Genomic DNA, 57,671 nt, shown 5'->3' on the forward strand with positions numbered 1-57,671 from the left:
CAAAGTAACAAAGTAACAAAGTAACAAAGTAACAAAGTAACAAAGTAACAAAGTAACAAAGTAACAAAGTAACAAAGTAACAAAGGTGTATCTTAATTAACTTATATCACTTATATGGTTTAAAAAAAAAGAAAAAAACTAAATATCTAACCCAACAAAAAAAAACAAAAAATGACAAAACAAATATGGTTGAATCTTCCTGTAAAGGATGTAGCAAAAGCGAAAGATTTTTTCTGGAAAATAGGTTTTTCGTTTAATGAACAGCATGATACGCCAAGTTCGACGTGTATGGTTGTAGGTGAAGGGCATTTTGTGGTAATGCTTTTTGAAGAAATGCTGTTTTCTAGTTTTTCTCAAAATGCCGTTACAGATTCCAGTTCTAGTTCTGAAGTTTTGATTTCGATTGATGCTGAAAGCAGAGAAGAAGTGGACGAATTGGCTGAAAAAGTCAAAGAAGCCGGTGGAATTGTTTTTGCTCCTCCAGCCGAAAGTCAGGGATGGATGTATGGCTGTGGTTTTGCCGATTTGGACGGTCATCGTTGGAATGTTTTATATATGGACTTTAGTAAATTACCCAATTGAGATGGAAAAACTAATTTTTAATATTGATATAAAAGCTTCTAAAGAAAAGATTTGGAAGGTTTTGTGGGATGACGCAACTTATAGAAAGTGGACAAGTGCTTTTTGTGAAGGAAGTTACGTGGAAACGAATTGGAACGAAGGCGATAAAATTTATTTTTTAGGACCAGGCGGAGAAGGAATGAATAGTTTGATTGAAACTAAAATTCCAAATGAATACATGGCTTTTAAACACATGGGCGAAATCAAAGATTTTAAAGAAGTCCCACCAAATGAGGAAACAGAAAAATGGGTTGGAGCAATGGAAACCTATCGTTTAGATCAGAAAGGAGACTTAGTAGATCTTCATGTAGAAGTTGATGTAATAGAAAAACATATAGATTATTTTAAAGAAGCTTTTCCGAAAGGAATGGAAGCGATTAAAGAATTGTCTGAGAAGTAGAGATTAGGTATAGAGAAAAGAAGATAGAGGAAAGACTTGATTTTCTATTTTAGAGGAATTAACAATTTATAACTAACAATTAATAATTAGAAAAAATGGCAGCAATAAATCCATATTTAATGTTTAACGGAACTTGCGAAGAAGCGTTCCTATTTTACAAATCCGTTTTTGGGGGAGATTTTCCTTATATCGGAAAATTTAAAGATGCTCCGGCAGAAGAAGGAGAAGTGCTTTCCGAAGAAGCATTAAATCGTATCATGCACGTTTCGCTTCCAATTGGAAATTCCATTTTAATGGGAAGTGACAGTCATCCGAGATATGGCGATGTAAGTTTTGGAGATAATTTTTCTGTTTCTGTGAATACAGAAAGCACAGAAGAAGCGGATAGAATTTTTAACGGACTTTCAGCAGGAGGAAAAGTTGAAATGCCAATGAATAATACTTTCTGGGGTTCTTACTTTGGAATGTTCAAAGATAAATTTGGTATAAACTGGATGGTAAGTTTTGATAAAAATATACCAAACCCATAACCAAAAAGTTACGTTATTTTAATAATAAAACAGAAATGTTAAATTACTCGAGAAAGCACATGTTTATGTGCTTTTTCTTTTCAAAAAAACAAGGATTATTCTTTTTTATCAACGAGAGATTGCCGATTTTTGTCGCTTCAAAATCAAGAAAGAAAAATGGCAGCAGAAGATAAAGAAATAATTTTATTAAAAGTTTCAGGACACGATAAAATTGGAGTTACAGCAGGTTTAACAGCTGTTTTGGCAGCATACGATGCTAATATTTTAGATATTGGTCAGGCCGATATTCATGATACACTTTCTTTGGGAATTTTGTTCGAAATTGCTGCAGGTTCTTCATCAGCACCAGTTTTAAAAGACTTATTGTTTAAAGCGTACGAACTGGAAATCAAAGTAAAATTTATCCCAATTTCTATTGAAGATTACGAAAAATGGGTAAAATCGCAATCTAAGCAACGTTACATTATTAATATTTTGGGCGAGAAATTGGCGGCATCTCAATTGTCTGCTGTTACCCAAATAATGTCAGATCAAAATTTAAATATTGATTCTATCATAAGATTAACGGGAAGAACTTCTATTGTCGAAAAAGAAGAATATCCGCGTTCTTGTATTCAATTGTCTGTAACAGGTGAAATTGTAAACAAGATTATCATGACAGCAAGTTTTATGGAAATTTCCAGAACACTAAATGTTGACATTTCTTTCCAAGAAGACAATATTTATAGAAGAAACCGCCGTTTGGTTTGCTTCGATATGGATTCAACTTTAATTCAAACTGAAGTAATAGACGAATTGGCAGAATTGAATGGAGTAGGAGATCAGGTTCGTGCCATTACAGAATCTGCGATGAATGGTGAAATCGATTTTAACGAAAGTTTCAAAAAACGTATGGCTTTGCTTGAAGGCTTAAGTGAGGAAGTATTACAAAATGTTGCCATTAATTTACCAATTACACAAGGAGCACACCGTTTAATGAAAGCTTTAAAGTATTACGGTTATAAAACCGCAATTTTATCTGGAGGTTTCACTTATTTTGGAGAATATCTTCAAAAAGAATTAGGAATAGATTACGTTCACGCCAATCAATTAGAAATAAAAGACGGAAAATTAACTGGTAAATATATTGGTGATATTGTAGACGGTCAGAAAAAAGCAGAATATTTAAAAGCAATTGCTGAAAAAGAAGGGATTCATATCAATCAAACTATCGCCGTTGGAGACGGAGCAAACGATTTACCAATGCTAAACTTAGCAGGTTTAGGAATTGCTTTTCATGCCAAACCAAAAGTGAAAGAAAGTGCTTCAACATCAATTTCAAGTTTAGGTCTTGATGGAGTTTTATATCTTTTAGGATATCATGATAGATATATCGATATGATGTAAAATACGTCTTACTTTGAATGAAGGCAAAGATTTTTCAGCCCATTTTTGTCATTTCGACGAAGGAGAAATCTCCGCAAGTAGCTCCGCAACGTAAACCAATCTTTGTAGAGTTTCTCGCGGAGATTTCTCCTTCGTCGAAATGACACACTAGATGGAATAAAATATGAAAACCTCAGTTCTTTTCAATAAAGAGCGGAGGTTTTTTTATGTGGGCATGTCCCTGCGGGTCGGGCTATCCGTTTCAATCTTTTGTGGCGAACCCCGCCACAAAAGGATTTTCACTTCTATCCCTCATGCGGGTTTAGTGGAATTATCGTTTTAAGATGATATTTTATTATTTTAAATTAAAAGTAAAGTTCATTTTTGTTCTAATATGATATCCTTCGTGCTCTCCGCAAAGCCATTTTGGAGATTTTTGAAATACTTTTCTTAATTATTTAATAACTTTGAGTTCAATATTGTTATTAATAACAACATTAGATACAGAACCATCCATTTCAATTATAAAACTTCCTGAAATAGATTCTTTAGTTTTTTTGTCAAAATTTTTCGAAACATATTCAATGAATTTGTCATTTCCACCAGGAAATTCGGGTTTTATTTGAACTATTTCAAATTCATAAATATGTTTCTGGATTGGACTTAATTGTTCTTTGTTTTGTGAAATAGATTTTTGAAGAAAGAAACAAAAAAATAGAAATAGAAATAGTCTTTTACTCATAGACATCTTATTCTCTAGATTCCAATTCCCTCTTAATCTCCTTTAAAGTATTCATATTCAAAATAAAAATAGGGAGCAAAGCAATGGGAATTACATTTGAAGCGCTAAAACCTTTGTTAGCAACAAGGAAAATATTAAGACCAAACAAAAGAAGTAAAACCACACCAAACAAATAGGTAACTGTTTTGAATGATTTTTGGGTTTTGATTAGTTCCTCAACAGTCATTTCGCTGAATTTCTTCTTTTTCATTTGGTGGTTTTTATGTTGGGTTAATTTATACTTTAATAGCTTGCATTTCTTTTAACTGTTCCAAATAATCTCTCTGATTAGAAAGTCGTGGAATCTTATGTTGTCCGCCAAGTTTATCTCTTTCTTTTAACCAGTCATAAAATAAATTCTCACGAGCGACATTAATCACCAGCGGATTTAAAGTCATATTGTTGTAACGTTTCGCTTCGTAATCTGAGTTTAAAGTTTGTAAAGTTTCATCCAAAACTTTCTGAAAAAGACCAACATCGGCTGGGCTTTTCTTGAATTCAATCATCCATTCGTGCGCGCCTTTTTCTTTGTCTTGCATAAAAATAGGAGCGACAGTATAATCAATAACTTCCGTTTGCGTAATCTGACAAGCTTTTGCAATAGCCTGATCAGTATTTTCAACCATTAATTCTTCGCCAAAAACATTAATATGATGTTTGGTTCTGCCTGTAACTCTAATTCTATACGGATTTAATGATGTAAAACGAACCGTATCGCCAATTAAATAACGCCATAAACCAGAATTGGTTGTAATGACAATTGCGTAATTTTTATTCAGTTCAACATCTGCCAGACGAATTACTTTTTGGTTTGAAGTTCCAAAAGTTTCCATCGGAATAAATTCGTAAAAAATCCCATAATCCAGCATTAAAAGCAAATCGCTAGAATTATTTAAATCTTGAATAGCAAAGAAACCTTCAGAAGCATTGTAAATTTCGTAATATCTGAAATCTTTACTTGGGAGTATATTTTTATATTGGTCTTTATATGGAGAAAAGCTCACGCCACCATGAAAGTAAACTTCCAAATTAGGCCAAAGTTCCAATAAGTTTTGTTTTCCTGTATTTTCTAAAACCTTATTCATTAAAACCAGCATCCAAGACGGAACTCCGGCAAAACTGGTTACGTTTTCATTTTTGGTTTCGTTGATAATGGCTGCGATTTTGGTTTCCCATTCGCTCATCAAGGAAGTTTTACTGCTTGGAGTACTGCTGAATTCGGCCCAAATTGGCATGTTTTCAATCAAAATTGCAGATAAATCTCCAAAGAAAGTATTGTTGTTTTCGTAAATCTGAGAACTTCCGCCTAAACGAAGACTTTTTCCTAAAAACAATTCAGAATCTTCATTATTGTTCAGATAAAGACAAAGTAAATCTTTACTGCCTTTGTAATGACAATCTTCCAGAGCTTCATTACTAACGGGAATAAATTTACTTTTGGCATTTGTTGTACCACTCGATTTAGCAAACCATTTAATTGGAGTTTCCCAAAAAACATTTTGTTCTCCTAAACGAGTACGTTCAATTAAAGGCTGTAATTCTTCATAAGTAGCAATAGGAACTCTCTCTGCAAAGGTCTGATAAGAGTTAATAGACGAAAATTCATATTGCTTTCCAATAACCGTATTTTCTGATGCCGTCAATAAGTTGTGCAATAATTCTTCTTGAACTTCATTCGGATATTTTAAAAAAAGTTCTATTTGATGAATCCTTTGTTTAAGAACCCAAGAGGCAAACGAATTGATAATGGATAAAGGCATGAATTTGGTTTTTAGGTTACGGACTTTAGGTTTTAAATCTCACAATCCATGTAAAACTAAAAACATAAAATTTGATTATCGAGTGACAAATAGTAACTTTGCCGTCATATCAAAAATAGTATTTTTTTGTAAAAAACAATTCGATTTCAAGTAAAGATTCTCCTTTATAAGTCGAATTTTAACACTAAAAAGTGTAATTCTTTTTGATCAATCTAAATCAGCAATATAAATAAACAACGAATGCAATATCAAGGTGTCCTGACAAAAATGCAAACCGAATTAGGAAGTCCAATTCAATATTATTTGGTTTTTGAAGATAGTTTTCTGAATGTAAATCAGTTATTGGATAAAGAAATCGAAATTAACTTTGTCGGATATCAATGTTTGAATTGTGGTAAAAAGAAAAAAATATACCGTCAGGGTTTTTGTTACGACTGTTTTTATTCAAGTCCTGCTGTTGGTGATTGGATTATGAGACCTGAATTGAGTACAGCGCATTTAGGAATCGCAGACAGAGATTTAGATTATGAATCTAAAGTTCAGTTGCAGCCTCATATTGTATATTTAGCGGCAGCTTGTGAAATAAAAGTAGGTGTAACCAGAAAAACACAAGTTCCAACACGTTGGATAGATCAAGGGGCTTCGCAGGCAATCGCTGTTGTTGAAGTGCCAAACAGATATTTGGCAGGAATTACCGAAGTGGCGCTAAAAGATCATTATACCGATAAAACCAATTGGAGAAAAATGTTGCAGAATTCTGTTGAGGTTTTTGATTTGGTTGCAGAAAAAGTGAAAATTGAAAGTTTAATTCCAGCTGAGGTTAAAGAATTTTTTTACTCACAAAAGAATGATTTGTTTGACTTGCAATATCCAGTTTTGAGTTATCCAGCTAAAGTAAATAGTCTGAATTTGGATAAAAACCCTTCATTTACTGGTAAATTGACTGGAATTAAAGGACAATATTTACTGTTTGAAAACGGAACTGTATTTAATGTACGTGGTTCAGAAGGATACGTTGTGACAATAAACGTGTAGGGTTTTATTAGCAAATTGTTATCTTTTTTTATAATTAAGTTATTTTAATTTAAAATTTACAATTTAATTTGTGGTTTTGTGTTAATTAGTTGATGAATAATTATAGCTTTGACATGTTGAAGCTAATTTAATATTTCAAAAACAAATACCTCAAACAAATACCACATGAGTAACTTAAAAAAAGTTAATACTTTTAGGCGTTCATTAATGCGTAATCTGACTAAGAATATCGGCAGTTCAGTCAGTAACAACGAATCCATTGATGTAACGAAAATCAAGAAAGTATTAATTTGTAGACCAAACGGCCGATTAGGAAACATGCTTTTAATCACACCTTTGGTTGAAGAAGTAACTAAAACTTTCCCAAATTGTAAAATTGATTTATTTGTGAAAGGAATGCTTGCACCAATTGTGTTTGAGAATTATGATAATATCGATAAAATAATTCACCTGCCCAAAAAGCCTTTTAAAGAATTAGTAAAATACTTTAAAGTTTGGACTTTAATTAAAAAACAAAATTACGACGTTGCAATAAATGTTGATCAAAATTCTTCTTCTGGAAGACTTGGTGTCAAATTTTCAAATGCTAAATATAAATTTTTTGGAAATCTTCCAGAAAATGTTACCCTTGAGCATAAAGATTACGACCACATTGCAAAATATCCAGTATATAATTTCAGATATTTTTTAAATCAGGTTGGAACAAAAGATAAAAACGAACCTGTTGCGCTTATAGATTTAAAATTATCTGAAACTGAAATTGCAAACGGTAAAGAGATTTTAAATAAAATTATCGATCCAAACAAAAGGACTATCGCGATTTTTACCTACGCAACTGGTGAGAAATGTTACAGCCCTGCTTGGTGGGAAGAATTTTATACCGTATTGAAAAAAGAATATCCGAACGAGAATATTTTTGAAGTATTACCAGTAGAAAATGTTTCTCAAATCAATTTTGAAGCTCCAACTTTTTACAGTAAAGATGTTCGTGAAATTGGTTCTGTTCTGGCAAACGTAGATGTTTTTGTCGGTGCAGACAGTGGAATTATGCATTTGGCAAGTGCTTCAAAAGCGCCAACTGTTGGTCTGTTTTCAGTTTCTAACTTAAAAAAATATGAACCATACGGAAACGGAAGCGTAGGCTTGGATACCAATGTTTTGGGTGTTCCAGATTTTATAAAAGCAATTAATAAGATTCTAAACAAATAGAATTTAAAAAGAGATTAAAAAAAACCTGTTCGAAAGAACAGGTTTTTTTATGAAAATCTTAGAATCTTAGTGCCTTAGCATCTAAGCATCTTATGTTAAGGATTCTTCTTCTTGAAAAGACCATTCAATAAGTCACTTGCTTTTTTAGTAACTTCTTGTGTTTTTTGTTCTTTTTCTGTTTTTGCAGCCTGCGTTGTGTCTTTTGCTTTTGTGTTTTTGTTGATTAAATCTGTCAACGCAGCAGTTCCTTTTTGTGTCAATTTTTCTTTCTGCTGATTTACCAATTGAGTAGTCAGGTTGGTTACAGCTGTCTTCATATCGGTACTGATTTTAGGATTCGAAAAATTACCAGTCAACACAGCGTTAATCGGAATATTATCCAGTTTTGCAGCATCAGCAGGAGATAATTTCGCAATTAAATTGTTGGCTTCAGTTCCTAGATATTTAGCAGGAACATCAAATTTCAGGTTGTAATTCATAGTTTGATCAAAACCGTGAGTTCCGCCCACTGTAACTTTAATATCTTGGTATTTAATATCAAAAGGTTTTATGTTTACTTTTCCATTATCAAAAGTTAAAGCTGCTTTAATATCGTTCAGGTTTACTTTGTTCAAATCGATAAATTTCACATTTGAACTCAAAGCGCTAAGCAAAGTTGAGTTTTGAGAATTAACAGTCGTAGAAAGCAATTGTCCAATTAAATCTCCAGAGATTGATTTTAAATCTGGAGTTAATTCTTTGGCATCCAAATTACCATTTAACTTAATAGTCGAATTTAATTTACCATTGATAATTCCAGCAATAGGAGCGATTTTTTTCATCATGTCCAACTGCGTAAAAGTCTGTGCAATATCAACCTGATTAAATCCAAGATTCATGTCAAAAGTTGGCACTTTTTCTTTAGTGGAAACCGCTCCGTTAAGACCGATAGATCCACCAAAAATATTGGTTTTAAAGTTTTCTAAAGTTGCTTTTTCATCTTTAATCAATAATTTTCCAGAAACATCTTTCAGTTTTAAATTGTCATACAAAACCGTTGTAGCTTTTGCGTTTAAAGTACAATTTAAGAATGCTGGAATCTTCATGGCTTCAGCTGGTTTTGCTGGAGTTTTAGTTTCTGTTTTTGCAGGCTCACCAGCCGTCATAAAATCATCAACAGCTAATTGGTTTGAGCTCATATTGAAGTTTCCTCTCAATTCTTGTTTTTTAAACATAAAACCGTAGAAATTTTCTAAAACTCCATTAATGCTGATATCACTTTTTCCGGTTGTAGCGTCAAATTGTTTTAAGTTGATTTTACTAGGATTAAATTCTACCAACGCCGTGCTTATGTTCATAGATTTATTGTTTTCATCAGTATATTTAAATCCTGATAAACTCATAGTTCCAGCATTTTTAATGTTTTGGTATTGACTTTTTTCTACAGAAGCCATATCAAAATTCGTGGTAACGTCAGCTTTTAAAATACCTGCAAGAGGTTTGTCCATTTTGATTGGATAAGCTTTTGAAAGATTAGCTAGGTTGATTGTTCCTTTCAAAGCGGCATCAACAATCGGATTTACAGTGATATTTTTGATATTCGCTTTAGCGTTAAAAACATCCTGATCTATTCTGAAAGACAGTTTATCTAAGTTGACATACGTATCATTTAGAATACCAGTTTCATTTATGATTTTAGTGTCAATTACAATATTCTGAACCGATTTTGGAAGATTCGGATATTGGAAAGAAGCATTGTTTGATGCTATTTCAATATTGAATTTAGGAACCGTAGTTTCTGTTAATTCTCCTTTTGCAAAACCATTTACAGTAAAATCTCCGGTAGTCTTAACACCATCCAAGCTCGATGCATAAGCAGAAGGAATTAAACCTAAGAAATTGGTGAAAGAAGAAGTAGGGGTTTTAAACTTCAAATCGTAAATCTGCTTGTTTTCGGCCATTTGAATAAATCCATCAAATTCTAAAGGAAGCTGATTGATTAAAGCTTTGTTTTCTTTAAAAGTATATTTACTTTGATCCAAATCAATTCCAAGAATAGCGTCTAAAGTTAGTTTTACATCTTTCATGTAATTCATTTTATCCATGTCCAATGAAACTTTAGCAGTGGTTTTGGTATTCAAATCTAATTTCGAATTGGTAAAATCTCCAGTTCCTTCGTGATTTAAACTGTCAATTACCATTTTGATTTTAGAACCCTGATCAATGTATCTGAAGGTAAAATTCTCAATTTTATAATTTTGGATTTTCAAAGAAAGTGGCTTGCTTGCTTCGTCTTTCTTATCTTCTTTTTTGTCTTTTAAAGCGATATCAAAGTTTCCAACACCATCTTTATTGAAAATAATATTTACTAATCCGTTTGTAGAACTAATTCCCTGAATGCTTAAAGGCTCTTCTTTTCCTTTGAAAAGTTCTTTCACACTCATTTTTAAATTTAATTCGCCTAAAGAAACCAACGTGTCGCCTTCAAAAGGAGCTTTGTTGATAATAACAAGTTTCTCGATTCCGACAGTTGCATTTGGAAAATTTTTAAACAAACTTAAATCAGCATCTTTAAAGCTTACTTTAGCATCAACACTTTCGTTAATAGCTTCGACAATTTTGGCTTTAATCTGATCTTTAAATAAAAAAGGCAAGGCAAATAATGCGGCAACAAACACCACGATGACAATGGCACTTATTTTTAAAACTTTCTTTAGCATATAATTAGATTTGAGGGTTTAATTTTTATAAAATCGACTCATGCAAAAATAGTTTTTTTTAGGAGAGTGCGAAGATAAAGTTTTCTTAAAATGTAAGAATAATACTTATTTTGTTAAATAAAAAAATCCGTCTGAAAGTATTTCAAACGGATTTTGGATCTTGTTTATTTTATTTATTTCTGAATAAATGAAACAATTTTCTCGACAAGGCTCTCCGACAACGGAAGTGTTTCATTATTGTAACTTGCCATGTTTGCATTTTGATCGCCATCAATGATTTTCATCATGTGATTCATTTTGTCAATAATGGCCATTTCAGCATTTTTATTGGCTTTAGATAAATTTTCGGCATCTTTAACGCCAATCTGTAAATCATTATTCCCCTGTAAAATGAGAACCGGAATTGTCAGTTTACTGATTTCTGTTTGCGGATTGTATTTGAACCACGAAATCAGATAAGGTTGAACGCTTGGTCTGAAAAGAGCATTCAGCATTGGGTCTACTTTTTTAACTTCAAATCCGTTCTTTAAACTGTCAATGATTGGGAAAGTCATATCGTTCAATTGTTTCATTGATTTTGCAGCAATCTGTGTTTTTATAATTTGATCTGCTGGTTCGCCTGCGCCTGCAATCGAAATAAATTTGTCTGCTTTTGCACTGGAAACCATTCCGATTAAAGCTCCTTCGCTATGACCAATTATGATAATTTTGGAAAAACGTTTGTCTTGTTTTAAATAATTAATCCAGCTTTTGGCATCCTGAATATAGTTTTCAAAAACCAGATTGCTTTCAGATCCGCCGGCTGCTTTACTTTCGCCAATAGCTCTTTTATCGTATCGCAAAGATGCAATTCCGTTTTTAGCTAAATTTTCAGCCAGCATCTTCAGGGAATTGTTTTTCATCATCGGATTATTTCCATTTCTGTCTGTTGGACCAGAACCAGCAATAATTAAAGCCACTGGAAATTTCTGTGTTAAGTCTGGTGTCGTCAACGTGCCGTACAATTGATCATTATTGATTTTAAGTACTGCTGGACTTTCCTTAAATGTAATTTCTTTTTTGGTTTGAGCATTTAAAACACTCAAAAACAAAACCGTTAAAAAAAGAATTATCTTGTTCATCTTTCAATTAATATATATTGATTCCGTAAGGCATTATCGCCTGAACTCCTTTTTGTTTTTGAAATCTCTTTACCTGCTCAATAAGCATGTAGTTTTCTTCTCCAATTTCTTCTTTTATAAAAGCTTCTTTAGATTTTGCAAAAGGAAGGTTGGAAATTAAATCATTAAAAGTTTTTTCGTATTCCGGATAATTCTGAGTTCTGTATTTTTTGATTTTAGCAATTTTTGCAGCTTCAGCAATAGCGGCATTTAAACCACCAATTTTATCCACCAATCCTAATTTTAAGGCTTCTGTGCCAGACCACACTCTACCTTGTGCAATGGCATCGACCTGATCAAAAGTCATTTTACGTCCTTCTGCAACATGAGTTACAAAAGTGTTGTATATTTTTTCAACTCCTTCTAAAGTGAAAGCTTTGAACTTTTCATCAACAGGCACAAACGGACTGTAGTTTGCTGAATTTTCATGCGTTTTAACTTGCTCAGAATTAATTCCTAATTTATTAGCCAAAGGGCTAAAGTTTGGAAGCATTCCGAAAACGCCTATAGATCCTGTGATCGTATTGTTTTCGGCGAATATTTTGTTAGCGTTGCAGGCAATATAATAACCTCCAGAAGCAGCATAATTCCCCATAGAAACCACAACTGGTTTTACTTTTTTAGTGATTTCAATTTCTCTCCAGATCAAATCAGAAGTTAAAGCACTTCCACCTGGGCTGTCAATTCTAAGAACGATTGCTTTTACATCGTCATTTTTTCTTGCTTCTTGTAAAGAGCGACGCATTGAGCCTTCTCCGATACTGTTAACATCTCCTTCGCCACCTGTAATTTCTCCCTGAGCATAAATAATCGCAATTTGATCGTTGGCAGTATTGGTCAAAGCAGTTGTAATGTTGTTTTGAGTATAGTCTAAAATCGAAATTTTGTTGTAATCTTCGTCTTTCTCTACTTTTAATGCTTTTCTGATGGCATCATGATAAACATCTTCATAAGCTATAATGTCAACTAAACGCTGTTCTTTTGCCATTTCTGGAGTTTTGGCTAAAAGACCATTTGCAATTTCGTTTAATTTTGGCAACGGAATATTTCTGCTTTTTGAAATGTCTGCAGAAACAGTAGCCCAAATAGAGTTCAACAGAGCCGTTGTTTGTTCTCTATTGGCATCACTCATTTTATTTTCTAAGAAAGGTTCAACGGCACTTTTGTACTTTCCGTGACGAATTACTTCCATATGAATTCCTGATTTGTCCTGAAAATCCTTAAAAAACATTACTTCAGACGAAAGACCTTTAAAGTCCAGATCACCTGCTGGATTGATATAAATTGTATTGGCAACAGAATTTAGATAATATTCTTTTTGGGAATAAGTATTGGCATAAGCCCAGACAAATTTTCCTGATTTTTTAAAACTTTCAAGTGCATTTCTTAAGTCCTTATATTGAGCAAGACCAAGAGAAGATTGATCATTTAAAATAGAAATCCCTTTTATATTATCATCAGTTTTAGCTGCTTCGATAGCATTAAGAACATCTGTCAGACCAATTCCTTTTTTATCAGAGAAAGCCGTTACCCAAGGGTCTCTATATTTTCCAGCATAGTCATTTTTGATTTCTTTTAAATTTAATTCAATAACAGAATCAGATTTTACAGAGACTTTGTCATCTCCGCCAAAAAGTGTGGCAATAAAGATTGCTCCAAAAAAGAAGAGCATGATAAATACAAAAATACCAATTACTGTGGCGAGTACATTTCCTAAAAACTTCATAAGTATATTTTTTTAATAAGTAGCGAAAAAGGGCAAAATGTTACAAATTAGAGATCTAAAATTTATAAGTAAATCCAGACGTCGTTTCACAAATATATTGGTTAATTCTAAAATAGTTTTAGTTAATTTGCATTAATTATGAAATTACAGCATCAAGTCGTTTTATCGATAGGCAGCAACCAGGGCAGCAGACTAGAAAACATTCAAAAATGTATTGATTTAATCCATCAAAATGTTGGGACTGTTATTCAGGTTTCCAAACTTTATGAAACGCCAGCATGGGGTTTTGAAAGTGATGCTTTTTACAATTGTGCACTTCTTTTGCATACTAATTCTTCAGCTCACAAAATACTGAATCAGGTTTTAAAAGTTGAAAAAGAATTGGGTAGAATTCGTTCTAATCAGGAGGGATATCAATCCAGAATTATAGATGTAGATTTGATTGTTTTTGATGATGAAATTATTAATTCGGAGAAACTTCAAGTTCCTCATCCTTTAATGCAGAACAGAAATTTTGTTTTGCTTCCGATGCAGGATTTGAAATTGAACTGGAAACATCCTGTTTTGCAAAAAACAATTTCAGAATTGCTTGCCATTACGCCAGATGAAAGTGTTTGTACCATAGTTCAGAATTTAGAAAATCCGCTTGAAGGAATTCCTTTAAATCAGTTTAATTATATTTCTTTTGAAGGAAATATTGGTGCAGGAAAAACTACTTTGGTACATAAAATTGCAGAAGATTTTAATGCCAAAACAGTTTTGGAAAGATTTGCTGATAATCCGTTTCTTCCTAAGTTTTATAAAGATCAAAACAGATATGCTTTTCCGCTTGAAATGTCTTTTCTAGCAGATCGTTATCAGCAATTATCAGATGATTTGGCACAGTTTGATTTGTTTAAAGATTTTATTGTAGCTGATTACCATATTTTTAAATCATTGATTTTTGCTAAAATTACGTTGCAGGAAGACGAATATCGTTTGTACAGAAATCTCTTTGATATTATTTATAAAGAAATGCCAAAGCCTGATTTATATGTTTATCTCTACCAAAATACGGAACGACTTTTACAAAACATAAAAAAACGCGGACGTAACTACGAACAAAATATTGAAGCTTCTTATTTAGAAAAAATCAATAATGGTTATTTGGAATACATCAAATCTCAAACGGATTTAAATGTTTTAATTATAGATGTTTCTGATCGCGATTTTGTCAAAAGACATGAAGACTACATTTTTATTTTAAATGAAATTAAGAAAAAGCTTAATTAGTCAATATGCCAATTAGATAATTAGATAATTTTCCAGTTATGCTGATAAATTTTCTAATTATCAAATTTTCTAATTGCTACATTATTTTATTGCCACATTTTCTAATTGAAAACCTATCTCTTCAAGGTAAAATGACCTCTTAAAACAGGCATCGAATCATCTACTTTTAAGGCATACCAATAATCAGAAGCGGGAAGCGGAACTTGATTTAAAGTGCCATCCCAGCTCATTTTTAATCTGCTTAACTGTGCAATCATTTTACCGTAACGATCAAAAATAGTAACTTCTGCTTGAGGATAATTTTCCATTCCAGTTACTTCCCAAACATCATTAAAAGTATCGTTGTTTGGAGTAAAGAATGGAGGAAAAACGAGTACTACAAATTGTTGTGTGACTTGTCCGCATCCACTTTTTTCTCGTGCATAAGCCGTTTGCAGCCCACCAGGAACGTCATAAAAAATGGTAGAATCCTGATAGTTGATTCCGTCTACAGAATATTCAAAGTAATTTTCTGTTTTAATGGGATAAATAATAGCTCTGGTTCCTTCCACGTCAATACGATTAATCTGTGGAATTTTATGTTCTTCAACAATAATAGTTTTTCTACTTGTACAGTTTTCAGGCGACGGACTTGTAACGTCGACAGTATAAGTTCCTCCTGTAGTAGCAACGGTGGTTTGATTTGTTACTCCATTAGACCATAAATAAGTCATTCCTGAAACTCCAGCGTCTAACGTTAGGGTTTCCGACTGACATAAAATTAAAGTTTCATCGGTTACTGTTGGTGGTGTGTAGATTATAATATCGACAGGAATTCGAGTAGGATTGATGCATCCATTATTTGAAGCTTCTGCATAATAAGTGGTGTTAGAGGAAATGGCAGGAGTTGCGAAATTAGTTCCCGAGAAAACACTTGTGCCACCCGTTGATGATGTAAACCAGTTAATTGTTCCGATGTTTGAAGAAGCTTCGAGTGTTACGCTTCCTGTACCGCATCTGGAAACAGTTGTATTTGTTGCGACTGGCACATTTGGAGTGTGATTTATTGTGGCGACAACTGGCTTACGGTTTGATTCGCAACCGGCATCAACGTAATAAGTTGTCGTAGTTGTGATTGGTGGTGTGTTATAGGTGTTTCCGGTAGTTAGTAAATTTCCGCCAGTTGCAGAATCGTACCAGCTGATTGTTGCTCCTGTAGCTGCCGTTGCACTAAGGGTAAAACTTCCAAAATCACAAGCTGGATTCGGATTAGCAGCTGGGTTTGCTACAGGTATAGTGATTTTGGTACTTGCAGCGATTTCTAAAGGCGTTTCACCAGGCATTCCACCGTATTCCACAACATAACCTTTTGGTTGGTAATCACCTGAAGCACCTCCTGTGTTTGATAAATCATTCCATGAGCCTCTTATTCCAACTCCAGGCTGTGTAATATGTGCATAATCTTCATCACCTTGTTGATTTGGTTCGCCAGTATTCCAAAATGCAAAATTTGGAGTTGAGCCATTTGCATTTCCATTCCAGAAAATCGTTCCGGCTTCTGGTCCGGTAACCCATTTCCATACGCCTTCAGTTTCGGCATCGCTTCCTCCAATCCAACCTGTTCCAGAGGCTTGTTCGCCAATTAATTTTGCTTCGTCAGCAGATAAAATAGTGGCCAAATATCCTTGAAGACCATAATAGGTACTAGCTGCAGCTAAATCACGTGCATTTGTCCAGGTAACGCCTAAGTTGGGAACAAATAAATAATAATGTCCTGTAGAGGGTAAAAAATTTGCTTGCCCGATAGTAATTGAAAATGTTCTTGTGCCGCTGGCAGTATCAGATGGATTGGTAAACATAACATCTTTTACTGCCGAAATAAAATCAGCATAAGGAACTTCAGTAGCAGGATTTGTTCCTGATAATTGTAGTTTTCCAGAGGTGACATCCCAACTACTCACAATACTGGGATGCAAGGTCGGATTTGCAAGTTCTAATCGGTCTAAACCACTTGAATATCCTGATGAAATCTGAATGTAAATTACTTGTGTACCGTTTTCAGAAGCGTCATGATTAATCGTAAAATCTGTTACAATATTTATCGACGTTTGTGGACAGTAAAGTTGATCGCCCTGTGCAATAAGTTTTGGAGGATCAATTACAAAATTAGTTTTCTTTTGCTTTTTGACTTTTAGATTTATGAAAGGTTTTGGTGTGTATGTAGTGTTTTTGTTAAAAGTTTTTGAATTTTCTTTTGAATGAGAAAAATTAAAACTTAAAACGGATAATAAAGTGAAAATAATTGTTAATTTGATATTTTTCATTTGCTAAAAATATCAATTAATTAAGAATAAAAAAATAAAATTTTATTTAGGCCAATTCATTTTTTGAAATAAGTCCCAAACAACAATTCCGGCGCTTACAGCAATATTAAGAGAGTGTTTAGTTCCAAGCTGTGGAATTTCGATACAACCGTCGCATATTGCTACAGCTTCTTGGGCAACACCAAAAACTTCGTTTCCAAAAACCAAAGCATATTTTTGATTTTTTTCAATTTTGAAATCCTGAAGAAAAACAGCACTTTCAACTTGTTCTATCGCCATTGTCAGGACATTTTCTTTTTTTAGGTTTTCAATAACTTCCAAAACGTTTTCGTGATGTTCCCATGCTACGGTTTCGGTTGCACCCAGAGCGGTTTTATGAATTTCTTTGTTAGGAGGAGTTGCGGTAATTCCGCATAAGATTATTTTTTCAACCAAAAATGCATCCGCAGTTCTAAAAACAGAGCCGATGTTGTGTAGACTTCGAATATCATCTAAAACTAATATTAAAGGTGTTTTTTCAGATTTCTTAAAATCCTCAATAGATTTACGGTCTAATTCGCTGTTTTCGAGTTTTCTCATTGGTGTTTAAATTCTAGTCATAAAAAAAGCTTCCAAAGATAAGGAAGCTTTTTGATTATTTATGTGTTTTTCAGATTAGCTTTTTACTGGATCTGGTAAAACAGTACCTTTAATTGTAAGTACTTTTGTTGGTTGTCCTTCTGCGTTAGAAGTTACAGTTACAGTTTTTGTAAAAGCACCAACTCTGTCAGTAGCATATTTTACACCAATAACACCTTTAGCTCCAGGAGCAATTGGTTCTTTTGGAGTAGTTGGAACAGTACATCCGCAAGATCCTTGAGTGTTAGTGATAATTAATGGTTTAGTTCCGTTGTTAACGAAAACGAATTCACGTTTACCATCAGCGTTGTGAGCGATAGTTCCGTAATCAATCGTTTCGGTTTCAAAAGCCATTCCAGCTCCTTCAACTTTAGCAACTTTAGTAGCTTTAGCTTTTTTAGTTGTTTGCGCATTAGAAGCCGTAATACCAGCTACAGCTAACATAGCGAATAAAATTATTTTTTTCATCTTAGGGTCTTTTTTTTTAAATGATAAACAAAGCTATGTAAAATTCTCCAACCACAAACTAAAAAAATCCTAAAAATATTTTAATTTTTGAAGTTTTCAATATGCCATTAAAAAATCATAAATTCGCTGTCTTAATTTTTTCATTTAAAACATTACAATTTGGCAGCTAAAGAGAAAGTGGTGAAGGAAACACCTTTAATGAAACAGTACAACGAGATCAAGGCTAAATATCCTGATGCATGTCTGCTTTTCAGAGTAGGAGATTTTTATGAAACCTTTGGAGAAGACGCCATTAGAGCTTCTAAAATTTTAGGAATAACATTAACTAAAAGAGGTGCAGGATCTGATACAGAAACAGCACTAGCAGGGTTTCCGCATCATTCTGTAAATACTTATTTGCCAAAATTGGTTAAGGCTGGACTTCGTGTAGCGATCTGTGATCAGCTTGAAGATCCGAAAATGACAAAAACAATCGTTAAAAGAGGTGTAACAGAGCTTGTAACTCCTGGAGTTTCTTTAAACGATGAGGTTTTGCATTCAAAATCAAATAACTTTTTAGCATCAGTTTATTTTGCCAATAAAAATATCGGAATTTCCTTCTTGGATGTTTCGACTGGTGAGTTTTTAACAGCTCAAGGAAATGCAGAATACATCGATAAATTATTGCAGAATTTTAATCCAAGTGAGGTTTTAGTTCCGAAACATAATAAGGGAGATTTTAAAACTGCTTTCGGAGAAGATTTTCATAGTTTTTATTTAGAAGATTGGATTTATAAAGAAGATTATGCTTTAGAGACATTGACAAAGCATTTTCAAACGAATTCATTAAAAGGATTTGGTGTTGAAGAGTTAAAAGAAGGAATTATTGCTTCGGGAGCGATTTTATATTATTTGTCCGAAACTCAGCATAATCGTGTGCAACATATCACGGCAATTCAGCGTATTGCAGAAGATGCTTACGTTTGGATGGATCGTTTTACAATTCGAAACTTAGAATTATATCATAGTTATAATCCAAATGCAGTTACGCTTTTGGATGTTATTGATAAAACACTTTCTCCAATGGGAGGGCGTTTGTTGAAACGTTGGTTAGCGTTGCCTTTAAAAGATGCTAACAAGGTAAAAAGCCGTCATGAGGTTGTAGCGTATTTAAAATCAAATCCTGAAATTCTGCATAACATTCAATATCAGATTAAACAGATTTCAGATTTAGAGCGTTTAATTTCTAAAATTGCTGCTGGAAAAGTTTCGCCAAGAGAAATTGTTTATTTAAAGGAATCTTTAGATGCTATTATTCCGATAAAAACTTTGGCACTCGAAAGTCCGCAAGAAGCAGTGAAAGTTATTGGAGATAGCTTACACGCTTGTGATTTGCTTCGCGAAAAAATTAAAAATACTTTAAATCAGGATGCTCCTGTTGCGATTTCAAAAGGAAATGCAATTGCAAGCGGAATCAGTGAAGAATTAGACGAGTTACGTGCTATTTCAACTTCAGGAAAAGAATTTTTAGAAGGAATTGAAAAAAGAGAATCAGAGAGAACAGGGATTTCTTCATTGAAAATCTCTTTTAATAATGTTTTCGGATATTACATCGAAGTTAGAAATACACATAAAGATAAAGTTCCAGAAGAATGGATTCGTAAGCAAACTTTGGTAAATGCAGAGCGTTATATTACTGAAGAATTAAAAGAATACGAAACCAAAATTTTAGGAGCAGAAGAAAAAATCTATAAAATAGAAAGTGAGCTTTTCGAGCAGTTAGTAGCATGGATTTCTACTTATATCAAACCTGTTCAAATGAATGCTTATTTGGTGGCGCAGTTAGACTGTTTGTGCTCTTTTACACAAATGGCTGTTGAAAATCAATATGTATGTCCTGAAATTGATGAGACATTTGAATTGGATATCAAAAACGGAAGACACCCTGTAATTGAAAAACAATTGCCTGTTGGGACTCCTTATATTGCCAATGATGTTTTCTTGGACAGAGAAACGCAGCAAATCATTATGATTACCGGACCTAACATGTCGGGTAAGTCTGCAATTTTAAGACAAACGGCTTTAATTGTGCTTTTGACTCAAATGGGAAGTTTTGTTCCTGCTGATAGTGTTAGAATGGGAATTGTGGACAAGATTTTTACGAGAGTAGGAGCTTCAGATAATATTTCGATGGGTGAATCTACTTTTATGGTTGAAATGAATGAAACGGCTTCGATCTTGAATAATATTTCCGATAGAAGTTTGGTGTTGTTGGATGAAATTGGAAGAGGAACTAGTACGTATGACGGAATCTCGATTGCTTGGGCAATTGCTGAGTTTTTACATGAACATCCAGGAAGAGCAAAAACGCTTTTTGCAACGCATTATCATGAGTTGAATGAGATGACAGAATCGATGCCGAGAATTCAGAATTTTAATGTGGCTGTAAAAGAGCTTAAGGATACTGTTTTATTTGTTAGAAAACTGGTAAAAGGAGGAAGTGCGCATAGTTTCGGAATTCACGTGGCAAAAATGGCTGGAATGCCACAATTGGTTATTTCAAAAGCGCAAAAGCTTTTAAAGAAATTAGAGAAGAATCATTCAAGCGATGCTTTGAACGGAATAAAAGCGGCAAATGATGAAATGCAGATGAGTTTCTTTAATTTAGATGATCCTTTGTTGGAAGAGATAAAAGAAGAGATTTTAAATCTCGATATTAATGCGATTACACCAGTAGAAGCTTTGATGAAGCTGAATGAGATCAAAAGAATGCTGGTTAAAAAATAAAATCTAAAAAATTTCAATTTTAAAGTTTAGGTTATCAGAATGTTATAAAATAAGTGGATTTTTTTTTAGAAAAACGCTTGTGTAATTGAATAAATGTCCTAAATTTGCACTCGCAATACGAAACAAATCAAGTATTGCAGGTTCTTAATAAAATTTGAAATGCGAAAATAGCTCAGTTGGTAGAGCGCGACCTTGCCAAGGTCGAGGTCGCGGGTTCGAGCCCCGTTTTTCGCTCAAAACCATATAATGCTCGGATGGTGAAATAGGTAGACACGCTGGACTTAAAATCCAGTGAACAGCAATGTTCGTGCGGGTTCAAGTCCCGCTCTGAGTACTAAAGCCTCTTCTTTTGAAGAGGCTTTTTTTATTTGCAAACTTGCAGTTAATAAATTTAGGTAGTAAATTTATTAGTGGAACCAGAAATCTAGGGGTTTCAAAAACAATCTAAAATCAATAATCTAAAATCTAAAATTTATAAATGGGTGCTTTTGTAATTAGCAAGCGATTTAATGATGAATATAAATTTACTTTTACTTCGCGAAGAGGTAAAGTTATTTTTACGAGTTTGAGTTATGAATTGAGGTTTGAGTGTGAAGAGGATATTGAGAAGTTTAAAGCGAATATTGATCTTTCTAAGTTTTTGAAATTTAAAGGTTCAGGAGGGAAGTATTTTTTTAAATTGATGCTTGGGGATCTTCATTTTGCTACAAGTCGAAAATATAGTACGGAATTGCTTTTGCAGAAGGGGATAAAAGAAATTGTGACATATGCTTCTCGGTCTGAGATTTTGGATTTTTCTTCGAGTGAATCAATTTTTGGGGATGAGGAAACTGAAGAAGAGTTGGAGGAAGCGGCAGAATAAAAAAAGCGTTTGTAAATTACAGACGCTTTTTTTATGAAGTGGATTAATTTGTAAAAATTAATCATAAAAAAAAACCATCTCTAAGATGGTTTTAAAAATTTTAGAACTTAGGTTCTAATTATTTTTTTACTTCTTCTACTTTAGCAGCAGCTGAATCAACTTTAGCAGCAGCAGAATCAACAGTTGCAGCAGCTGAATCAACAACAGCAGCAGCAGAATCAACAGTTACAGCAGTAGAATCTACAGCAGCTTCTGTAGCAGCAGCGTCAGCTTTTTTACAAGATACAACAGTTAAAACAGCAACAACAGCTAAACTTAAAAATACTTTTTTCATCTTACTTTATTATAAAAGGTTAATTATTAATTCGTGGCAAAGATATAAATTTTTTAATATGTAAAATATTTTTTCACTTTTTTTTTAAAATATTTTCCTTGCTCACGATTATCTTAGTTATCAAATAATATGCCAAATTAGAAAAAATAATTGGTATTATTGTATGTTTTGTTAAATTTATTTTTTGTTGAAAATTCTATCGGTGTTTTCGGCTTTTTGGTTGGTTTGTTGTAGTTTATTTTGTTTTTTAATGATTATTGTCTTTTAAGCGGTGTGAGGAAAAATGATTTTAATCGGTTTAATTATCATAAAAAAAGTGGAGACAGATTGTTTTTATGCTTGAAAGGGTTAAAAAATGTTTTTCAAAATAGTTTCAGTTGCTCCTTTATTGTTTTGAATGAATGATCTGCAGATCTCACTTTTTTCTGTAAATAGTAAGTTATCAGATAATAATCGGTCAAAAATCACTTTTAATTCATTACTATTTGAGATAACGGTACATCCTTTTAGTGCTACGAGTGACACTGCTTCAGCAAAATTGGAATAATTTGGGCCAATTACTATCGGAATTCCAAATGTAGCAGGTTCCAAGATATTGTGAATTCCAGGATTTCCAAATCCGCCGCCCACATATGCGATTGTTCCATAACTGTAGATCTTTGTTAGAATTCCAACAGTATCAATTATGAATACATTATAATGAGATAAATCTTTATTTTCTTTTTCGGAAAACAAAACCGTTGATTTTGTAATCTGGGATTTAAGATTGGAAATCTGATCAGCTTTAATATTGTGTGGTGCAATAATGAATTTTACATCTTCTGGTGCTTGATTTATATATTCGGCAATCAAAACCTCGTCTTTTGGCCACGAGCTCCCAATTACAATAGTCTGCTGATTGTTTTTGAAGTTTTTGATATAATCAAGAGAATTGTCTCTTGCTAAAATTGTAGCAACTCTGTCAAAACGGGTGTCGCCAGAAACAATTACATTCTTAAAGCCAATGGATTCAATTTTTTCTTTTGAGCTTTCATTCTGAACAAAAAAGTAAGTAAAAGCTTTTAAGGCGTTTCTGTAAAATCCTCCATACCATTTAAAAAACATTTGATTGTCTCTGAAAATTCCAGAAATCAGGTAAGTTGGTGTTTTGCTTTTTTCTAATTCCTTTAAATAATTTAGCCAGAATTCGTATTTGATGAAAAATGCAAATTCAGGATGAACTAATTTTAAAAATCGTTTAGCATTGCTTTTTGTGTCAAGAGGAAGATAGATGGTAACATCTGCAACTGTGTTATTTTTACGCACTTCGTATCCAGATGGGGAAAAAAAGGATACAATGATTTTATGTGAAGGGTATTTTTCTTTGATTTTTTCGATAACAGGTAAGCCTTGTTCGTATTCTCCTAATGAAGCGGAGTGAAACCAAATGGTTTTGTCGTCTACTTTGATTTTTTCTTCTAAGAGTGAAAATACATTTTTGCGACCGTTAACAAAAAGCTTAATTTTCGGACTAAATAGCGCTATGATTTTTAAGAAAAATCCTGCGATGTATATGATTAAATTGTATAAAAAAAGCATGTAATAATTTTTGTGGCTAAATTACATTTCTTTCGACTATTTTCATTGGTTTGAAGCTATTAATAACTATTTTTGTTCCTCCTTTTAGAGATTTCTGTCTGAAATAGAGTCTTTAATTTTTAAACATTATTCAAAAATGAAAAAAATACAAATGGTTGACTTAAAAAGTCAATACGAAAAAATAAAATCTACTGTAGACGCTTCTATTCAAGAAGTTTTAGATACTAATACTTATATTAACGGACCTTTAGTTCATCAGTTTCAAAAAAATCTTGAAGATTATTTAGGAGCAAAACATGTAATTCCTTGTGCAAACGGTACAGATGCTTTACAGATTGCCATGATGGGATTGGATTTGAAACCGGGTGACGAAGTTATTACTGCCGATTTTACTTTTGCGGCTACTGTTGAGGTTATTGCTTTGTTGCAATTGACTCCGGTTTTAGTTGATGTTGATATGGTAAACATGAATATCGATATTGAAGCAGTTAAAAAAGCAATCACGCCAAAAACAAAAGCAATTGTTCCTGTGCATTTATTTGGTCGCGCTGCTAATATGGATGCGATTATGGAAATTGCAGTAGAACATAATTTGTATGTAATTGAAGATAATGCACAGGCAATAGGAGCTGATTATATTTCTAAATCTGGAACAAAATCAAAAGTAGGAACAATTGGTCATGTTGCGGCAACTTCTTTTTTTCCATCTAAAAATTTAGGTTGTTACGGAGATGGAGGAGCGATTTTTACTAATGATGATAAATTAGCACACATTATCCGCGGAATTGTAAATCACGGAATGTATGAGCGTTACCATCATGATGTTGTAGGAGTAAATTCTCGTTTAGATAGTATTCAAGCTGGAGTTTTAAATGCAAAATTACCTTTGCTTGATGAGTATAACCAAGCTCGTCGTTTAGCAGCTACAAAATATAATGCTGCTTTTGCTGGAAATAAACACATCATCACTCCTGATTTTGATGCAAATCAGAATGATCATGTTTTTCATCAATATGTGTTAAGAATTTTAGATGCAGATAGAAATGCTTTAATGCAGCATTTATTGGATAAAGGAATTCCATGTGCGATTTATTATCCAATTCCGCTTCACTCTCAAAAAGCTTATTTAGATCCTCGCTATAAAGAAGAGCAATTTCCGGTTACGAATCAATTAGTTCAGGAAGTAATTGCTCTACCGATGCACACTGAGCTTGATGACGAGCAGATTAAATTTATAACCGATTCTGTTTTAGAATTTCTAAACCAATAAATATGAGAAGAGCTAGTCTTTTAATTTTGATAATTCTTGTTCAGTTTTCAGTTTTTGCTCAAAAAACGAATTCTAAAGAAGAAAATGCTGTTGCCGGTCAGGTAGAGATTTTACGTCAAGCGATGATTGATGCTGACGGTGCAAAATTAAAAGCGCTAACTTCGGATAAGTTGAATTATGTCCATTCAAATGGCAATTTTCAAAATCAAACAGAATTTGTTGAAGGAATAGTTAGTGGAAAATCAGATTTTGTATCTATTGATTTTCAGAATCAGACTATAACTGTTCAGAATGATGTTGCTATAGTTAGACATGTTTTGTCTGCTCATACCAAAGACGATGGAATAGATAGAGATATTAAAATAGGTATAATGCTTGTTTGGCAAAAACAGAAAAATAAATGGATTCTAATTGCAAGACAAGCCTATAAATTAACTACATAAAATAACCACAAAATGAAAGTATTAGTAACAGGAGGATTAGGATTTATAGGTTCTCACACGGTAGTCGAATTGCAAAACGAAGGCTTTGAAGTTGTGATAATCGATAATCTTTCAAATTCCTCGGAAGATGTTTTAAAAGGAATTACAGCAATAACAGGAAAAACGCCTTTATTCGAAAAATTAGATTTAAGAGAAAAAAGTGCGGTTAAAGATTTTTTTAAAAAACACAATGATGTTACGGGAGTGATTCATTTTGCGGCTTCAAAAGCAGTGGGAGAAAGTGTTGAACAGCCTTTGTTGTATTATGAAAACAATATCAATAGTTTAGTATATCTTTTGCAAGAATTACAACAAAAACCTGAAGCAAGTTTTATTTTCAGTTCTTCTTGTACAGTTTATGGTCAGGCTGAAAAAATGCCAATTACAGAAGATGCTCCAGTTCAGGTAGCAATGTCTCCTTATGGGAATACGAAGCAAATTGGAGAGGAGATAATTACAGATACAGCTAAAGTGACAAATATTAGTGCTATTTTATTGCGTTATTTTAATCCGGTTGGAGCGCACGAATCTGCTCAGATTGGAGAATTGCCTTTAGGAGTTCCTCAAAATTTAGTGCCTTTTATTACGCAAACAGGAATGGGATTGCGTCAGGAGTTATCTGTTTTTGGAAATGATTATCCAACATCAGATGGAACTGCAGTTCGTGATTATATTCATGTTGTGGATTTAGCAAAAGCGCACGTAATTGCTTTACAACGTTTGTTAAACAAAAAGAATTTGGCAAAAGTAGAAACTTTCAATTTGGGAACAGGAAAAGGAAGTTCTGTTTTGGAAGTGATTCATAGTTTTGAAAAAGTGAGTGATAAAAAATTGCCATACAAAATTATGCCTCGCCGTGAAGGTGATGTTACTGAAGCTTTTGCCAATACAGATAAAGCAAATAATGTTTTAGGCTGGAAATCAGAATTAAGTTTAGATGAAGCAATGGCAAGTGCTTGGAAATGGGAACAGAAAGTTCGTTCTTAATTTAGGTTTCAGTCATAGTGACTCCTGATAGCATCAGGATTGCTTTTTATATAAATAACATAATCCCAAATAATCTATATGGATTGTTTGGGATTTTTATTTTGAATACATTTATTTTATAAATTTGTAAGATAAAAATGTAGGAATTTTAAACATGAAAAAGGAAAATCAAAAAAATGACAAGGTAGAAGAACCTGCAAAAGAATACGAAATTCAAAAAAAGAAAACTCAAGGAATCGATCCCGAAACTTTTGATTTTGATGCTGAGTTTGCAAAAGGGCTAACTCTTGAAGAAGCAAAAGCAGAATCCATTAGAAGAATCCGAGAATGGTGGGGGAAAGGGAAATAGAAATTGTATTTACACCAAAAGTATTAGAGTTTTTAGATGATTTAGTACTTGTATTATATAAAAAAGAATATTTTGGATTTCTGGGATCTGCAGAAAATTATGTTTTAACAATGTATGATGCAATTTCAGATAGGTTAAAGAAATCAAGGCATTGTCAAGCCCCTAGTTCAATTAAATATTTAGGAACAAATTATATTTTTTATAAAGTCAATAATAGAACAACTTGGTACATTTTTTTCGAAAAAAGGGAAAGAAATTATTTGATAACAGCGATTATAAATAACAATTCTATTGAAGTTGGATATCTATAAAACAAAATCCTCATAAACTGATCAAAGTTGATGAGGATTTTTTATTTATACAGCCAGTAAATGATCCCGATAGCTATCAGGAGAGGCTGCAACTAAAAACTAATTAAGCATTAGCAGTAGCCGCTTCTTTATCAATTTTATTAATCAAGCCAGCTAAAACTTTTCCAGGACCAACTTCAGTAAATAAAGTAGCGCCGTCAGCGATCATTTGCTGAACAGACTGAGTCCATTTTACAGGAGCAGTTAATTGAATGATTAAGTTCTTTTTAATTTCGTTTGCATCAGAAACTGCATGTGCAGTAACGTTTTGATACACTGGACAAATTGGAGTAGAGAATGTAGTCGCTTCAATTGCGGCAGCCAATTCTTCTCTAGCTGGTTCCATCATTGGCGAGTGAAAAGCTCCTCCAACAGGTAAAATTAAAGCACGTTTTGCTCCAGCAGCTTTCATTGCCTCACAAGCTTTTTCAACAGCAGTAGTTTCTCCAGAAATTACCAATTGACCTGGGCAGTTGTAGTTTGCAGCAACCACAACACCGTCGATAGAAGCACAAACTTCTTCCACAACATTATCAGCTAAACCTAAAACTGCAGCCATTGTAGATGGAGTAATTTCGCAGGCTTTTTGCATCGCTAAAGCACGTTGAGAAACCAATTTAAGTCCGTCTTCAAAAGATAAAGTTCCGTTTGCTACTAAAGCAGAGAATTCTCCTAAAGAGTGACCTGCAACCATTTCCGGTTTGAAATCTTCTAAAGTTTTAGCTAAAATAACAGAGTGTAAAAATACAGCTGGTTGTGTTACTTTAGTTTCTTTTAGTTCTTCGGCAGTGCCTTCAAACATGATATCTGTAATTCTGAAACCTAATATTTCATTAGCTTTTTCAAATAATTCTTTGGCTAAAGCCGAATTTTCATAAAGGTCTTTACCCATTCCTGTGAATTGCGCGCCTTGACCCGGAAATACGAATGCTTTCATTTGTCTAATTTGTTTTTTATTTTTTTTGGAATTGAAATTAGTTTCAATTGAAAGGCAAAAATAATACTTTTTTATTTCGTATAATCCTTAAACATGTAAATCCATGCTAATCTGGAAAATCGGAGGTTGAAAGAAGTTAATAAAGTGATCACAACAGCAATTATGGGAATGATTCGCAAATCGAAATTTTTTTCGAAGAAGAACTGTGCAATACAGTATGTTGCAATTCCTTGAGCGACTGTTAATCCATAGTTTACATACATGGCGCCAAAGAAATAACCAGGTTCTTTTTGGAATTTGTAATTACAGTGGCTGCAGTATTCATTCATTTTTGGAAGACTAAAATTGAAGAAAATATTTTTGTCTGTAAAAACTTTTCCTTTATGACAAATAGGACATTCGTTGCTTAAAATATGAGTTAATGCGCTTGACATGACTTTGTTATTTTTTGTTTATACAAAGGTAATTCAGAGGTTTATAAAAGTCTTTTTTATATCTTCGCTTATTATAGCACAATAAAGACATTTTTTATGAAAAGATACCCGATTTATAGTGTTCAGAATTTTAGCTGTAACGATATTCACCGCGATTTTTACGTGAATACTTTTACGGAACATTTAAAAAATCACAGTTTTGTCGAAGAACCGCATCGGCATGATTCGTATTTAATGGTCTTTTTTACGAAAGGCTCTGGTTTGCATGAAGTCGATTTTGATCAATTCGTAATCAAGAGAGGAAGTCTTTTTGTGCTACAACCAGGACAAATGCATCATTGGAATTTATCTGAAGACATCGAAGGTTTTGTCATTATTTTTTCTCAGGAATTGTACAATTTGTATTTCGGACAAAAAAAAATTAACGATTATAATTTTTATCATTCGATTCATAACCGACCAGAAATGGTTTTTGAAGAAAGTGAAATCCCGAAAATCCTCCCTTATTTTGATTTATTAATTCAAGAAAATAATCAGAATAATAAATATCAATTAGATAAATTACTGAATTTATTAGACTGCATTCATATAGAAATAGCAAGAAAATATAGCGAAACTTATTCGCATCAAACGCATTCGTACAACATCAAAATCAATACATTCGAATCGCTTTTAGAAGAATATTTCAGAACCGAAAAACTGCCTTCGTTTTATGCAGAAAAACTAAATATCACACTAAAACATTTAAACAGAATCTGCAACGAAATCCTCCAAAAAACAGCAACAGAAGTAATCACAGATCGCGTTATTCTAGAAATCAAAAGAATGTTGATTGATAAACAATTAGCCGTAAACGAAGTCGCTTTCAAAGTCGGCTACGAAGATTACTCATATTTCTCCCGATTCTTCAAAAAACAAACCGGAATGTCTCCAACAGAATTTAGAAATACAGTGCGTTGAGTTTTTTTGCCACGAATTGCACGAATTTCCACGAATTATTTTTTATAGCCACAGATTAAAGGATTATTTGGATTAAAAAATCTGTGAAAATCTTTTAATCTGTAGCAAAAAAATATTTAGCATTTTGAGAAAAAAATTAGTCGAAATTCATGCAATTCGTGGCAACATAAAAAAAAGCCCTGCACAAAAAGTACAGAGCTTTTAACCAACCAATTAAATCTAATCTAAACCAAAAGATTAAGCTTGTTTTACGAATTGTAATTCGATGTTCAATTTTACTTCTTCGCCAACTAAAACTCCACCAGTTTCAAGAGCTGAGTTCCAGTTTAATCCCCAATCTTTACGATTGATTTTTCCTTCTATGCTTAAACCAACTTTAGTATTTCCCCAAGGATCAGTCAGGATTCCGCTGTATTCTACTGGAAATGTTACTGATTTTGAAACACCTTTGATGTTTAAATCTCCAGTGATTTCGTAGCTTCCTTCATTGATTTTTTTGAAAGAAGAAGCTTTGAAAGTTAATTTTGGATGATTTTCAGCATCAAAAAAGTCACCGCTTCTTAAGTGTCCGTCTCTATCTGCATTTGCAGTGTCAACAGAAGCGATATCAGCAGAAAATTCGATAGCTGCATTTTCGAAGTTGTCTCCGTCTGTAGTAATTGTAGCATCGTAAGTTCCAAATTTTCCTGAAACATTAGTAAACATCATGTGTTTAACTTTAAAACCAATTTCTGAGTGAGTTGGGTCAATTGACCATTTTGTAGTTGCCATAATTTTATTTTTTTAAATAATTAATTTGTTTCATTTTGATAGGACAAAGTTACGGTGACAGTTGTCCTGAAGCACTTAACCTAGATTAAGAAATGAAAAGCAAGTTTTTTAAAGCCACAGATTTCACAGATTAAAAGGATTTTTTTTCGTCACTTTAATAAAAATTATTGTAATCCTTTTAATCTGTGAAATCTGTGGCAAAAAAGATTTAGCTTTTATTTTTTGTTATTCAGATAGAAAGTCAACGCCCCAGATGGACATTTATTTACAGTCGAAATGATTTTCTCCGTTGTAGATTGTTCGGGCGTAATCCACGGTTTTTCTTTTGGACGAAAAACATCTGGATTATTTTTAACACAATTTGTCGAGTGAATACATTTTCCCGATTGCCAGACAATCGTTACTTCTCCGTTTGTATATTCTTTAGTGAGGTTATTTGGATTCATGGTTTAAAATTTTAAAGATTAGTTTTAATTTAAAAGTCAGACCAATGTCCTTATTTTCATAAAGTTAGTCTTTCTTGTTTTGTTTTTTATCAATTAAAGGTTAAAAAAAAGAAACGATAATAATCTGGTTTCCAGATTTATTATCGTTTCAGCGTTACAGGTATTTAATTTTTTTTGTTCGAATTAATAATTCATCGGAACATCCATTAATAAAAATTCAGCATCTGTATTCGCTTTAATGTTTAAAGCATCAGTTCCTGAAATTCCAACCGCGTCACGAGAATTTAATTCCTGACCGTTGATGGTTACATTTCCTTTTAAAACGAATGCGTAAACTCCGTTTCCTTCTTTTTTGATTTTATATTCTGTAGAAATTCCAGCATCAAAATTACCCATGTTAAACCAAGCGTCTTGGTGAATCCAAACGCCTTCATCATCTGCATTTGGAGATAAAACCTGAGACAATTTATTGTGTCTATCCGCAACATCCAAAGTAATTTGTTGGTAACGTGGCGTAACATTTCTTTTATTCGGAAACAACCAAATCTGCAATAATTTAGTCTGCTGATCTGCATTCGGATTAAACTCGCTATGCTGAATTCCAGTTCCCGCACTCATTACTTGAATATCACCATTTTTAATGATTTCAGTATTTCCCATGCTGTCTTTATGAGCCAAATCACCTTCCAACGGAATCGTAATAATTTCCATATTATCATGAGGATGAGTTCCAAATCCCATTCCAGCAGCAATCGTGTCATCGTTCAAAACACGAAGCGCTCCAAACTGAATTCTATCCGGATTGTACCAGCTCGCAAAACTAAAGCTGTGATAAGCATTTAACCATCCGTGATTTGCATTTCCTCTTGTGTCTGCTTTGTGTAATACTATATTTTCCATGATTTTGTCCTTTTGTTATTTTTATAGTACAAAGATACAGCCATGGTAAAGGAAAAGCACTTAATCTAGGTTAAGAAAGATTCTGAGGTTTTCTTTTTAGGTACAAAGAGACAGAGAGACAAAGGTTCAAAGCTTTTTATCATGCAGTTTGTTATCCTGACGAAGGAAGGATCACACTAGTAGCTCTACAAAGAGATTCGCCAATCTTTGAAAAATTTTCAAAATTTAGTAAAATTATCTAATTGACACATTCTCAAATTATCTAATTGATTTTTTGAAGCAGAAATTTTGGTTTTCAAAAGACGTCTAGTCCCGCTATCCGTTTCAATCTTTTGTGCCGAACCCCGGCACAAAAGGATTTCCACTTCTATCGGGGCTAATTGAGAGGTTTTGTTTTCAAAAGAAGATGTGTTTAAACGCAAAGTAAGCATATAGTTTGTCATCTCGACGAAGGAGAGATCGCACGCGAAATTCCACAAAGATTGGCGATCCGCTTTGGCGATCTACTTGTGTGATCTCTCCTTCGTCGAGATGACAAGATTGTGGTGAAAACTTATGTGATTTAAAAAATAAACTATTTTATCTTAATCAATTTCCCTTTTCCAGTCGTTACATCCAGATAATTATCATCATTCCTATCATGCATAAAAAACTCAATAGTATCTTTCTGAATTTGATCTTTTGGAATAGTTATCACTAAATCAATATTTATGAAATTATCCAGAAGTATTGCATTCCCGTAAGAAACCTTTCCTTTTGGTAAAAACTTGTTGTCAAAAACAAAAATACTATCCTTGAAAGTGATTTTGTCTTTTTGGATATATTGATTTTCGTCTTCGATTAGATAATTATAACGGCCGTTAAGTTTGTCTATTTTCTGATTGAAGTTTACAGAAAGCAGAACTATTAGTAAAGATAAATAATGCATAAAATTCTAACTGTATTGATTCATAAACTGCTGTACAACTGCATCTGTATTTTCATGGCGTTTCTTTTTCTCCAAAACAATAGGCGGAGCGCTTCTTTCTAAACAATCTTGTACCGCGCAGGTTTCGCAAGTTACACCTACAATTCGTTTTACCAAAGGTTTTCCGTCAATGAATTTAAATTTCTTTTTCATTGTCGGATTTATTAGTATTCCAACAGAAATACTACGGATATAATTTTCAGCAAAAGGATCTTTTGTAGCCGATGAAAAAACCAAATATTCGTTGCCGCTGTTGGCATAACTCGAAATCTGAGCATCAAAAAAATGAGGTTTATTTTGTCTGATCGCTTCGTCAATAGTTTTTACTGAAACCCATCTTCTGCAATAATGTTCGTTGGTTTCGTTGGCGTGCGGTTCCTGCTGATGTGTAATGTGTAATTCTTTGTTTATTTGATAAAAATCAGAACCAATTTTATGAGATAATCTCAGGAAAAAAAGGTTTTTCAGCTGAAAATCTTTCGGTAATAAATTGGTCAAACGCTGGTAAAAAGATTCTGGCGAGACCTCAAAACTTTCAATTAAAGCGACAAATTCTTCAGGTCTCGGATTTTCATTTTCTAAAAAAGCATTGATTTTATTGACAACCAATTTTCTTGGTAAAAGTAAAGCGCCTGCAAAATAAGAAGCATAAAAATTATTCAAAACCTGATCGAAATTTTCAAACTTAATCCAGCTGAAAGTCAGCAGACGATCTGAGATTTTCAAATAATTATAAGCGATTTCTTTGGCTAAAATAAAAGCCTTCTGCGGATCGTCCAATTCAGTTGAAAGCAATAAAGTTCTACTTTTCGGAACATAAATTGAGCGTAAATCTTCTAAAGCTTCCTGATCTTTAAAAACGATTTCTTCAATCTTATAATCGTATTCTTCTTTTAAAATAGCTTCCAATTCTTCAATGCTGATTTTAGAATCTAAATTAATCTGAAAGGACTTCGAAAAAGCGATTACTTTCTCTTCTAAATCTTCAAAATAATTGCTGTGCGCTTCCTGATACGAACGCAAAGCGGCAAGGAAAAAACTTTCTCGGCTTAAATTATAATGTTGTGCAATTTCAATAATCGTACTGATAAACGCATTGACTTTTGCCGGAGCATTCGCAATAATATCAATTAAATCAGCTTCCTGAATTCCGAAAAGCTCTAGCGGAATCTCCTTTAAAATTCCAGATTTTAAGATTTCGCCAATCGGAGCGAGGTTGTTATCGAGTTTTAAAGATACCATTTGATCGTAAGTCACGTCCAAATGTTCGCATAAAAGCAAAATTTTATCTGTTTTGGGATATTTTTTTCCTTTTTCAATCTCGTTTAAATACGATTTTGAAAGATTGGTCAGTTTGGCCAAACCAAAAAGAGACAAGTTTTTTTGTGTTCGAACTTGCTTCAGTTTTAGCCCAAAAATCAGCTTTATATAGTCTTTTTCGATATCCATAATGTCAAATATAGAAATTCTAAAAACAATCGCAAAATAAATATTTTTTAAATTTAGCGAACGTTCGCTTGTTTTGTAAAAAACTTTTTTATAACATTGTACTGTCGAAACGAATTAATTATGAGTTAGTTATGATTTATCAGTTTTGATAAAATGAAAAAGGATTAAGAAGAAAAACTTTTTGATCATATAAAAATTAAAATCTGCAGCTATGAAAAACCAATTAGAGATTACTGAAATGGCTATAGAATTCCTAGCCGACAAAAAGCTTGCTTATCCAAAAATCTGGACCGAAGAAGCGACTGCGTTTATTACCGAATTACACAAAAAATTCGAATCGCAAAGAAAATTACTGCTTTTGCAAAGAGAGCAAAAACAAGTTGCTTTTGATCAGGGCGTCATGCCGGTTTTTACTCCAGAAACAAAAAGCGTCAGAGAAGGTAATTGGACGGCTGGAGAAATTCCGAAAGATTTATTAGACCGAAGAGTAGAAATTACTGGACCAGTTGATCGAAAAATGATTATCAATGCTTTGAATTCGGGTGCCAAAACTTTCATGGCCGATTTTGAAGACAGTACTTCGCCAACTTGGAAAAATCTGATGGACGGACAAGTGAACTTAATCGACGCAGTAAACAAAACCATTACGTATACCGATTTGGTAAAACAGAAATCGTATCATTTAAATCAAAAAATCGCAACACTTATCGTGCGTCCGAGAGGTTTGCATCTTCCTGAAAAACATGTTTTGATTGAAGGAAATGAAGTTTCGGGATCGCTGGTAGATTTTGGATTGTATGTTTTTCACAATCATAAAAGACTTTTAGAAAACAATTCTGGACCGTATTTGTACATTCCAAAATTAGAACATTATCTGGAAGCAAGATGGTGGAACAGTGTAATTGATTTTACCGAAGATTATTTGAAACTGAAAAGAGGAACGATAAAAGTAACGGTTTTAATTGAAACGATTACAGCAAGTTTTCAGTTGGATGAAATCATTTATGAATTAAAGGAGCACATCGTTGGCTTGAATTGCGGACGTTGGGATTATATTTTCTCCTACATTAAAAAGTTTAGAAAAAATCCAAAATTCATTGTCCCAGATCGCGATCAGGTAAATATGACTTCACCTTTTATGAATGCATATTCCAATTTGGTAATTCAAAGATGTCACAAAAGAGGAATTCATGCAATTGGCGGAATGGCAGCACAAATTCCGATTCGAAATAATGATGAAGCCAATGCAGTCGCTTTCGCGAAAGTAAAAACAGATAAAGAACGCGAAGTAAGGAATGGTCACGACGGAACTTGGGTGGCGCATCCAGATTTGGTTCCACTTGCAAAAGCTGTTTTTGATGAAGGAATGCCGAGTCCAAATCAGATTCACATTAAAAGAGAAAACCGCAAAATAACCGAAGAAGATTTAATTGAACCGCCAATTGGATTAATTACAGAAACAGGTGTTCGAAAAAATATCAATGTTGCGGTTCTATATCTGGCTTCATGGCTGAATGGACAAGGTGCAGCTGCTTTGCATAATTTAATGGAAGATGCAGCAACTGCCGAAATTTCGAGATCACAATTGTGGCAATGGCTTCAGAATAAAGTGATTTTGGATAATGGACGAAAATTAGATTTGGCGCATTATCACGAATTGGCTTTGGATGAATTCCAAAAAATCAAAACAGAATTGGGAGAAGAAAAACACGAAGAACAGCAATTTCCATTAGCCGAAAAAGTTTTGGAAAGGCTAGTTGTAAATGCAGATTTCGTTGATTTCTTAACGATTCCGTGTTACAAGTATTTATAGTTTTTCAAGAAATTATGAAATAAAATCTACTCAATCTGCGTAATCTCCTAAAAATTTTTTCTCGCAGATTTGGCAGATCAAGCAGATAAAATGAGAATAAAAAATGTATGCAGATTTTTAAGTCCAGTAAGAAACTGAACACTGAAAACTGCGACTGTAAACTTACTAACAAACCACTTAACTATACTATTTATGAAAACAACAGAAGACAGAATTCAGGAATTGATTAACGATTGGATTACGAACCCGAGATGGAAAGGAGTGGAGCGTCCTTACACTGCGAGTGAAGTAGTGACGCTTCAGGGATCGTATAAAATTGAGCATTCTATTGCAAAAATGGGTGCAGAGAAATTATGGAGAAAGTTAAAAAGTCAGGATTATGTAGCAGGTTTGGGAGCTTTAACAGGAAATCAGGCGATTCAGGAAGTAGATGCCGGTTTAGAAGCAATTTATTTGAGCGGATGGCAGGTTGCTGCTGACGCGAATTTGGCAGGCGAAATGTATCCAGATCAATCGCTGTATCCTGTAAACAGCGTTCCGATGGTGGTAAAAAAGATCAACAATGCTTTATTGCGTGCTGATCAGATTCAGACTGTAAATAAAATTGAAGATAGAAAAGATTATTTGGTTCCGATCGTTGCTGATGCCGAAGCAGGTTTTGGAGGAAATTTAAATGCTTTCGAATTAATGAAATCAATGATTGAAGCTGGAGCTTCTGGAGTTCATTTTGAAGATCAATTAAGTTCTGCTAAAAAATGTGGACACTTAGGCGGAAAAGTTTTGGTTCCGACACAAGAAGCGATTAATAAATTGATTGCAGCTCGTTTGGCTTCTGATGTTATGGGAGTTCCAACTTTAATTGTTGCTCGAACAGATGCTGATGCTGCTAATTTGCTGACAAGCGATGCAGATCCAAGAGATCGAAAATTCTTAACGGGAGAAAAAACGGCTGAAGGTTTCTTCTATGTAAATAACGGAATTGATCAGGGAATTGCAAGAGGTTTGAGTTATGCTCCGTATGCCGATTTGATTTGGATGGAAACCAGTAATCCCGATTTAGATTACGCGAGAAAATTTGCGAAAGCGATGAAAAAAGAATTCCCAGATAAAATGCTGGCGTACAATTGTTCACCATCTTTCAATTGGGCTGCAAAATTATCAGTTGCCGAAATGGAAACCTTTAGAGAAGATTTAGCTGCAATGGGATATAGTTTCCAATTCATCACTTTAGCAGGATTCCACGCTTTGAATACGAGTATGTTCGAATTGTCTAAAGCTTACAAAGAACGCGGTATGGCAGGTTACTCTGAATTACAGGAAAGGGAATTCGCTCTCCAAAAAAACGGATTCAGAGCTGTAAAACATCAGGCTTTTGTGGGAACTTCTTATTTCGATGCCGTTCAAAACACAGTTATGATAGGAAGATCTTCAATAACTGCAATGAAACATTCTACAGAGGTTGAGCAATTTTAATTTTTTTTTCCGCCACGAATTCACGAATTTTTATTTTCAAAGATTGTAGAAAAATAATTCGTGAATTCGTGGCGGAAAACTTTATTTCTTTAAAAGGCGAGCTTTCATTTTGCTGAAAAATTCAGGTGTTACACCAATGAAAGATGCGATTTGTTTTTGAGGAACTTTATGAACTAATGTTCCGTATTTTTTGGTGAATTTTTCAAAACGTTCTTCGGCAGGTAAACTTAAGTTGTCCATTAATCTTTGCTGATTTGCAACTAATGAATTCTCAATTAAAATTCTGAAAAAACGCTCCAATTTCGGAATTTCAAGATACAATTGTTCCTGATTTTCTTTGGATAAGGAAACTACTTCTGCTTCTTCTAAAACTTCAATAAAAAGCTGTCCCGGTTTTTGTGAAAAGAAGCTGTACATGTCACTCATCCACCAGCCTTCGCAAGCAAATGAAAGAACATGTTCTACAATATTATCGTTGATATTGAAACTTCTTAAAATGCCAGAATTTACAAAATACGAATGTTTGCAAACTTCGCCAGCATTCAATAAAAGCGTTTTGGCTTTGTATGTTTTGGTTTCTAATTTAGATAAAAAAAGCGCCTGTTCTTCTGGAGTCAGAGAAACGTGTTTGGCAATGTTTTCAAGAATTAATGCCATTATTTTTTATCGTCAATTAAAGTAAATGAAGTTGCTTTGAATCTGTCTCCTTTGATTTCTCCCGTAACTAAAGCTTTGCTGATTGCATTACAAAAACCTTTTTCTGAATGAGCATCTCCGTGATCGTGAATGGTTGTTCCGTCAACAAAATAGCTTTTTCCGTCAATGCGAACAGCTAAATCACAGCTTTTTCCTTTCATTCCGAATTGACATTCTCCGCAAGAAGCTTCAACTACTGTTGGTTTGTCAAATTTCTTTTTGCTTTGTGCTTGTACAGCGATTCCAATAAAAAGGAAAGTCGCTAATAATATATTTTTCATAGTTAAGAATTTATAGTTAATCTGTTGTGTGTATTTTTTTTAACACATAGAATCATAGTTCTGCTTTGTATATAAAGGCGTTTCACTTGTTTCAGTGCACATAGCTATGTGTGAAAACTTGTTTTTTCTTTTTCCTTGTTATTAGAATTAAATCTATGTTTCTATGTGTTAAAGAATTTTTTAATTTAATTCTACGAATTTACGGTTATTAATTTTGCGGTTTCTTTAGCGCGTTCTGTTACTTCGTTGATTGGAGTTGAAAGCGTATCGTAACTTAAAACGACTCCCATTCTTCGGTAAGGTCTTGAAGTTGGTTTTCCAAAAATTCTGAAATCGGTTTTTGGTAAAGCGGCTACTTTTTCAATTCCGGTAAAAGTTGGGTTTGTAGAATCTTCTGAAGCTAAAATTACAGCGCTTGCTCCAGCTTTTTCTAAAGTAATTTCGAAAATTGGAAGACTTAAAATCGCTCTTAAATGCAATTCGAATTCGTTGAAATTTTGTGTTCCTGCTAAAGTTACCATTCCAGTATCGTGAGGACGTGGAGAAAGTTCAGAGAAATAAACTCCTTCATTGGTTAAGAAAAATTCAACACCAAAAAGTCCAGCGCCTCCGAGTGCTTCGGTAATTTTTTCGGCCATATCCTGAGCTTCGTACAAATCTTTTTCTGAAACCAAAGCAGGCTGCCAGCTTTCCTGATAATCTCCTCTTTCTTGTCTGTGGCCAATTGGCGAGCAGAATAATGTTGGATTGCCGTTTTGAGTAATCGTTAAAAGTGTGATTTCTGAATGGAAATCTACAAAAGCTTCTACAATCACTTCGATAACGTCGCCACGTGAACCTGCAACGGCATATTGCCAAGCTTTTTCGATATCACTTTCTGATTTAATTGTCGATTGTCCTTTTCCAGAAGAAGACATTAATGGTTTAACCACACATGGAATTCCGACTTCTTGAACTGCTTTTTGAAGTTCTTCTGCCGATGTTGCGTATTGGTATTTTGCTGTTCTTAATCCAAGTTCTTTGGCTGCTAAATCGCGGATTGCTTTACGATTCATGGTAAAGTTGGCCGCTTTCGCTGAAGGAACAACGGTAATGCCTTGCTTTTCGTAATCGTAAAAACGTTCGGTGCGAATGGCTTCTATTTCGGGAACGATGAAATCTGGTTTGTGTTTGGCTACGATTCGGTCAAGTGCTTCGCCGTCAAGCATATTTATGACTTCAAAACCGTGTGCAACTTGCATTGCTGGTGCATTTTCGTAACTGTCAACTGCGATTATTGTTTGTCCGATTCGTTGTGCTGCGATGACAAATTCTTTGCCTAATTCGCCTGAACCTAGAAGTAATATTTTCATTTTGGAGTAGTGTATTGTTGAGTAGTAAAAGTAAAGAAAAAGCTTCTTTTAACCGCAAAGTTCGCAAAGATTTACGCGAAGAACGCTAAGTTTTTGTTTTTAAGTTAAAAGAATGTTTGTGAATGGTTCTCTCGCAGATTTTGCAGATTCAGCTGATTTTTTTTAAGATGAATTGCCTCCAGCTTTAGCTGGAGGAATTGAGATGAGAATGGTTTATGGCTTTAGCCTAAAATAAAGGTTGGCTAAAGCTTTGTTGGGAATTATTATTTTACCTCCAGCTAAAGCTGGAGGCAATTCATTTTAAGCTTGTGTATTTTGGTTAATTTTCACAATTATTAAACTACTGAAAAAGATCAGAATCATTAAGATAAATGATAAAAACAAAATCATAAGAATTGAAAATAAAATAGTATATGGAATTTGTGATTTTAAAACAACAGAGATTCCATTCACTAACAATCCAATTGTATAAATTGTAAAAAGTGAGATTATGATTTTTGAACTTACTCCAAATGAAAATTGAGAACAGGCTTTAAAATAAGAAATTTGATTCAGTGAAAAACTGATTTTTTTTCCAGTATTCCAAAAGAGAAAAACAATAAATAATGGAAATAGAATACCCCAAAATATTGGATTCCAAAAAACACCAAAATCACATATCTGTATACATAACTCGATAAAAAGACTTTTTGAAAAAATTAGAAGTGGAAAAAAAGAACTCACAAAAAGTCCTGCAATGATTGCGTGTTTTTGAATATTAGTTTTTGATTCCATCGAATTTTTTAGAGTAAATATAAAGAAAATTATTCTCTCGCAGATTCAGCAGATTTTTTTGATTTTACAATAAATAACCAATGTTTGTCATTTCGAGGAACGAGAAATCACACTAGAAACTCTACAAAGATTGGCGATTTGCTTTGTGGAATCCCGCGTGTGATTTCTCGTTCCTCGAAATGACAAGATTGCGGAGAATTGTATTGTGAATAATTGTTTATTAATAAACGAAAACTTCTCTTTAATCCGTTTGCGTGAGGGATAGAAGTGGAAAGCCCACAGCCGTGAGGAACGAACAGGCGAGGACTTGTAACGGATAGCCCGACCCGGAGGGACACGCCCAAAATAAAAAACCGATACTTCTTTGAAAGTATCGGTTTGTATATTAATGATATTGATCTTCTTCAATCTCAAATTCAGCATCTTTTTCCCAGATTTCCATTTCGCAGGGTTTGCAGTTGAATTTTAATTTGTATTCTAATTCGCCCTGTTTTAAAACCAAAGGTTCTTTGACTTTAACACCCACAATATCTTTTTGGTGAATCGGACATTTTTTTAATTCGTATTTGATGCAATATTTAGTGGTCATTACACGAGATTTTCCAGGATCCCATTGTAATTCGAATGCTTTTTCGATTTCGGTAACACCATGACGTTCGTAGAATTTACGAGCAGTCTTATTTGAAACGTTGTACATGAAATCCAGCTTAGTTTCTGGATAAGGATGTGACGTTTTTACTAATTGATGTTCTTCACGTTTGTAATTTGCCAAACGAATTTCTGATAATTGTTCGAAAACATTTCTTCTCATTTCGTTGATTTTTGAAATAGGAAGGAACCAGTTTTGAGAGAACATTATATTAATTTCATCAGCACTGTAAGGTGTAAAGCCTGTTTTTGCTAATTGAACTTTAATGTTTTCTTCAATTGATTCGCCAGTTTTAGTCGGCTCTTTTGCGTGCTCTAATTTTACGGTGCTTACGTTTCCGTCTTCGTCGGTTGCGATTAACTCGAAACCATTTTCGTTTTCGGTAAGCAATAAAGTAGTTCCGATTTTACGGATCGCACTGTCTTCTCTCTCAACAATTTTGATGAAAGCGGTATCGTTGTTACGATAAATGAAAGTTCCGTCTTTGATTTCTTTTAAAACGTTTGGATACACTTTTCCGTTTTCGGCTTTGTTTACGTAGATTCCATCAGCTTCGTTGTTTTCGTTGATGAAACAAAGTCCGTCACCGTTGTTTAACAATTCGCCGTTTTCGATTTCGTAAGCATCTCCGATTGTACGGATTAATTTACCAATATATTGTCCTTTTGATTTTGGACTTTCCCAAGAACCAATACTAGCGTGTCTTTCGTTTACAAAATAATCGGTATAACCACGGTTGAAAGTTCTGTCTAAAGTAGAATCGAAAGTATAAGTGCATTTTCCAGAAGAAGCTTTGATGTATTTATCGCTTCCTTCTAAATAACTGTCTAATTTTTGACGTAAATATGAGACGTTGTTTTTAACGTAGGCTACATCTTTAAGACGACCTTCGATTTTGAACGAAACGATTCCTGCTTCGATTAAATTTGGAATTTGATCTGAAACGTCTAAATCTTTAATCGAAAGCAAGTGACTGTTTCGGATTAAAGTATCTCCGTTTCCGTCGATTAAGTTATAAGGTAAACGGCAGTTTTGAGCACAAGAACCACGGTTTGCACTACGTTCTCCGTTTGCCACACTCATATAGCAGTTTCCGCTGAAGGATACACATAATGCTCCAGTTACGAAGAATTCTAGTTCAACATCAGCTTCGTCGTAGATTGTTTTAATTTGATGCAAGTTTAATTCGCGTGCTAAAACCACACGTTTGATTCCGGCATCTTTTAAGAATTTGATTTTATCTGCGTCGCGGTTATTGGCTTGTGTGCTGGCGTGAAGTACGATAGGAGGTAAGTCCATTTCCATAATTGCCATATCTTGAATAATCAAGGCATCTACACCAATATCGTATAGTTCCCAAATCATGGCACGACACGTTTCTAATTCGTTGTCGTATAAAATGGTATTCATTACCACAAAAACCTGAGCGTTAAATAAGTGCGCATATTTTACTAATGCCGCAACATCTTCAATTGAATTGTTGGCATTAGAACGTGCTCCAAATTGTGGCGCACCAATATATACTGCATCTGCACCGCTGTTAATAGCTGCCATTCCGCCGATTAAATCTCTTGCCGGAGCTAATATTTCTATTTTCTTCTTCATTTCTAAAACTTTAGCCTTTTGTGGTATTCACGAAAAAAAGTGTGCAAAGGTCTAATAAATTATTTGAGTTTGCTAGCGCTGAAGCGATTTTTTTGAAATTGTTAACTTAATATGGAATGATGATGCTTAAAAATTTAGTTTCTTATTTAAGATATTTAATGGTTCTAGATGTTTCCGACTGTTTTACGAGTTTTCCATTTTTTATTTTGGAATATTTCTTTTTAATCCAGTTCCCAAATTTATCGTACTTTATTTCCATTTCGTAAGTAGCAGATTTTATAATGTCACCATATTCATTTACGATATCTCCAGAACTAATTTTAGAATAATCAATAGTACTTGTTTGTGTATTGACAAGTTCATCGTTCTGATTGAAATATTTGATAATCACTTCGTTTTTGTCATAATCATACTCATTTTTTTCTTTTCCAATCATTTGATTTCCATTATAGTTTACTAATTCAATAGGATCTCCTTTATCATTATTTATAAAATCAGTATATCTGAAAATTTGCCCTTTTTGGTTTTTATCATTAGTGTGTATCAAGAAACCTTTTGAGTCAAACTTGTAAGAAGCGACTTCAATCGTATGTCCCAAATATGGATGCCAATTTTCAAATTTTCTAGCCGTACATACGTTTCCAGTGCTATCATATGTGCGTGTCAATCTTTGTTTTAAATTATTATTGCCATCATATCTAAGTTCTGTTAGAACATTATTTTGAGTATTATAAGATGTTATTTCTTTAGTATATTCTATAGTGCCGCTTGAATTATAAAATGTAGTATTTGTTATAGTTTCTAAAACTATTTTCTCTGAATGAAAATCATTATTTTTTTTATTCAAAGAGCTTAAAGTGCTTTGAGAATGAGAAGTAATATTGAAAAGTATTATAATTAAAAATTGTATCCAATTAAAAAGATTGCGTAAAGTTGAGGTCATTTAAAAAGTTTTTCGTTACAAATTGGTTGAGACGAATGTAATATTTATTTTCGATTTTATTAAAAACAAAAAAACCGCCCAATCCAAAGACTGAGCAGTTTCAAAAAAAAAGCATGAATCGATCGATCAATTAGCTCTCATTTTAATTTGTGATAAAGTATTTTGAATACTATTCAATTGTTTGGAAACGATATAAATCTGATCGTGTTCCAAATGGTTTTCTTCGAGTGCGGTTTTATATTTTTCGATTGCGGCTTCTTCTCCGGTAATGCATGCATTGATGATCGCTTCGGTATCTCCACCTGTAAAAGAGGATTTGATATCAATCCATGTTCGGTGCAAAGCTCCAAGTATGCCTCCGCCTGAAGTGTCTGTTGATTTTCCCAGTTTATTGATTTGGTTCTGTAATTCTACAATAAATAAAGCACGTTCTCTGGCGTATTCCAAAAAGTCGGTTTTCATTGCAGGGTTTTCTACATGTTCTGCTGCATCTGTATATCCTAGTTTCCCATCTTCGAGAATTGAAATTAATCCTTCTAAGGTTTTGATTGTTTCTGTGGTGGTTTCTTCTGCATGTGTCATGACATCTAATTTTTTGAAATTAATATGTTACAAAGTTTGCAATTATAAAGTGCTTTGTTTTACAGGATTACAATCGAAGTTTTATAATATTGTAGAATGGGAATTTTGAAACAACTTTTTTGGTTTGCCACGAATTTCTCGAATTTACACCAATTTTAGAAATTTAAAAGTTTCTTTTTAAAATGATACTTCTCGTTGTCGTTTTGCGTGAGGGATAGAAGTGGAAAGCCCACAGCCGTGAGGAACGAACAGGCGAGGACTTGTAACGGATAGCCCGACCCGGAGGGACACGCCCAAATTAATACTATAAAAAAACAGCTTAAAGTATAAAAGTGATGAAACTTTTGAACCTTAAGCCGTTTTTAATAAAACTTAGATATTGTTATGCAGTCAAAGCTTCTTTGATTCTGCGTAATGCTTCTTTTAAAATATCGTTGCTTGTTGCATAAGAGAAACGAATACAGTTTGGATTTCCGAAAGCGTCTCCAGTTACTGTTGCAACGTTAGCTTCTGCTAAAAGATACATAGAAACATCGTTTGCATCTTTAATTTCGTGTCCTTTTAAAGTTTTTCCGAAGAAAGAAGAAACGTCTGGGAATACGTAGAATGCACCTTCTGGAACGTTGATTTTTACTCCTGGAATTTCTTTTAATAATCCAACAACTAAATCTCTACGTCCGTGGAACGCTTGAACCATTTCGTTTAATACGCTTGGGTCAGCATCTACAGCTGTAATTGTAGCTCTTTGTGCAACAGAATTTGCACCAGAAGTTACTTGTCCTTGAATTTTTGTACATGCTTTTGCGATGAATTCTGGAGCTCCAATGTAACCAATTCTGTATCCTGTCATGGCAAATGCTTTTGCAACTCCGTTTACAGTGATTGTTTTTTCTAACATTCCTGGGATAGAACCGATACTGCAGAAAGTTCCAGAGAAATTGATGTGCTCATAGATTTCGTCTGCAACTACGTAAATATTTGGGTGTTTTTCTAAAACTTTTGCTAAAGCTGTTAATTCTTCTCTGCTGTAAACAGATCCTGAAGGATTACATGGAGAAGAGAACCACATCATTTTTGTTTTTGGTGTGATTGCAGCTTCTAATTGTTCTGGAGTGATTTTGAAATCTGTTTCTACAGAAGTTGGAACTTCTACAGGAACTCCGCCAGAAAGTTTTACGATTTCGAAATAAGAAACCCAGTAAGGTGCTGGTAAAATTACTTCGTCACCATCGTTTAACATTACTTGTGCAATGTTGTATAAAGATTGTTTTGCTCCAGTAGAAACTACGATTTGAGATGGTTTGTACTCTAAATCATTGTCTCTTTTGAATTTTCTGCAGATTGCTTCTTTTAAATCTTGGTATCCATCAACAGGAGAATATGTACTGTAGTTGTCGTCGATTGCCTTTTTTGCAGCTTCTTTGATGAAGTCAGGTGTGTTGAAATCAGGCTCACCTAAACTTAAGCTGATAATGTCTTTTCCTTGTGCTTTTAATTCTCTTGCTAAAGCGGCCATTGCCAATGTTTGTGAAGTCGCAAGGTTGTTGATTCTGTCCGAAAGAATATGATTCATTATAAAAATTTTGAATGTCCTTAAATTTGCTGTGTTGCTTAAGGATGGTTATTATTAATAGATTTTTTTTAGTTTTTAAACTGATAATTCAGGTTTCATTCCTAAGTCACGTAAATGCTTGAAGTGAGCTACAATAGCACTTCGCATTGTTTTGTATTCGTAATAAGGTAAATTGCATTCTTTTGCAGTTTCCTTTACGATCTTTGCAATTTTACCATAATGAATGTGACTTATATGCGGAAAAATATGATGTTCAATTTGGTGATTTAATCCGCCGGTGTACCAGTTTACGATTGCATTTTTTGGAGCAAAATTAGTAGTAGTGTACAATTGGTGAATAGCCCAAGTGTTATCCATTTCGCCTAATTCATTAGGTTCTGGATTTGTTGTATGTTCTACAACGTGTGCTAATTGGAAAACAATACTTAAAATTAATCCAGTTGTATAATGCATTACGAAGAATCCAAGAAGTACTTTCCACCAAGTGATTCCAATTACCATAGGAAGCACAATCCAGATAGAAGCGTAAATGATTTTTGTAATGATTAAAGTTGTCCAAAGTATTTTTGGACTTTTTGGTTCTCCGTAAGAAAGTTTTCTTTTCAAATAATTACGCATCTGTTTGAAATCTGTTGTAATGGCCCAATTGAAAGTTAGTAAACCATATAAAAAAACAGAATAATAATGTTGAAAACGGTGAAAACTATGCCATTCTGCATGTTCTGTAAATCGGATAATTCTTCCTGCATCCAAATCTTCATCGTGCCCAGGTATATTGGTATACGTGTGGTGCAATACATTATGTTGTACTTGCCAGTTGTAAACGTTTCCTGCTAAAACATAAATAGTTCCGCCCATAAACTTATTAATCCAGCTTTTGTTGGAATAGGAACCATGATTACCATCGTGCATTACGTTCATTCCAACTCCAGCCATCCCGATTCCCATAACGATAGACAATAAAAGCATTACCCAAAAAGGCATGTTTAGTGTAAGGATTAAAAAATAGGGAGTTAAGAAAACAGCAAATAGAATAACAGCTTTTAGATGTAACTTCCAGTTTCCGGTTTTCTGAATGTTATTCTCCTTGAAGTAATTGTTTACTCGTGAGTTAAGTGTTCTGAAGAACTTCAGATTATCTTGCCTTGCAAAAGTTGGAGCAGTGTTATTCATAATTAATTTAAATAGATTTCAAAGGTAATTATTATAAATTTTCAATTTGCAAAATTGAGTTAAATATTTCAATCGTAAAGTAGTACTTTTGTTAAAAATTTACAGCAATGGATGAGATATTGAAATATTTTCCGGATTTGACCGATCTTCAAATCGAACAATTTCAAAAATTAGACTTTTTATACCACGATTGGAACGAAAAAATTAATGTGATTTCACGCAAAGACATTGATTCTTTATATACAAAACATATTTTGCATTCATTAGGAATTGCTAAGGTTATGAAGTTTGAACCAGGAACGACAGTTTTAGATGTTGGAACAGGAGGCGGTTTTCCTGGAATTCCATTAGCGATTTTGTTTCCTGAAACTCGTTTTTATTTAATTGATGTTATCGCCAAAAAAATAAAAGTAGTTCAGGGAGTCGTAGATGCATTAGAATTAAAGAATGTAAAAGCCGAGCAAAAACGTGCTGAATTGGTAAAGGGTGATTTTGATTTTATTGTAAGCCGTGCCGTTACTAATATGCCAGATTTTGTTTCTTGGATAAAAGATAAAATTAAAAAACAGCATAAGCATAAACTGAAAAATGGAATTCTTTATTTAAAAGGGGGAGATTTGACAGAAGAACTTAAAGATTTTCCAAATGCTACTTTATATGATTTGGCAGATATTTTTGAAGATGAGTTTTTTGAAACTAAAAAGGTAGTCCATCTTCCTTTAAAATTTAAACCTTAAAAAGAAATAACCCGTAGATGTTTTGTTCTACGGGTTATTTTTTAATAAAAACTATTAAAAACTAAGAATGAATTCTAAATGGATTTAAAAACTGATTTGCTTGATAGTTCAAATTGTCTATAAATCCATGTATTGCAATCTCTGATGCTTCATTAGTAGGTTTGAATTCAGAATCAAAGAAAAAATCACGGCAAATTACAGGTTCATTAGAAGAATCATAAACATTTTCGTCCATTTCGCTTAGATCAAAATTTTGATATTCTGATGGGTATAAGCAAATTAAATCTACCATAACACGATTAAACCATCTGTCAAATACTTTCTTTTTAGGGGTGATATGACGCGCTAACAATACTAATCCTGTAAGTTCGCTTTGTAAGTAATAAGAGCCTTTTCTGTATAGAATGTCGATCATTCTCACATTCATATGGGCAATCCATAGTGGCCCATCTACATTGCCGGATGCTGGAATTTCAAAATCGGTATCAAATAACAAAGGTTTAGTTTGCTCTAAGTTTTCTATAGAACACCAAAGTGCTTCGATACGTTTCTGAGTATCGTTTGTTACTTTTGTGTATCCTGTAAAACGCCAATAAACCCATTCTAATAATGCGGCTGCCAAACCAACGGAAGCTTTGTGGTTAATTTGTATTAATAAATTTTCTAAATTTTCATTCTCTCCTAGGGGATCCAATAATTCATTTATTTTCTTTTTGTTCCATTTAAAATCAATTGCGTGACCAATGCTTTTTGATTCTAAAATGATTTTAGGAACATTGTTTAAATTTCTCATACCTTTAAATTGTTTAGTTTATACTAATTGATTTTCACAGGACAAATGTATTATGATGTTTTTTTTTGAACTGGAACTAGAAGTTTTAAAAATATCAGAATAAGTTTTTCGGAGAAGCTATGTTGTTGTGAATCAATAAAATAAGAAAATTACTACAAAGTAATTATTGGAGAGCCTTTAGAAGCTTTGTGATTGAGAAATGTTCAAAATACAGAAGTTCTGATAAACAGGTTTTATCACATTATATTTAGAATTAAGAACTAAAAAATAAAGCCGAATCTTTTAAAAGATTCGGCTTTATATGTAAATAGATTTCAGATTTGAAATCTGATGTTAAAAAATTAACCTAAGAAAGGGTATCTGTAATCTTCTGGAGTTACAAATGTTTCTTTAATAGTTCTTGGAGAAGCCCAACGTAATAAGTTCAATGCAGAACCTGCTTTATCGTTAGTTCCAGAAGCTCTTGCTCCACCAAATGGCTGCATTCCTACAACAGCTCCTGTTGGTTTATCATTGATATAGAAGTTACCAGCTGAGTTTTGTAATTTAGTTGTAGCGACTTCAATAGCATAACGATCTTGGCTGAAAACAGCTCCTGTTAAAGCATACTCAGAAGTAGTGTCAACTAATTCAAGAGTTTCTTCCCATTTTGCATCTTCATAAACATAGATAGTGATAACTGGTCCGAACAACTCAGTTTCCATTGTTGTGTATTTAGGGTTTGTAGTTACAATAACTGTAGGCTCAACAAAGTATCCAACCGATTTATCATAATTTCCTCCAACGATGATTTCAGCGTCAGCATCTTTTTTAGCCTGGTCTATATAACTAGCTAATTTGTCAAAAGAACCTTCGTGAATAACTGCTGTAATAAAGTTTCCAAAATCTTCTGGAGAACCCATTTTCATAGATTTTACATCTGTAATTAATTGTTCTTTTACAGCTGGCCATAAACTTTGTGGAATATAAGCTCTAGAAGCTGCAGAACATTTTTGTCCTTGGAATTCAAATGCTCCACGAGTAATTCCCGTAACTACTTGTTTTACGTTTGCGCTTGGGTGAGCAATGATAAAATCTTTACCTCCAGTTTCACCAACGATTCTTGGATATGTTTTGTAATTGTGAATGTTTGCTCCAATTTTAGCCCAGATATCTTTAAATACATGAGTTGATCCTGTAAAGTGAACACCAGCAAAATCACGGCTTGCTAAAACAGTATCTGTAATCATTAAAGCATCTCCAAAAACTACGTTGATAACGCCGTCTGGAACTCCAGCTTCTTTGAAAACATCTAAAATGATTTTTGTAGAAAATACTTGGCTGTCACTTGGTTTCCAAACCACAACGTTACCCATCATAGCAGCACTTGCAGGAAGGTTTGCAGCGATAGCAGTAAAGTTGAAAGGAGTAATGGCGTAAACAAAACCTTCTAATGGTCTGTACTCTACACGGTTCCAAACAGTAGAATCTGATTTTGGCTGATCGTTGTAGATTTGAGTCATAAACTCAACATTGTAACGTAAAAAGTCGATTAATTCGCAAGAAGCATCGATTTCTGCTTGGTGAATATTTTTAGATTGACCAATCATTGTAGCAGCGTTGATACGTGCTCTGTATGGTCCTGCAATTAGTTCTGCAGCTTTTAAGAAAATTGCAGCACGTTGTTCCCATGCCATGTTTGCCCATGCTTTTCTTGCTTCAAGTGCATTTGCAATCGCTTTTTCAATATGTTGTTTTTCCGCTAAATGGTATTTTCCAACGATGTGTTTGTGATCGTGCGGCGCTGTAATGTTTCTTGTGTTTCCAGTTCTGATTTCTTCGTTTCCAATATGTAAAGGAACGTCAATTTGAGAATTCCACATCGTAGTGTAAGCCGCTTGAACAGCTGCTCTTTCTGGTGAGTTCGGTGCGTAGCTTTTTACAGGCTCGTTTACCGCTTTAGGTACATGAAAAAATCCTTTAAGCATGTTATTTAAAATTAGATTATTAGATAATTTACTGTTAGACGATTTGATTTGTTACGAATAATCTAACGCTGCACAAAAGTACAAAGGATAAATTAATAAATTGATAATTTTATGATTAAGATAACGATAAAAGCAATCGTTGTAAAAGGACCTCTTTAATTTAAAGCAAAAGGAGCGCACATTCTAAAAGTAGGAACTATAACTTTGAATGTTTTCGTGGTAGTAAAATTGATCATATTAAAATGACCTTTCATTGCTCCATAAGGAGATGATAATAAACAGCCAGAACTGTAAGTGTGATTTTCACCAGGTTTTAAAACTGGTTTTTTACCAATTACACCTTCGCCATCTACGACTTCTAAATCATTTAATGAATCAAAAATTTCCCAGTGACGTGAAGTTAATTGCACTGAATCTTTACTGTGGTTTTCGATTGTAACTACGTAACTAAAAGCAAAATGAATCTTGTAGTTCTTGAAGTAAGTACCTTCAAAACTAGTCAAAACAGATATTTTTATGCCTCGTGTAATCTGAGAAACCATACTAACGCAGTATATATGTGTGTGTTATAGTGGCAAAGCTACGAAAAAAAATCATTTAATCTAGAACCTTAACATTGTTTTAATTGACTATATTGATAGAGTTTGCATTTCCCTTACCAATAACGCGCTGATAACGATCGGTTGCCTCTTTGTAATACACCAAAATTGTATATTCGTTTTCAGTCTGGTAGAAGTTACCATCAATAGCATTTTCGTAATCAATATTTCCTTTTTTATCAGCTACAGTGTACTGGAAATTCGTAAATCCCTGTTTGATCATAATCGCTTTTTCAAAAACTCCTTTGTCTGTATTATAATCCATTTTGTATTCTGGAGCTAGACTGTAGTTGTTGAACATTCCAGTAATGTAAATGTCTTTATTTAACCTGAAAGCTGGAGCAGAAAGTGTAAAATAAACCCAAGCATAATCTGCTTCAATATCATTATTAGAACCATTGATATTCTTAACAACGAAGTTTCCGTTTACGTCTTCATAATTCGTATAAATCTGATTTCCTCTGGCTGCATTGGTGTACAAATAGGCATTATAGATATCACTATTCGAGCCTATTTTGGCAACATTATTATTGGCTGCGCGAATGTCTTTGTTTTCAAAATATAAAAATTCATTACCACCCCAGAATTGCGTTTCTTTATCATATTTATAAACCATTTGATTGCCTATGGTATATTGAGGAACGATGTTTTTAATAGCAGTATTGAAATTTCCGTTTTGAAGAAGAAGCACTTTTAGATTTTGTAATGGTGTTTGAAAAACAATATCATTTGACAAAACCGCGAAATCAAGATTTTGTTTGTATTCAATATTGCTAAGGTTTCGGCTTCTTTTCACCTGTGCTGTTACAGTTGATTGGTTTTCGTATAAAATAAACTTTCTCGAAAGGACCAACTCTCGATCTTCATTTAGAATTCGAAGCATATAATTTCCAGAAAGTTTCAATTGATTCGTAAATTGATTTGGAAATGCAAGTCTGTAATGCGAATAAATCTGCAACGTATTAAATGAATTAGAATAATCATTAATTCTTTGATTGTCTAAACCTCTAATGTAGTCTGTTTTCGGAATATCAGTTGGTCTCCAGTTATAATCGCAATGAAGGACTTCAAAATAATAATTAGCTTCGCTGCCAAATAAATCGTCAAACTGAAATGCAAACGTAGAACCTAATTCGAAAATAGGAACCACATTACTTCCATTTTGAACAAATGAAACAGTTTTGATATTATAAGGAGGTTCAACTTCGTTTTGTACTTCTTGGGCCGTTATTAAATTGGCGAAGAAAATAAATAAAAGACTTTGATATAAAAATTTTGACATCTTATAGTATTGTAAGATTGTAAATATAACAATTTTACAGAACGAAAAATAGACTCTTTTATTGGTTTAACGTATTAAGAATTCAAAATGTACTCTAAGTTAGCTTCAATTTCATCATTAATATAACTTTCTTCTAAAAGAGAATCAGACAATAGTTTTTTGTTTTCCTGTAATTTGATGATTTTTTCCTCAACTGTATTTTTAGAAATAAATCGAATCACATTAACTTTATTCATTTGTCCAATTCTGTGAGCACGACCAACTCCTTGTTTTTCTGCAAAAGGATTCCACCACGGATCTAAGAATAAAACATATGAAGCTTTAGTAATATTCAAGCCGACACCTCCCGCTTTCAGCGAAATGAAAAATAACAACGGATTTTCTTTTTCTTGAAACACTTTTACTTGTTGTTCTCTTTTGCTGGCAGGAGTTTCACCTGTAATTTCGCAATAGTCTATTTTATTTTCGTTACACCAATCTGTATAAAAACTTAAGTTGGTAACAAACGAGCTGAAAATGATTACTTTCTGTTTTGCTTTTACCAAATTTTCAAGATAATTGGTAACGGCTATAAATTTTCCAGAATCAATTTCTGATTCCTGATCCACCATTTTCGGATGATTACTCAGCTGGCGCAACTTCATCAAAGTATTAATAATACTGATTTTGTCTGGACCTGAACCATCTGTTTTTAATAAAAAATTACGTGCTTTAGATTTCTCTTTTTCGTATAATTTTTCCTGTTCAGGATCCATATCACAGTAATAAATCTGCTCCGTCAATTCTGGTAAATCTTTTAAAACCTGCTCTTTGGTTCGTCTTAAAATATAAGGCTGAACTAGATTTTTTAATTCTGATAAAACATTTTCATCTTGTCTTTTCTCGATTGGAGTTTTAAAATTATCCATGAAAAATTTATAATTCCCCAAAATATCAGGATTTATAAACTGCATTTGAGACCATAAATCGTCAAGCGAATTTTCGATTGGTGTTCCACTTAACGCTATTTTATGTCCTGTGCTGATTTTATTTATGGCTTTGAAAATCTTAGAATCTTTATTTTTAATGTATTGACTTTCGTCCAAAATCAAATAACGGAAATCATATTTTTCTAAAATGGCAATATCGCGATGAATGATGCTGTAACTTGTAAAAATCAAATCGGTTGTATTGATTCTGCTTGCTAAAGATTTTCTGTCATTACCCACATATTGCATTTTCGAAAAATGAGGCGTAAATTTTCCAGCTTCATTGAACCAGTTGAATACCAATGAAGAAGGAAGAACGATTAAAGCTTTTAATGGTTCTCTTTCAATCGTAGTTTCGTTGGCAAACAAATCAAAATTGGTGGTTTTTGTTGTAAAGCCTAATTGTTCTTGCACAGAAACTAAAACCGATAAAGTCTGTAAAGTCTTTCCAAGTCCCATATCATCAGCCAGACACGCGCCCATATTTGAGTTAAAATGACCTAAAAGCCATTTTACACCATCAATTTGATATGGTCTTAAAGTCGCTTTGATTAGTTCTGAACCTGTAAATTCTGCTTTATGAATTTGTTCTAAGTCATTATCAATTTCTGAAATTCCGTCCAATGCTGTAAAATTGCTTTTGCGTAAAAGTAATTCGCCATTCTCGACTTTGGCTAGTTTTGCCAAAGAGCCATACTTGCTGAACCATTCTAGCGGAATCAAGAAATAATTTCCGTCAGGCAATTGAAAAAGTCTTTCTTTGCTTTTTATGTTTGGAATAATTTCGCTGAAATTAATTTTATAATTACCAATCGTAATAATGATTTTAATGTCAAACCAATCTGCTTTTGTTTCTTTTGCAATCGAAATGGTATTGCTTTCAGTAATAATTTCTTTGCTTTCGACTTTTAGATTCTCAATTGTAAAGCCTAAACTTTTCAGTTGTTCTTTATGATCAATAATAAATTGAATATTGAGAAAAGGATCGGGATTCTCAACTTCTGAATTTAATCCGTAGAATTCATTTTTGATTATAGTTAAACCTAGCTCAGCTAATTTGTCTGTATATAAAGTTTCGTCGGCACTTCTTTTAAACTGAATAATTTTAGGCTGATTGGCAATGCTAAAATCTACAAACGAATGTGTTTTTTTTGTTTTGGAAGCATCAAATAAATAACCATCATAATCAAAATAAAGATTGAGATAATAACAGTTTTTAAAAAAATCATGAACAGGCTGAATCGTACATGACATAATTTTGTCACGATTTTCTACTTCAAAACCATTAGCTTCGATATCAATTTTTTTAGCTATTTCGGGAATAAAACTTTTAAAGTAATCATCGACTAATTTTGATGGAATTTCGATTGATTTTTTCTTTAAAAAAGGCATTAATTTTTTAGCATTAAGCTCTTTTAATTGCCCTAGTTTTTTATTGATAATTAACCAGCCTGGTTCATCTAAAAGAATATCAGCTTTGCTTTCCATTGGTAAAAAAGCTTTTTTATTTTCTTTTAATGAAAGGGTATAGGTAATTCCTTCCGAATGTTTGTCGAATTGAATTTGGGGTTCAAAATAAAGCGGACTAACATCGACTCTTGAACGATAAAAATCTTTCTCAGGTCCAATATTTAGAGATAATGGAAACTGTTCTTGTACAATCAAATTGTAAAAAGAACCGAGATGGAATTTTAAATGCTGGCGAATTGCAAATTCAATTTTAGAATCTTTCTGCAAATCCGCAATAGTTTTAGCCGATTTGATTTTGGCACTGAATTTTTTAAAAATAAATTCAGGTTTTAATGATTCACAAGCAGTCAGAATCTTTTTGGTATTGGAATCTAAATTGTCAAAAGTAATTCCGAAGCTTTCTAAAACTCCAGTAGTTGCTTTTTTATTTAAATATTTAATTTCATCTGTATTCTCAACGATATAAGAGGTTGGGATAAAAGTGTTCAGATTTTTTTCAAAACTGATGTCGAAGCAAAATTGAAATGATTTTGTAGGTTCCAAGGGTGTAGGGATTTGGTTGGCTTATAATTTGGGATTGGGGGCAAAAAATAAAGAGTTTTCAAAATATCAATAATTTGAAAACTCTTTTTAAATGAACTTATATCACTTATATGGTTCAAAAAAACGGTTTAGTTTTCCTGTGGTTTAAAACAAAGCGGAATAATTTCGCCTTTTGCTAAACAATATTTTTCAACCAATTCAGGTGTAATTTTGTTGGTATAATCTTCTTCAATTACAATAAAACCAATGCTTCTTAATTTGTCGAAATAATCGCGTCCGTAAATACGAACATGATCGTATTGTCCAAATATTCTAGCACGTTCTTTTTGATCTGTAATGGAATCATCTGCGAAAGTAACTTCACGATTTAAATCTTGTGGAATTTGAAGAATTGCCATTCCGCCTGGTTTTAAAACACGAAACAACTCCTGCATTGCTTTTGTATCATCTGGAATATGTTCTAAAACGTGATTGCATAAAATCACATCGTATTCGTTGTCTTTAAAAGGAAGATTACAAATATCCGCTTTTACATCTGCCAAAGGCGAAAATAAATCGGTTGTAGTATAATCAAGATTTTTTTGCTTGCGGAATAATTTGTAAAAAGCTTGTTCTGGAGCAAAATGCAATACTTTTTTGGGTGCTGTAAAAAAATCAGTTTGATCATTTAAATACAACCAAAGCAAACGATGTCTTTCTAAAGAAAGTGTACTTGGTGAAAGTACATTGTTACGTTGTTTTCCGTATCCGTAAGGTAAAAACGACTTAAAGCTTTTTCCATCAATTGGATCTGTAAATTTATCTCCTCTTAGAGAGAAAGCTAAAATTGGACGTGCTACATAACTCAAACGAATTAATAATGGACGCGGTATTGTATTTAAAACTAATTTGAAAAGTTTCTTCATGGGGTTGTTTCACAGAGTTACACTAAGAAGACACAGAGTTTCACAGAGTGTTTATAAATCTTTTTATGTTGTTTTTTAAAATTTTTGAGTCAAAATTAATCAATAATCCCAAAGGATAATTTCCAAGTTTTAAATAAGTCAATATTTGTGCAAAATGTACTTCAGTAAAAGCTTCAACAGTTTTTAATTCGATAACAATTTTGTTTTCTATTAATAAATCAATTCGATATCCGTGTTCTAGTTTTATATCTTATAAATTATCGGAAGTGCTTTTTGTTTTTCAACAATTAAACCAGAATTTACAAGTTCATAGTACAGACATTCTTGATAAGCTGACTCTAATAAACCTGGACCTAATTGTTTGTGAACTTCAATCGCTAAACCGATAATTTTATAAGAAATAGCATTTAGTTCATCTTCAGATATTTCATTTTCCAAATACATTTTCAAAGGGCATATAAATAAAATTTTGTGAACCTCGGCGTATATCTTTGTGAATCTTTGTGGAATAGCTCTTACAATACTAAAGGCACTTGTCTAAACTCGTCTTCTTCATTGCTTTCGATTCCTAAAGCTTTGTAGATGTATTGGAAAGTCGATAATAATTCTGGTTTTCCATCGATTAAAGCTACATCATGCTCAAAGTGTGCACTTGGTTTTCCGTCAGCAGTTAGAATTGTCCAGCCGTCTTTAAGTTGTTTGATGTTTTTTGTTCCCATGTTGATCATCGGTTCAATTGCTACCACCATTCCTTCAACAAAAAGTTTTCCTCTTCCTTTTTTACCATAATTTGGCATTTCAGGAGCTTCGTGCATTTTTTGCCCAACACCATGTCCAACCAATTCACGTACTACGCCGTAACCGTGCGCTTCAGTATATTTTTGAATCGCATTTCCAACATCTTCAACGCGATTTCCAGCTTTAAATTCTCTAATTCCAACGTAAAGAGATTCCTTAGTAACTCTTAAAAGTTTTTTTACTTCTGGAGCAACTTCACCAATCTCAAAGCTATAAGCGTGATCTCCGTGGAAACCATTTTTAAAAGCCCCGCAGTCAACCGAAATAACATCACCACTTTTTAGCGGAATATTATTAGGAATACCATGAACAACCTGAGCATTTGGGCTCATGCAAAGCGAATTAGGAAAATCGTACAATCCAAGGAAACTTGGAACAGCTCCGTGATCGCGAATAAATTCTTCGGCTAATTTGTCAAGATATAATGTAGTAACTCCTTCTTTGATTTCAGAAGCTATCATTCCTAATGTTTTTGATACGATTAAAGCACTTTCGCGCATTAATTCGATTTCTTCCCTAGTTTTTTGGATAATCATATTTTTCCCATTTTCAGTTCGCAAAAGTACAACTTTTCATGTGATTTTCATGCGATTTTTTTTGCCACGAATTTCACGAATTAACACGAATTAATATTTTAGAATGTAAAAAGAAAAAATTATTGCAATTCGTGTAATTCGTGGCAAACCCTTTTTAAACTTAAGTTTTTCAGAAAAAAGCCTTAAATTAGTAGTAAAAACCGTTGTAATCATGGAAACTATTATAGATCAAGATATACAAAAAGTAAAGGCTTTAAAGAAAATGAAAAGAAGCGCTTTGTCACTTTTAGGCATTGCAGTCTTATTGTTTATCATCGCCATTTATTATAAAATTCCGATGCTTCAAGCTTTTAGCGAAGCCGCAATGGTT

Annotated in this window: 53 protein-coding genes and 2 tRNA genes (1 of these 55 running past the window's edge); 20 read left to right on the forward strand and 35 right to left on the reverse strand. The window is 33.4% G+C overall.

Going from position 1 to position 57,671, the window contains the following annotated elements; all coding sequences use genetic code 11:
* The first annotated feature begins 171 nt into the window (after positions 1-171).
* The 4 genes from NQQ59_RS24405 (at position 172) to serB (ending at position 2,937) form a co-directional block, all read left to right on the forward strand.
* Positions 172-582 (forward strand): VOC family protein, encoded by a 411-nt coding sequence (locus tag NQQ59_RS24405; RefSeq protein WP_144215411.1) that lies wholly within the window; start codon positions 172-174, stop codon positions 580-582.
* A 1-nt stretch (position 583) separates the two neighbouring features.
* Positions 584-1,021: an SRPBCC family protein gene (locus NQQ59_RS24410; RefSeq protein WP_144215410.1), complete on the forward strand. Its 438-nt coding sequence runs from the start codon at positions 584-586 to the stop codon at positions 1,019-1,021.
* Between the two features lie 95 nt (positions 1,022-1,116).
* Complete coding sequence (locus tag NQQ59_RS24415) at positions 1,117-1,551, forward strand: VOC family protein (RefSeq protein WP_144215409.1); 435 nt, start codon at positions 1,117-1,119, stop codon at positions 1,549-1,551.
* Positions 1,552-1,707: 156 nt separating this feature from the next.
* Positions 1,708-2,937, forward strand: a complete 1,230-nt coding sequence (serB, locus tag NQQ59_RS24420) for a phosphoserine phosphatase SerB (protein ID WP_144215408.1) — start codon at positions 1,708-1,710, stop codon at positions 2,935-2,937.
* Positions 2,938-3,370: 433 nt separating this feature from the next.
* Here serB and NQQ59_RS24425 read toward each other — a convergent pair whose 3' ends face one another.
* The 3 genes from NQQ59_RS24425 to NQQ59_RS24435 are packed head-to-tail and all read right to left on the reverse strand — an operon-like array spanning position 3,371 to position 5,457.
* The gene (locus NQQ59_RS24425; RefSeq protein WP_144215407.1) at positions 3,371-3,658 is read right to left on the reverse strand and encodes a hypothetical protein; all 288 of its coding nucleotides are present in this window, start codon (positions 3,656-3,658) and stop codon (positions 3,371-3,373) included.
* 7 nt (positions 3,659-3,665) lie between these two features.
* Positions 3,666-3,908, reverse strand: a complete 243-nt coding sequence (locus tag NQQ59_RS24430; protein WP_144215406.1) for a redox-active disulfide protein 2 — start codon at positions 3,906-3,908, stop codon at positions 3,666-3,668.
* Between the two features lie 25 nt (positions 3,909-3,933).
* On the reverse strand, positions 3,934-5,457 hold the full coding sequence (locus tag NQQ59_RS24435; RefSeq protein WP_144215405.1) for a GH3 auxin-responsive promoter family protein: 1,524 nt from the start codon (positions 5,455-5,457) through the stop codon (positions 3,934-3,936).
* A gap of 240 nt (positions 5,458-5,697) precedes the next feature.
* On the opposite strand from NQQ59_RS24435, the gene NQQ59_RS24440 reads away from it, so the two are divergent.
* Positions 5,698-6,492, forward strand: a complete 795-nt coding sequence (locus NQQ59_RS24440; protein ID WP_144215404.1) for a DUF2797 domain-containing protein — start codon at positions 5,698-5,700, stop codon at positions 6,490-6,492.
* Positions 6,493-6,657: 165 nt separating this feature from the next.
* Positions 6,658-7,701, forward strand: coding sequence for a glycosyltransferase family 9 protein (locus NQQ59_RS24445; protein ID WP_144215403.1), 1,044 nt, complete (start codon positions 6,658-6,660; stop codon positions 7,699-7,701).
* 95 nt (positions 7,702-7,796) lie between these two features.
* On the opposite strand, the gene NQQ59_RS24450 is transcribed toward NQQ59_RS24445, so the two are convergent.
* From NQQ59_RS24450 to sppA, 3 genes are all read right to left on the reverse strand, one after another.
* On the reverse strand, positions 7,797-10,400 hold the full coding sequence (locus tag NQQ59_RS24450) for an AsmA family protein (RefSeq protein ID WP_144215402.1): 2,604 nt from the start codon (positions 10,398-10,400) through the stop codon (positions 7,797-7,799).
* Positions 10,401-10,573: 173 nt separating this feature from the next.
* Entirely contained in the window at positions 10,574-11,521 is a 948-nt protein-coding gene (locus NQQ59_RS24455) for an alpha/beta hydrolase family protein (RefSeq protein ID WP_144215401.1), read from the reverse strand.
* Positions 11,522-11,528: 7 nt separating this feature from the next.
* On the reverse strand, positions 11,529-13,286 hold the full coding sequence (gene sppA, locus NQQ59_RS24460; protein ID WP_257698462.1) for a signal peptide peptidase SppA: 1,758 nt from the start codon (positions 13,284-13,286) through the stop codon (positions 11,529-11,531).
* Positions 13,287-13,424: 138 nt separating this feature from the next.
* Between sppA and folK the strand changes: the two genes are divergently transcribed.
* Positions 13,425-14,558 carry a 2-amino-4-hydroxy-6-hydroxymethyldihydropteridine diphosphokinase gene (folK, locus tag NQQ59_RS24465; RefSeq protein WP_144215399.1) on the forward strand — a complete coding sequence of 378 codons (1,134 nt, stop codon included), beginning with the start codon at positions 13,425-13,427 and terminating at the stop codon, positions 14,556-14,558.
* A gap of 113 nt (positions 14,559-14,671) precedes the next feature.
* Here the strand turns inward: folK and NQQ59_RS24470 are convergent, their stop codons facing one another.
* The 3 genes from NQQ59_RS24470 to NQQ59_RS24480 form a co-directional block, all read right to left on the reverse strand.
* Positions 14,672-16,861, reverse strand: a complete 2,190-nt coding sequence (locus NQQ59_RS24470) for an Ig-like domain-containing protein (protein ID WP_144215398.1) — start codon at positions 16,859-16,861, stop codon at positions 14,672-14,674.
* A gap of 42 nt (positions 16,862-16,903) precedes the next feature.
* Positions 16,904-17,440, reverse strand: coding sequence for an RNA methyltransferase (locus NQQ59_RS24475; RefSeq protein WP_144215397.1), 537 nt, complete (start codon positions 17,438-17,440; stop codon positions 16,904-16,906).
* A 75-nt stretch (positions 17,441-17,515) separates the two neighbouring features.
* On the reverse strand, positions 17,516-17,947 hold the full coding sequence (locus tag NQQ59_RS24480) for a DUF1573 domain-containing protein (RefSeq protein ID WP_144215396.1): 432 nt from the start codon (positions 17,945-17,947) through the stop codon (positions 17,516-17,518).
* A gap of 159 nt (positions 17,948-18,106) precedes the next feature.
* Here NQQ59_RS24480 and mutS point away from each other — a divergent pair, with 159 nt between their 5' ends.
* From mutS to NQQ59_RS24500, 4 genes are all read left to right on the forward strand, one after another.
* Positions 18,107-20,713 (forward strand): DNA mismatch repair protein MutS, encoded by a 2,607-nt coding sequence (mutS, locus tag NQQ59_RS24485; protein ID WP_186296588.1) that lies wholly within the window; start codon positions 18,107-18,109, stop codon positions 20,711-20,713.
* Positions 20,714-20,874: 161 nt separating this feature from the next.
* Positions 20,875-20,947: transfer RNA gene (locus tag NQQ59_RS24490), tRNA-Gly, on the forward strand.
* A 14-nt stretch (positions 20,948-20,961) separates the two neighbouring features.
* Positions 20,962-21,047 (forward strand) — tRNA-Leu (locus NQQ59_RS24495).
* 144 nt (positions 21,048-21,191) lie between these two features.
* A complete protein-coding gene (locus tag NQQ59_RS24500) occupies positions 21,192-21,575 on the forward strand; it encodes a DUF1508 domain-containing protein (RefSeq protein ID WP_144215395.1) in 384 nt (127 codons plus the stop codon).
* Positions 21,576-21,693: 118 nt separating this feature from the next.
* On the opposite strand, the gene NQQ59_RS24505 is transcribed toward NQQ59_RS24500, so the two are convergent.
* Complete coding sequence (locus NQQ59_RS24505) at positions 21,694-21,909, reverse strand: PG1828 family lipoprotein (RefSeq protein ID WP_091492463.1); 216 nt, start codon at positions 21,907-21,909, stop codon at positions 21,694-21,696.
* Positions 21,910-22,257: 348 nt separating this feature from the next.
* Positions 22,258-23,487 (reverse strand): 3-deoxy-D-manno-octulosonic acid transferase, encoded by a 1,230-nt coding sequence (locus NQQ59_RS24510; protein WP_144215394.1) that lies wholly within the window; start codon positions 23,485-23,487, stop codon positions 22,258-22,260.
* A 136-nt stretch (positions 23,488-23,623) separates the two neighbouring features.
* Here NQQ59_RS24510 and NQQ59_RS24515 point away from each other — a divergent pair, with 136 nt between their 5' ends.
* The 4 genes from NQQ59_RS24515 (at position 23,624) to NQQ59_RS24530 (ending at position 26,575) form a co-directional block, all read left to right on the forward strand.
* Positions 23,624-24,757 (forward strand): DegT/DnrJ/EryC1/StrS family aminotransferase, encoded by a 1,134-nt coding sequence (locus tag NQQ59_RS24515; RefSeq protein WP_144215393.1) that lies wholly within the window; start codon positions 23,624-23,626, stop codon positions 24,755-24,757.
* A 2-nt stretch (positions 24,758-24,759) separates the two neighbouring features.
* On the forward strand, positions 24,760-25,200 hold the full coding sequence (locus NQQ59_RS24520) for a nuclear transport factor 2 family protein (protein ID WP_144215392.1): 441 nt from the start codon (positions 24,760-24,762) through the stop codon (positions 25,198-25,200).
* A gap of 12 nt (positions 25,201-25,212) precedes the next feature.
* The gene (gene galE, locus NQQ59_RS24525) at positions 25,213-26,226 is read left to right on the forward strand and encodes a UDP-glucose 4-epimerase GalE (protein WP_144215391.1); all 1,014 of its coding nucleotides are present in this window, start codon (positions 25,213-25,215) and stop codon (positions 26,224-26,226) included.
* Between the two features lie 154 nt (positions 26,227-26,380).
* On the forward strand, positions 26,381-26,575 hold the full coding sequence (locus NQQ59_RS24530) for a hypothetical protein (protein ID WP_144215390.1): 195 nt from the start codon (positions 26,381-26,383) through the stop codon (positions 26,573-26,575).
* 414 nt (positions 26,576-26,989) lie between these two features.
* Here the strand turns inward: NQQ59_RS24530 and fabD are convergent, their stop codons facing one another.
* Positions 26,990-27,862 (reverse strand): ACP S-malonyltransferase, encoded by an 873-nt coding sequence (gene fabD, locus NQQ59_RS24535; protein WP_144215389.1) that lies wholly within the window; start codon positions 27,860-27,862, stop codon positions 26,990-26,992.
* 71 nt (positions 27,863-27,933) lie between these two features.
* The gene (locus NQQ59_RS24540; protein WP_144215388.1) at positions 27,934-28,296 is read right to left on the reverse strand and encodes a DUF983 domain-containing protein; all 363 of its coding nucleotides are present in this window, start codon (positions 28,294-28,296) and stop codon (positions 27,934-27,936) included.
* A 96-nt stretch (positions 28,297-28,392) separates the two neighbouring features.
* Here NQQ59_RS24540 and NQQ59_RS24545 point away from each other — a divergent pair, with 96 nt between their 5' ends.
* Entirely contained in the window at positions 28,393-29,256 is an 864-nt protein-coding gene (locus NQQ59_RS24545; protein ID WP_144215387.1) for a helix-turn-helix domain-containing protein, read from the forward strand.
* A gap of 237 nt (positions 29,257-29,493) precedes the next feature.
* On the opposite strand, the gene NQQ59_RS24550 is transcribed toward NQQ59_RS24545, so the two are convergent.
* The 5 genes from NQQ59_RS24550 to NQQ59_RS24570 form a co-directional block, all read right to left on the reverse strand.
* The gene (locus NQQ59_RS24550) at positions 29,494-30,027 is read right to left on the reverse strand and encodes a YceI family protein (RefSeq protein WP_053471585.1); all 534 of its coding nucleotides are present in this window, start codon (positions 30,025-30,027) and stop codon (positions 29,494-29,496) included.
* A gap of 215 nt (positions 30,028-30,242) precedes the next feature.
* Positions 30,243-30,473 (reverse strand): (4Fe-4S)-binding protein, encoded by a 231-nt coding sequence (locus NQQ59_RS24555; RefSeq protein ID WP_144215386.1) that lies wholly within the window; start codon positions 30,471-30,473, stop codon positions 30,243-30,245.
* 183 nt (positions 30,474-30,656) lie between these two features.
* The gene (locus NQQ59_RS24560) at positions 30,657-31,373 is read right to left on the reverse strand and encodes a pirin family protein (protein WP_144215385.1); all 717 of its coding nucleotides are present in this window, start codon (positions 31,371-31,373) and stop codon (positions 30,657-30,659) included.
* Positions 31,374-31,947: 574 nt separating this feature from the next.
* A complete protein-coding gene (locus NQQ59_RS24565) occupies positions 31,948-32,301 on the reverse strand; it encodes a hypothetical protein (protein WP_144215384.1) in 354 nt (117 codons plus the stop codon).
* A gap of 6 nt (positions 32,302-32,307) precedes the next feature.
* Positions 32,308-33,789: a helix-turn-helix domain-containing protein gene (locus NQQ59_RS24570; RefSeq protein WP_144215383.1), complete on the reverse strand. Its 1,482-nt coding sequence runs from the start codon at positions 33,787-33,789 to the stop codon at positions 32,308-32,310.
* A gap of 211 nt (positions 33,790-34,000) precedes the next feature.
* Here NQQ59_RS24570 and aceB point away from each other — a divergent pair, with 211 nt between their 5' ends.
* Together aceB and aceA are read left to right on the forward strand one after the other, a co-directional pair.
* Positions 34,001-35,602: a malate synthase A gene (gene aceB, locus NQQ59_RS24575; RefSeq protein ID WP_144215382.1), complete on the forward strand. Its 1,602-nt coding sequence runs from the start codon at positions 34,001-34,003 to the stop codon at positions 35,600-35,602.
* Between the two features lie 192 nt (positions 35,603-35,794).
* On the forward strand, positions 35,795-37,075 hold the full coding sequence (gene aceA / locus NQQ59_RS24580) for an isocitrate lyase (RefSeq protein ID WP_144215381.1): 1,281 nt from the start codon (positions 35,795-35,797) through the stop codon (positions 37,073-37,075).
* Positions 37,076-37,156: 81 nt separating this feature from the next.
* Here the strand turns inward: aceA and NQQ59_RS24585 are convergent, their stop codons facing one another.
* The 8 genes from NQQ59_RS24585 to NQQ59_RS24620 all read right to left on the reverse strand — a co-directional run bounded on the left by NQQ59_RS24585 (position 37,157) and on the right by NQQ59_RS24620 (position 46,703).
* Entirely contained in the window at positions 37,157-37,732 is a 576-nt protein-coding gene (locus tag NQQ59_RS24585; protein WP_144215380.1) for a Crp/Fnr family transcriptional regulator, read from the reverse strand.
* Entirely contained in the window at positions 37,732-38,052 is a 321-nt protein-coding gene (locus NQQ59_RS24590) for a DUF6370 family protein (protein ID WP_144215379.1), read from the reverse strand. Before NQQ59_RS24590 ends, NQQ59_RS24585 begins: the two co-directional genes overlap by 1 nt.
* 191 nt (positions 38,053-38,243) lie before the next feature.
* On the reverse strand, positions 38,244-39,404 hold the full coding sequence (gene purT / locus NQQ59_RS24595; RefSeq protein ID WP_144215378.1) for a formate-dependent phosphoribosylglycinamide formyltransferase: 1,161 nt from the start codon (positions 39,402-39,404) through the stop codon (positions 38,244-38,246).
* Positions 39,405-40,563: 1,159 nt separating this feature from the next.
* The gene (locus tag NQQ59_RS24600; protein WP_144215377.1) at positions 40,564-42,432 is read right to left on the reverse strand and encodes a peptidase U32 family protein; all 1,869 of its coding nucleotides are present in this window, start codon (positions 42,430-42,432) and stop codon (positions 40,564-40,566) included.
* A 142-nt stretch (positions 42,433-42,574) separates the two neighbouring features.
* The gene (locus NQQ59_RS24605) at positions 42,575-43,375 is read right to left on the reverse strand and encodes a hypothetical protein (RefSeq protein WP_144215376.1); all 801 of its coding nucleotides are present in this window, start codon (positions 43,373-43,375) and stop codon (positions 42,575-42,577) included.
* A gap of 126 nt (positions 43,376-43,501) precedes the next feature.
* On the reverse strand, positions 43,502-43,957 hold the full coding sequence (locus NQQ59_RS24610; protein ID WP_144215375.1) for a ferritin-like domain-containing protein: 456 nt from the start codon (positions 43,955-43,957) through the stop codon (positions 43,502-43,504).
* 382 nt (positions 43,958-44,339) lie between these two features.
* Positions 44,340-45,530 (reverse strand): pyridoxal phosphate-dependent aminotransferase, encoded by a 1,191-nt coding sequence (locus NQQ59_RS24615; RefSeq protein ID WP_012023823.1) that lies wholly within the window; start codon positions 45,528-45,530, stop codon positions 44,340-44,342.
* Between the two features lie 75 nt (positions 45,531-45,605).
* Entirely contained in the window at positions 45,606-46,703 is a 1,098-nt protein-coding gene (locus NQQ59_RS24620) for a fatty acid desaturase family protein (RefSeq protein WP_144215374.1), read from the reverse strand.
* Positions 46,704-46,810: 107 nt separating this feature from the next.
* Between NQQ59_RS24620 and rsmG the strand changes: the two genes are divergently transcribed.
* Positions 46,811-47,440 (forward strand): 16S rRNA (guanine(527)-N(7))-methyltransferase RsmG, encoded by a 630-nt coding sequence (rsmG, locus tag NQQ59_RS24625; protein ID WP_144215373.1) that lies wholly within the window; start codon positions 46,811-46,813, stop codon positions 47,438-47,440.
* 61 nt (positions 47,441-47,501) lie between these two features.
* On the opposite strand, the gene NQQ59_RS24630 is transcribed toward rsmG, so the two are convergent.
* The 9 genes from NQQ59_RS24630 to map form a co-directional block, all read right to left on the reverse strand.
* Complete coding sequence (locus tag NQQ59_RS24630; RefSeq protein WP_144215372.1) at positions 47,502-48,233, reverse strand: hypothetical protein; 732 nt, start codon at positions 48,231-48,233, stop codon at positions 47,502-47,504.
* Between the two features lie 341 nt (positions 48,234-48,574).
* A complete protein-coding gene (gene pruA, locus NQQ59_RS24635; RefSeq protein WP_144215371.1) occupies positions 48,575-50,200 on the reverse strand; it encodes an L-glutamate gamma-semialdehyde dehydrogenase in 1,626 nt (541 codons plus the stop codon).
* A 155-nt stretch (positions 50,201-50,355) separates the two neighbouring features.
* Positions 50,356-50,742, reverse strand: a complete 387-nt coding sequence (apaG, locus tag NQQ59_RS24640; protein ID WP_008467225.1) for a Co2+/Mg2+ efflux protein ApaG — start codon at positions 50,740-50,742, stop codon at positions 50,356-50,358.
* A 79-nt stretch (positions 50,743-50,821) separates the two neighbouring features.
* On the reverse strand, positions 50,822-52,081 hold the full coding sequence (locus NQQ59_RS24645) for a type IX secretion system plug protein (protein ID WP_144215370.1): 1,260 nt from the start codon (positions 52,079-52,081) through the stop codon (positions 50,822-50,824).
* A gap of 74 nt (positions 52,082-52,155) precedes the next feature.
* Positions 52,156-55,062, reverse strand: a complete 2,907-nt coding sequence (locus NQQ59_RS24650; protein ID WP_144215369.1) for a DEAD/DEAH box helicase — start codon at positions 55,060-55,062, stop codon at positions 52,156-52,158.
* 128 nt (positions 55,063-55,190) lie between these two features.
* On the reverse strand, positions 55,191-55,967 hold the full coding sequence (locus NQQ59_RS24655; protein ID WP_144215368.1) for a class I SAM-dependent methyltransferase: 777 nt from the start codon (positions 55,965-55,967) through the stop codon (positions 55,191-55,193).
* Between the two features lie 40 nt (positions 55,968-56,007).
* Positions 56,008-56,214 carry a GxxExxY protein gene (locus tag NQQ59_RS25295; RefSeq protein WP_372497292.1) on the reverse strand — a complete coding sequence of 69 codons (207 nt, stop codon included), beginning with the start codon at positions 56,212-56,214 and terminating at the stop codon, positions 56,008-56,010.
* A complete protein-coding gene (locus tag NQQ59_RS25300; RefSeq protein WP_307777166.1) occupies positions 56,211-56,411 on the reverse strand; it encodes a GxxExxY protein in 201 nt (66 codons plus the stop codon). The genes NQQ59_RS25295 and NQQ59_RS25300 overlap by 4 nt, the downstream gene beginning before the upstream one ends.
* Before the next feature lie 71 nt (positions 56,412-56,482).
* The gene (map, locus tag NQQ59_RS24665) at positions 56,483-57,301 is read right to left on the reverse strand and encodes a type I methionyl aminopeptidase (RefSeq protein ID WP_144215367.1); all 819 of its coding nucleotides are present in this window, start codon (positions 57,299-57,301) and stop codon (positions 56,483-56,485) included.
* A gap of 211 nt (positions 57,302-57,512) precedes the next feature.
* Between map and NQQ59_RS24670 the strand changes: the two genes are divergently transcribed.
* Positions 57,513-57,671: the start of a DUF445 domain-containing protein gene (locus NQQ59_RS24670; RefSeq protein ID WP_144215366.1), read on the forward strand. Its footprint extends 1,095 nt past the window's final position; 159 of the gene's 1,254 nt are visible here — the first part of the coding sequence; it begins with the start codon at positions 57,513-57,515; the stop codon falls past the right edge of the window.

The organism is Flavobacterium panacis, assembly GCF_024649945.1.
Lineage (GTDB): Bacteria > Bacteroidota > Bacteroidia > Flavobacteriales > Flavobacteriaceae > Flavobacterium > Flavobacterium panacis.

Coding starts and splice junctions, on each gene's coding strand:
- map (WP_144215367.1), bottom strand. CDS start 57,301: ATGATTATCCAAAAAACTAGGGAAGAAATCGAATTAATGCGCGAAAGT.
- pruA (WP_144215371.1), bottom strand. CDS start 50,200: ATGCTTAAAGGATTTTTTCATGTACCTAAAGCGGTAAACGAGCCTGTA.
- NQQ59_RS24540 (WP_144215388.1), bottom strand. CDS start 28,296: ATGTCAAGCGCATTAACTCATATTTTAAGCAACGAATGTCCTATTTGT.
- NQQ59_RS24515 (WP_144215393.1), top strand. CDS start 23,624: ATGAAAAAAATACAAATGGTTGACTTAAAAAGTCAATACGAAAAAATA.
- apaG (WP_008467225.1), bottom strand. CDS start 50,742: ATGGTTTCTCAGATTACACGAGGCATAAAAATATCTGTTTTGACTAGT.
- NQQ59_RS24570 (WP_144215383.1), bottom strand. CDS start 33,789: ATGGATATCGAAAAAGACTATATAAAGCTGATTTTTGGGCTAAAACTG.
- NQQ59_RS24415 (WP_144215409.1), top strand. CDS start 1,117: ATGGCAGCAATAAATCCATATTTAATGTTTAACGGAACTTGCGAAGAA.
- NQQ59_RS24510 (WP_144215394.1), bottom strand. CDS start 23,487: ATGCTTTTTTTATACAATTTAATCATATACATCGCAGGATTTTTCTTA.
- NQQ59_RS24430 (WP_144215406.1), bottom strand. CDS start 3,908: ATGAAAAAGAAGAAATTCAGCGAAATGACTGTTGAGGAACTAATCAAA.
- NQQ59_RS24555 (WP_144215386.1), bottom strand. CDS start 30,473: ATGAATCCAAATAACCTCACTAAAGAATATACAAACGGAGAAGTAACG.
- NQQ59_RS25300 (WP_307777166.1), bottom strand. CDS start 56,411: ATGTATTTGGAAAATGAAATATCTGAAGATGAACTAAATGCTATTTCT.
- NQQ59_RS24450 (WP_144215402.1), bottom strand. CDS start 10,400: ATGCTAAAGAAAGTTTTAAAAATAAGTGCCATTGTCATCGTGGTGTTT.
- NQQ59_RS24445 (WP_144215403.1), top strand. CDS start 6,658: ATGAGTAACTTAAAAAAAGTTAATACTTTTAGGCGTTCATTAATGCGT.
- NQQ59_RS24440 (WP_144215404.1), top strand. CDS start 5,698: ATGCAATATCAAGGTGTCCTGACAAAAATGCAAACCGAATTAGGAAGT.
- NQQ59_RS24630 (WP_144215372.1), bottom strand. CDS start 48,233: ATGAGAAATTTAAACAATGTTCCTAAAATCATTTTAGAATCAAAAAGC.
- NQQ59_RS24505 (WP_091492463.1), bottom strand. CDS start 21,909: ATGAAAAAAGTATTTTTAAGTTTAGCTGTTGTTGCTGTTTTAACTGTT.
- NQQ59_RS24600 (WP_144215377.1), bottom strand. CDS start 42,432: ATGAAGAAGAAAATAGAAATATTAGCTCCGGCAAGAGATTTAATCGGC.
- NQQ59_RS24590 (WP_144215379.1), bottom strand. CDS start 38,052: ATGAAAAATATATTATTAGCGACTTTCCTTTTTATTGGAATCGCTGTA.
- NQQ59_RS24585 (WP_144215380.1), bottom strand. CDS start 37,732: ATGGCATTAATTCTTGAAAACATTGCCAAACACGTTTCTCTGACTCCA.
- NQQ59_RS24655 (WP_144215368.1), bottom strand. CDS start 55,967: ATGAAGAAACTTTTCAAATTAGTTTTAAATACAATACCGCGTCCATTA.
- rsmG (WP_144215373.1), top strand. CDS start 46,811: ATGGATGAGATATTGAAATATTTTCCGGATTTGACCGATCTTCAAATC.
- NQQ59_RS24605 (WP_144215376.1), bottom strand. CDS start 43,375: ATGACCTCAACTTTACGCAATCTTTTTAATTGGATACAATTTTTAATT.
- fabD (WP_144215389.1), bottom strand. CDS start 27,862: ATGAAAGCATTCGTATTTCCGGGTCAAGGCGCGCAATTCACAGGAATG.
- NQQ59_RS24565 (WP_144215384.1), bottom strand. CDS start 32,301: ATGCATTATTTATCTTTACTAATAGTTCTGCTTTCTGTAAACTTCAAT.
- NQQ59_RS24470 (WP_144215398.1), bottom strand. CDS start 16,861: ATGAAAAATATCAAATTAACAATTATTTTCACTTTATTATCCGTTTTA.
- NQQ59_RS24455 (WP_144215401.1), bottom strand. CDS start 11,521: ATGAACAAGATAATTCTTTTTTTAACGGTTTTGTTTTTGAGTGTTTTA.
- folK (WP_144215399.1), top strand. CDS start 13,425: ATGAAATTACAGCATCAAGTCGTTTTATCGATAGGCAGCAACCAGGGC.
- serB (WP_144215408.1), top strand. CDS start 1,708: ATGGCAGCAGAAGATAAAGAAATAATTTTATTAAAAGTTTCAGGACAC.
- aceA (WP_144215381.1), top strand. CDS start 35,795: ATGAAAACAACAGAAGACAGAATTCAGGAATTGATTAACGATTGGATT.
- NQQ59_RS24500 (WP_144215395.1), top strand. CDS start 21,192: ATGGGTGCTTTTGTAATTAGCAAGCGATTTAATGATGAATATAAATTT.
- NQQ59_RS24610 (WP_144215375.1), bottom strand. CDS start 43,957: ATGACACATGCAGAAGAAACCACCACAGAAACAATCAAAACCTTAGAA.
- NQQ59_RS24475 (WP_144215397.1), bottom strand. CDS start 17,440: ATGAGAAAACTCGAAAACAGCGAATTAGACCGTAAATCTATTGAGGAT.
- NQQ59_RS24435 (WP_144215405.1), bottom strand. CDS start 5,457: ATGCCTTTATCCATTATCAATTCGTTTGCCTCTTGGGTTCTTAAACAA.
- NQQ59_RS24615 (WP_012023823.1), bottom strand. CDS start 45,530: ATGAATCATATTCTTTCGGACAGAATCAACAACCTTGCGACTTCACAA.
- NQQ59_RS24425 (WP_144215407.1), bottom strand. CDS start 3,658: ATGAGTAAAAGACTATTTCTATTTCTATTTTTTTGTTTCTTTCTTCAA.
- NQQ59_RS24550 (WP_053471585.1), bottom strand. CDS start 30,027: ATGGCAACTACAAAATGGTCAATTGACCCAACTCACTCAGAAATTGGT.
- NQQ59_RS24480 (WP_144215396.1), bottom strand. CDS start 17,947: ATGAAAAAAATAATTTTATTCGCTATGTTAGCTGTAGCTGGTATTACG.
- NQQ59_RS24620 (WP_144215374.1), bottom strand. CDS start 46,703: ATGAATAACACTGCTCCAACTTTTGCAAGGCAAGATAATCTGAAGTTC.
- NQQ59_RS24410 (WP_144215410.1), top strand. CDS start 584: ATGGAAAAACTAATTTTTAATATTGATATAAAAGCTTCTAAAGAAAAG.
- purT (WP_144215378.1), bottom strand. CDS start 39,404: ATGAAAATATTACTTCTAGGTTCAGGCGAATTAGGCAAAGAATTTGTC.
- NQQ59_RS24405 (WP_144215411.1), top strand. CDS start 172: ATGACAAAACAAATATGGTTGAATCTTCCTGTAAAGGATGTAGCAAAA.
- NQQ59_RS24520 (WP_144215392.1), top strand. CDS start 24,760: ATGAGAAGAGCTAGTCTTTTAATTTTGATAATTCTTGTTCAGTTTTCA.
- aceB (WP_144215382.1), top strand. CDS start 34,001: ATGAAAAACCAATTAGAGATTACTGAAATGGCTATAGAATTCCTAGCC.
- NQQ59_RS24560 (WP_144215385.1), bottom strand. CDS start 31,373: ATGGAAAATATAGTATTACACAAAGCAGACACAAGAGGAAATGCAAAT.
- galE (WP_144215391.1), top strand. CDS start 25,213: ATGAAAGTATTAGTAACAGGAGGATTAGGATTTATAGGTTCTCACACG.
- NQQ59_RS24530 (WP_144215390.1), top strand. CDS start 26,381: ATGAAAAAGGAAAATCAAAAAAATGACAAGGTAGAAGAACCTGCAAAA.
- NQQ59_RS24545 (WP_144215387.1), top strand. CDS start 28,393: ATGAAAAGATACCCGATTTATAGTGTTCAGAATTTTAGCTGTAACGAT.
- NQQ59_RS24645 (WP_144215370.1), bottom strand. CDS start 52,081: ATGTCAAAATTTTTATATCAAAGTCTTTTATTTATTTTCTTCGCCAAT.
- sppA (WP_257698462.1), bottom strand. CDS start 13,286: ATGAAGTTTTTAGGAAATGTACTCGCCACAGTAATTGGTATTTTTGTA.